A 54,539-nucleotide genomic window follows, 5' to 3' on the forward strand; every position below is an offset into this window, starting at 1 on the left:
CGGCCTGCGCGGCGGCATCGTTCGGCAGCGTCACGGTGAGCTCGGTGCCGTCGTCGTTGGGTGCGCCCGGCACCAGTTCAAAAGGAGCTGGAAATAGCGGGTGCGCCAATCGCACATGAAAATTGCTGCCGCTGAGGCGAATGCCGGAGAGCACCACGGGCTCGCCGAGCCGCGCGCCGGCCTGCTTGTTCTGCGGCGTCGCCGCAAACAGCGTCGGCAGCGGAGGCAACGTGTCGGGATTGACGACGACGCCGCGGTCGCGCTTGGTGGCGGGATCGATGATCCCGCGCGACAGCACCGGCAGCGGCGAGACTGCGGGCTTCGTGGCTTCGATCAGCACCACCGACACCACATAGGCGGCCGTCGGCCGATAATGCGACTGGATGGCCGCCCATAGTCGTGACATCTCCTCCGGCCCCATCACGGCCGGCGTGATCTTGATCAACTCGGCCTGATCGGCGAGGTCGGCGGCAGCGAGCGCCTGGAACGCCGGCGGCAGCATCGCGACGTCGAGCGGATTGGGATTGAGCGCGCGCTGCACGGCGGCGCGATCAAGCACCGGGCGCTCGTGCAACAGATGCATGCCATAGCCGAGCAGGATTTCGGCCTGGCAGTCGACCCGCGCGTAGGCCGTCAGCAGATAGTGCAGGTCGAGGGCAAGCGGCGCATTGGTCAGGCGCTCACCGCTGCTCGAGGACCGCGACGGCAGGGAGCGGTTGCGCCAGCCGGGGTTCGGCGTCACCTGATGCAGGAACAGGTTGAGTCGCGGCTGCTCTTCTGCGCTGCTGAGGTCGATCGTGTCGGGCGCAACCGCACTGACATTGACCGTGCCGCCGACCGCGGGCCCGGCCTCGATCAGCCCGTTGTCGAGCAGGTTGCGCAGGACTGCGCTGACCGCGCCGATTGCGAGCGGCGAGCTCATGCGCGGCCTCCGGGTCCAGGGCGGCGCAGATAGTCGGACAGCGGCACCGACGGCTTTGGTGCGGGCTTGACGGCGCGTGCCGTGCGTGGGGGCTCCGGCGAGCGGATGTCGATGCGGTCGATCGTCACCTTGATCACCGGCGGTGTCTCGCGCCGGCGCTGCGCCTGGCCGGCGAGCACGGTCTGGCCGAGCGGAAGCGCCGGCGGTGTTGCAGCCTCGTTTCGGGGGCGGGGCGTGTCGCGCAAGACCGTGTCACGAGGCTGTGTGCCGCGTAGCGGATCGCGCGGGGCGGCAGGCAGAGGGGCATCGACAGGCGATCTTGACGGCGCGTCGGTCGATTGAAGCGACTGCGTGGTAGCTGCGACCTTGGCTTCGAGACGCAACGGTGCGCCTTCGTTGTCCGGCTCCATCTGTCCGCGCTGCGGCGCCTGCACGCCAACGGCAGGATCGTCTGCGCCGGTCATGTTCGGCAACGCCGCCAGCGAGGATGCCGGTGTCTGCCTTTCATCCTGTGTCGTCTCGTGCATCGGAGCATCGTCGTTCCGGGGCGGGGCGGCAAAACGTGGCGGCAGGGCAACGCGTGCTGCGCCGGGAATCGGTTCGCCGCGGCCGATGCGCGCGAGATTTTGCAGGAGGCCCGTCATGACGCGCCCGCAAGTTGCAGGTAGGCGGCGCGGCGGGTGTGCGGCAATGCCAGCACCTCGGCCTCGCTCCAGCCATATTCGCGCGCGAGCGCGTCGACTTCGAGCAGGGTACGCTCGGCCGCCGCCTGCACCTCGATCCAGAACGCCGGCGCGATGTCGATCAGGGCCTGCCAGGCGTGGCCGCAATCGGGGCAGTCGAGCGCGAAACTGAGCACCGCTCCGGGATCGCAACGTTCGAGCTCGGCCTCGACCCTGTGCAGGATGTCCTGCGCAGCCGGTGGCGCCTCACCGAGGCAGCGCGCGAGCAGCAGGTTTGCCGCGGCGGCGGAATCGCCGGTCGCGGCGAGGCTTGCAAGATCGGACAGCGTCGGCAGCCGCAGCGGCAGCTCGCTGCCCCCGTTCGTGATGCGCGGCACGGCGTCAGCCGGTGGTGCAAGTCCGACCGCGAGCACTGCGCTGTCCGCCGTGAACTCGCAGTCGGTGTGACAGGTGGGGCAGGCGGCGCGCAGCCGCCACGGCGCGCCGAACAATCGCGCGCGCAAGGCCAGCAGCGCGGCATTGCCTGTGCCGATCGAGTCCGTCGGCGCTGCGCCCGCCGCCGCGAACAAGGCATCGTCGCGCTGGCGCTGCGCGCGGCCGGCGGCCCGGTCCCACAGCGCCAGGATGTCCTGCTCGCGTTGTGCGGTGGCGGAGAGCATGAGCGGTCTCAGGCTGGATCGGTGAAAGTGGGCTCGGACGGCTCGGCGACCGCCTGATCGCGCTCCCATCCCTCGTTCTCCAGCTTGATGTGCTGGATCGCCACCGCATTGGCGTTGGCGTCGAGATCTGGCAGCGACTGGTATTCGGAGACCCAGCAGCGGAATAGCTTGTAGGCCAGCGCGAGCTGCCCGGCCTCGTTGTAGACCTCGAGGATGATGTCCTTGCGGAAATCCTTCAGCGAGACCTCGGCGCCAAGTCCTGCGCCGAAATGCCAGACCTTGTTGGCCCATTTCTCGAACTCGGTGTCGTGGGTGACACCGCGATCGAGCGTGATCGCCTCGAACTTGCTGCGGCCGGGCGACTTGCGTCCCGTCGAGGGATCGCCGCCCTCGCGGTGTTCGACCACTTCGGTGGTGCGTTTCAGCGCCGACACCTTGCTGATGCCGGCGACGTAGCGGCCGTCCCATTTCACGCGGAACTTGAAGTTCTTGTAGGGATCGAAGCGCTGCGGATTGACCGAGAACTGTGCCATTTGCTTGCCTCAGGTGTCTTTGCCTCAGGTTGGGATGTCGCCGGCGATCTGCTGGATCTTGATGACGACGAACTCGGCGGGCTTCAGCGGCGCGAAGCCGACGATGATGTTGACGATGCCGAGATTGATGTCGGCCTGCGTCGTGCTCTCGCGGTCGCATTTGACGAAATAGGCCTCGCGCGGCGAGCGGCCCTGGAACGCGCCCTGCCGGAACAGGCCCTGCAAGAAGGCGCCGATGTTGAGCCTGATCTGCGCCCACAGCGGTTCGTCATTGGGCTCGAACACCACCCATTGCGTGCCGCGGTAGAGGCTCTCCTCCAGGAACAGCGCCATGCGCCGTACCGGAACGTATTTCCATTCCGAGCCGCGGTCGTTCTGGCCGTGCAGCGTGCGCGCGCCCCAGACCACGTTGCCGTAGACCGGCAGCGTGCGAAGGCAATTGACGCCGATCGGATTGAGCTGGCCGTTCTCGGCGTCGCTCAAGCTCAACGCGAAGCCGACGCCGCCGTTGACGCTGGCATCGGTGCCGGCCGGCGCCTTCCAGACCCCGCGCGTGGCGTCGGTCCGGGCGTAGACGCCGGCGACGAAGCCGCAAGGTGGAAAGTCGCGCACGACGCCGGATTGCAGCGGATCTGCCTGCATCACCCACGGGTAGTACAGCGCGGAGAAATTGCCGTCCGAGCCGGTCAGGCCGGCCTCGCCGTTGGCGCCGCTCATGTTGGCGACCGTCTCGTTCTGGAGGCTGTCGATGATCAGGAACGCACGGCGGACGTGGCAGCGTTGCTGTAGCTTGGCGAGTGCGCCCTGGGTCGTTGAATTGACATTGGTGAGGCCGGGCACGCAGACCAGGTTGAAGATGTCGATACGATCGACGATCCCGCCGGTCGCGAACAGCGGATCGATCGCGCTGACGAACGGGCCGTCATTGGCGGAGAGGACCGTGCCATCGGCGCCGCCCGCAAATGGCTTCGTGGCCGGGGTCGGGACCGTCGTTGACGCCGTGGTCAGCTTGTCCATGAAGGCGGAGCGGCCGTTGACGACGCTCGGCGCGTAGCGCGGATCCGCCTTGTTCATCGACAGGTCCTGGAACGTCTCCACGATGTCAGTGCTCGGCGACGGGCCGATGACATCGAGCCGGAAGCGGGTGCTGTCGTCCGCACGCAGCGTCAGCCGGACGCTGAAGGAGTTGGCCCACAGGCCCGGCGAACTCGCCTCGATACCGAGATCGTTGATGGCGCAGGTCGCGGTCTTCGCGTCGCTGGCGGGCGTTCCCGAATTGAACAGCGCGATCCGCACGACGTAGGCGTCGCTGCCGCCGTTGTCGAAGAATTGGCGCACGGCGTAGCCGAGATTGGCGCGGCGGTCGAGCCCGCCATAGGCGCGCTCATAGTCGGCAAAGCTGGAGATGCGCACGGCACGGTCAACGGGACCGCGCGGCGCCCAGCCGATGAACAGCGCGATCGACGTCGCCACGCCCGAGATCGAGCGCACGCCGCTGGAGATTTCCTCGATATAGACGCCGGGTTGCAGAAGGGCTGAGGGCATGTCGGCTCCTGTGATTTGGCGGTCCGTCTCGCTTGGTCAGACCGCGGCGATGGTCTTGCCTGGCCGGCGGGCGCGCCGCTGGCGCGGCCGGCGCCTCGGGCCGGGCGGATCCCGAATGGCTTCCGACAGGGATTGCGTCGTGATCTCGGTGATGGCCGTGCGGTGCGGCCGCAGCTCGTAGAGCGCGCCGCTTTCGCCGCTTGCGACGATGGTGACGACCTTCATCCGCGGCCGGCTGTGCAGAAGGCTCGCGAGGCTGTCGCGCTCGTCCGGGGCCTTCTGTGCCACCACGAGGACGTCGGCCCGGGTGCGGCGTGCCTCCGTTGCCAGATTGGCGTCGTCACTCGTCCCGACTACGGACAACGCCGGATCTTTCGCGACGACATGCTCGAGAAGATCGGTCATCAGTCTCGGAAATCCCGCAATGAGGATGCGTCTCTGTCGCAATGGCCACCTTTGCGGTGAGCCTTGCACAAGGCGCGACGGCGCGATTGAGCCAAAAGGTCTAGCGAGGATGGAGTTGATGGTCCGGACCATGCCCGCGGCGGTGAGACCGCGATGATGCAAACGGCGCGTAATTCACCGCGACATGGCGGCTTCGCGCGCGATGCCGGCCTGAAGGATCTAGGCCGAAAGGTCTAGCGGGTCTGGATCCGCGATGATGCAGACGCGGCCGCGCCGTTCGCGTGCAGATGCTTGCTGATCTCGCCGCGCCGGCGAATCTGCAATTTGCTGAGCACGTTGTGCATGTGGTTCTTCACCGTCGAATTGCGGATCCGCAAGGCTCGTGCGATCTCTTTGTTCGACAGCCCTTCGCCGACGAAGCGAATGATCTCGTGCTCGCGTGGTGTCAGCGTGTCGACGCCGGCGGCCGGCGCTCGCGTGACGGTCCGCGCGGAGAGTAGCGCGAGGCGGCCGAACAGGGCGGCGGCGACCTTGGGCGAGCACACGAGCTCGTCGCGCATCGCATTATGGACGGCGGCGACGACGTCGCTGATCGAACCCTCGCGCAGCACGAAGCCGGACACGCCGGCCTCTGCGCAGGCCAGGATGTCCTGCTCGGCTTCGGCGACAGCGATGGCGACGACCTTCAACGCCGGCGCCAGCGCGCGGCAGGCCGCCGATTGTTGCAAGCCTTGCGGCGTCGCTATGTCGACCAGCAGCACCTGCGCGCCGCTGTCGACGACTTGCTCAGGCGGGGTCGCAAGATCGCCGTGCCCGGCGATGCGTAAGCATTCCTGCCGGGCCAGGCAGGAACTGAGGCCTTCGCAGAGCAGGCGCACGTCGCTGAGGATGAAGAGCCTGATGGGTATGAGGCCGCCGGCGTCCGGCTCGGCGGGCGGCGGTGATGCATGCGAAGCGGTGAGGTGGGAGTGCGGCGGGGCGTGGCGCCCTGCCGAAAATGACGCATTGGACGACATGCCTGCCTCCCGATTGCCAACTCACAACCGTGTTTGCCGCCGCGCCCAGTTGAAGGCCACCAAGATCAAAAAGTTGTATATTTAATATCTTTCCCCTTGAAATTGAGTATCGCGCGTTTTGACGTCGCTGACAAGCACCGACACGGCATCCCGACATGTCGGGGGCGTTTCGACGCATGTGAAGCGGACGATTGACAGGCAGCAATTTAATTTATCAGCGCTGCGCGTGCGGATTGAGATCTGGCCTCTCAGGCTACGACCTTGGCACCGGCGTCGCCGAGACGCTGGTGTTCCTTTGCGAGATGATCGCCAATCGCATCGCCCGACATCGGCTTTGCGAAGTAGTAGCCCTGGATGAAGTCGCATCCCAGGCGGCGCAGGCTGTCGAGCTGGGCGCGGGTCTCGACGCCCTCGGCGACGCAAGCGATCTCCATGTCGTCGCACAGGCCGGCGAGAGACTTGATGATCTTGTGACTCACCGGATTTTCGTTGATGTCGGCGACGAAGCTGCGGTCGATCTTGATCTTGTCGAGCGGCAGCCGATGCACGTGGCTCAGCGAGGAATAGCCGGTGCCGAAATCGTCCAGTGAAATGCCACAGCCCATGGCCTTGAGCGTCGCGATCGATTGCTGCGCGCGCACGAAGTCGAAGGTGACGGCGGTCTCGGTGATCTCGAAGTCGATCCGGTTCGGCGGCAACCCGCTTCTCTCGATGATCGAGATCAGCGGCAAAATGCCCTCGGCTGCGCAGACATCGTGAGCGGACAGGTTGAACGACAGGCGGATGTGGTCGGGCCAGGTCCTTGCCGTCGCGAGCGCGCGGACCAGCAGCGCCTGCGTCAGCGGCCGGATCAGGCCGATGCGCTCTGCGGCCGGAATGAAGTCGGCCGGTGAGACCAGGCCCAGGCGGGAGCTGTGCCAGCGCGCCAGGACTTCGAAGCCGGCGGTGTGCTCGCTCATGGCGTCCACGATCGGCTGGAACACCAGGTCCATCTCGGTGCTGAAATCGGCGGTGCGGAGCAAGTTCTCGATGACGCCGCGGCTGCGGATCTCGGCCTCGAGCTCGCTCGAGAAGATCACGGTGCGGCCGCGCAGATGGCGCTTGGCGTGATAGAGCGAGTAGTCGGCGCATTCATAGAGCGCTTCGGCGCTGGTCGCCGAGCTTGGGAAAAGCGCGAAGCCGATCGAGCAGGACAGCCCGGTATGGGCGGTGTCGAGCTGGTAGGGCAACTTGACCTGTTCGCCGATGCGCTGGCCGAGCCGCATCAAATCGTCATCTTCGGGATCGCCGCACACCACGAGGCCGAACTCGTCGCCGCCGAGCCGGGCAAATTCCACCCGCTGCGGGCCGAAGCCCTCGCAAACTTCGCGGATGCGGCGCCCGGCTTCGATCAGGACGCGATCGCCGACCGAGTGGCCGTAATTGTCGTTGATCGGCTTGAAGCCGTCGAGGTCGATGATCCCCACCGCGACGCGAACGCGCCTGCGCTCGGCGTCGCTGAAGGCGCTCGACAGCTCGGCGAAGAAGCGGCGGCGGTTCGGCAGCTCGGTGAGGGAATCGAGATTGGCGAGGCGGAAATTCTCGTCCGAGAGCGCTTGCGTTGCCGCCTGCTGCGCCAGCAGCGATTTGCGGCTGGAGACGAGATCGGCGAAGTCGCGGTAGTAGATGAACAGCACCGTCACCATCGCGCCGGAGACGAGAAGGTTGTTGACCGCGATCGCCTTCAGCGTCGGTTCGCCGGTCGCCCAGAAGAACAGCACATAGGGAACGTCGACGACGAGCGTCACGATCAGCGCCGCGGAACGCAGATGCATCAGCGAAAAGATGCAGCCGATCACGGTTACCGCCATGTAGAAGGCGACCTGGCTCTTGGCGAAGGCGTCGCCGTAAGGGTACAGCGCAAAGGACCATGCGGTGAAGCCGGCGCCGATCGGTAATGTCATCCAGTTGGTGGCGCGCAGATTGCGCAGGATATCGGCATCGCTGCGCACGAGATGACGCTGGCGCAGCCACCAGAAGGTCCGCAGCGCGGCGAGCACGGTGAGCACGCTCGGCACGATCAACGTCAGCCAGTCCGGCGCCACGTTGACATAGGTATAGGCGACGGCGATCGTGTTGCTCATCAGGATGAAATAGAGCAGCGGGATCTGCTTCGAGAAGGCGTCGAACTGCGCGCGCGTCAGGTCCGGGTTGTCGGCCGGCACGCGAAACAGCCGCATCGCGGCGGCGAGCTGAGACTTCAAATTGACGACAGGCATTGCAATACGCGCCCCGGATCCCTTCAAAACGGCGGCGATCTTGCACGACGGGGGTAAAGGTCGCGTTAGGTGGGGCTGCACGAAAAGCCAGCGCAGGTTGCGCGCGGCCGCGGGATTTTCCAGCCGCGTGTATTGGTGAGGCCGTGTTAAGGATATCCGGCGGCCGAGGCGCGTGTCTCAGGCACACCTTGCCCGCAGCCACCCGCAGCTACGATCCGCTAACCATGCGAGACCTTGGCTTTCAAATCGGCGACGGCGCATGGCCGCGCGGTCAGCCGACGCACGTGCTTGCGCAAGCTACGTCGTGCGAGGTGCAGCAGCAACGGCCTCGTGTCCGCGATAGTTCATGAGCATGCACGGAATAACGGTCGCCGTTCGGTTTGAGCATGGCGGCTATCGCTGGAATGCGGCCGCTTGCTGTTTGACCGCGCGCACGCGGCCCGCCATACTTCGCGTCAAGGCGAGCCAGAAAGACTTGTCGGCACCGGGAGCTGAAATGACCAAATCATTCTCCGTCCTCGCAGGGACGCTGATTTCCTTCGTCTCCTTCACTTCAATTGCACTGTCGCAGCCGGCCTGCGTCACCCAGAACATGGCTGTGCCGCCCGGGGCCAACACCACCGACAAGGCGGCACCGTTCTTCATTGACACGGCGGGCCTCGATTTCAAGACGGCGCCGCCGACGCGCGATCCCTCGAACCCCAACTATCCGCGCGCGACCGAGCTACCCGACGGAACGCTGCCGCCGTCCGGCGCCGAGGGCAATTTCATCATCGGGCCCACCCACAATCCCGCGCCGGAGACGATTGCGAAGGAAGGCGTACCACGCGGCACGACAAAATCCTTCACGCTGACGTCGAAGGAGAGCACGATCTACAATCCCGGCCTGATCCGCGACGATGTCGCCGGCTGCACCAATTCCTCGATCATGACGACCGTCACCGCGCCGGACGACAAGTCGCACATGATCGTCACCACCAGCCATCCTGGAAGCTGGTCGCGCACGATCGACGTCTACGTGCCGGCGCAATATGTACGCGGCACCGAGGCGCCGTTCATCGTGGTCGGCGACGGCGGCTCCAACGCCTACAAGGACCTCGCCACGACGCTCGATAATCTGATCGCGCAGCGCCGCGTTCCGCCGATGATCGCGATCCAGATCGGCAATGGCGGGCAGGACGCGCAGGGCAGCCAGCGCGGCCGCGAATACGATGCGGTGTCAGGCGACTATGCGCAGTTCGTCGAGCGCGAGGTGTTGCCGCTGGTCGAGAAGAACGCCGACGTCAAGTTGACCAAAAACCCCGACGGGCGCGCGACCATGGGCCTGAGCTCGAGCGGTGTTGCGGCCTTCACCATGGCGTGGTTCTATCCCGATCTCTATCACCGCGTGCTGGCCTTCTCGCCGACGATGGTCAACCAGCAATGGCCGCACGATCCGTCGCTGCGTGGTGGTGCGTGGGAATATCACAGCGCTTGGACCGGGCCGGCCACGCCCAACCTCATCTCCAAGGCGGGCGTGCTGACGCCGGCCGAGCCGCCCGGCGTGCCGCTGATCGTCGCCGCGCCGGCGAAGCCGATCCGCTTCTGGTTCTTCGGCGGCGACCAGGACCTGTTCTATCCGAACCCCACCATTCCCGACGGCATGCACGACTGGACCCTGTCGAACGCGCTGATGGCGAAGGTGCTGGCGGAGAAGGGCTACCACTACCAGTTCCTGTTCGTGCGCAACGCCAAGCACGTCGACCGGCCGACGATTGCGCAAACGCTGCCGTCGGCGCTGGAGTGGGTCTGGAAGGGCTATCCGATCCCCTGAACGCGAAGTCGCGCGAAATCTAGCGGCCAATCCCTATCGTCACGCCGGCGGTCGAGCGCATGGCGTCCCGGAGGGTCGTCGCGTTCATGTCGTCAAGGATCTGACGTGTCAGCACGGTGGTCTGGCCGGGCGTGTTGAGGATCGTATCGCCGCGCGAGGTCGAGAGCCGGTCGGCCTTGTAGGGCGCGGCCCGATCGGTGGCGGGCGCATGGTGCGGGCGTTTGCCGGACGCCGCAAAGGCCCCTTGCGAGATGCAGAGGGCGGCGATTACGACCAGGCGCAATGATCTTGCGGGCATGCGGCCTCCCATGTCCAAGCCGTCAGCCTAGCATATGGCGGGCATGGTCGCAGAGGACAAGGGTCAGGCGAGAGCGGCCCGGCGCTCCCGTACCGGTTCGCGGGGCCGGTCGGGGTTACGCGGCTCGGCGAGCCGGGTAAAGCTGCGCTGACCCGCCGACGCGGGCGCCTCGACGACGACGCCCTCGCAGACGATCTGCCCGTCCAGCATCCTGAATTCGAGCTTGTCGTAGCGTGGCATGGTCTCGCCGGGCGCGGGCGGCAGCAGCTCGACGCGGCCCTGGATGTTCAGCGTGGCGTCGCCGGCGCCGTGAAGCCGCGGATTCCACATCCTGATCCCGGTCTCCGTCCAGCGCTGCCGGATCAACGTGGCGCGGTCGACGGGTTCCACGACCTTTGCGCGCGTCTTCGGAGCGCTGGGGATCACCGGATCGGGAGACTCGAGGACCGGCTCCGGCGCGACATGCGTGACGGCGCTCGCTGTGTCGGCGGAGGGACCCTCCGTTGCGATCGGGGCGGGATCGTTGGCCGGGACCGGCTCGATCTCCATTGCGACGACAGAGATGGCAACGCTGTCGATGCTGTTCCCGGAGACCTCTCCCGCCGAGACGTCGCTGTCCGCAAGCGCGACGCACGTGTCCTCTACGACAGGCGGCTCCACATCAGCGACGTCAGAGGAGGTATCGTCGTTGACGGCGAGAACGGGGGCATCAACCGGAGCGATCTCGATGTCGATAGACGAGACCAGCGCCTCCTCGACGACGACGAGCTCCACCTCGGCCGAGAGGTCGGGAGATGGATCGCTGCCGATGACGGGCTCGGAAACGTTGGCTTGCTGGCTCTCGGCCTCGACAGGCGACAGCCGCGCCTCTTCAACGATGACGGGTTCAACGATCTCCGGAAGTTCCACAGGTGGGTCGCTGATGACGAGCTCGGGTGCACCGACCGGCTCACTCTCGATCTCGACAACCGGGACCGGTGTCTCTTCTACGACAACGGGTGCGACGCTGGTCTCAAGCTCCGCGGGCGGATCGCTGCTGACGAGCTCAACGGCCTCGCTCTCCACCTCGACTGATGAGACCGAAACCTCTTCGACGACGACCGCCTCGACCTCTGTCGGCGCTTCCAAGGATGAATCATCGGCGACGCCGACATCAGTTGGCGCCGCGGACGAGCTCTCCGGGATGACAGAGATAGCGGCGCCATCTTCGGCGACCGGAGCCGCAACGGCGATCTCGGTGTCACTGGGCAGCGGGTTGGTGCTGATGCTGTCGGGAGCCGCAACAGCTTCTGCGATGTCGGCAACGGTTGCGGGCGAATCGCTTGCTGCGATCGGCGCGACATCGATGCTGCCGCCGTGAGGCAAGGGCCTAAGCCGGGTGAACGCCCATTTCACCGCGGGAATGCGGCGCAGCAACGATATCAGTCTCGAAAGCACAGGGAGTTGTCCAAGAGGTACTCGGCGTGAAGCAATCGCTGATTCGCCAGCAATGCAAAAAACTGCCCCGGCCGTCACATCGATGTCAATGTAGGTGGGACCAATTGCAGAACATCCGAGCGTCCACCGCGCGGGAAAGGGCAACGCGACCGCCGTGTCGGATGCGACAATGCACCACCGCCGGGTTGCGAGCGGTCGCGCCTAGGATGGGCGGGACAGCAACGCAAAGCACGCGCATGTCCGATCCTCCCGACGACAGGATCGTTCCGATCCGCTCGTTGCAAGGCGCCCGGCTCGACGCGCGCTTTGACGCAACGCTTGCCGACCTCGAGGCGCGCCGCGATGAACTCGTGCAAATCATCTCGCGTCTCACCGACGGCTTGAGCGTGATCGATCAGGCCGCCGCTGGCGGATCAGCCCAGTCCGCGCGCGATCTGCTCGATCTGCTGGCCACGGCCAAAGCCCAGCTGAACGAGGTGACGGCCATCATCGAAAAGCTGCGGTCGTCCTGAAGCTCCGGCGCGGCAGGCGGCCAATGTGACCGCGTCCACGGAGTTGCCGCGCCGATCCCCGATACGCTTCCTTCGACAGCGAAGGAGAAAAGACGTGATCCGCAAGACATACCCGGCCGCTGATCCTGCGCCGAACGTCGGACTTCCCTGCGTCATCCTTCCCGCCTAAGTTCAGACGTCTGGGGAGTGAGGACAGCGCAATGAGAAAGCTTGCCGCCATCGCAGCGGTTCTGGTCTGGTCGACATGCGCTTACGCGCAGGATCGCACCATCACCGTGGCCTCGACGACGTCGACGGAACAGTCGGGCCTGTTTGGTTACCTGCTGCCGCTGTTCTCGAAGGCGGAGGGCATCGAGGTGAAGGTCGTTGCCGTCGGCACCGGCCAGGCGCTCGACATCGGGCGGCGCGGCGACGCCGACGTGGTGTTCGTGCATGACAGGCCGGCCGAGGACAAGTTCATGTCCGAGGGGCAGGGCGTGAAGCGCTTCGATGTGATGTACAATGACTTCATCATTGTCGGTCCGAAGAGCGATCCCGCAAAGATCGCCGGCGGCAAGGACGTCACTGATGCGCTCCGCAAGATCGCGGCGGCGAAGGCAACCTTCATCTCGCGCGGCGACAAATCCGGCACGCATGCGGCCGAGCTGAGATTGTGGAAGGAGGCGGGCGTCGATATCGGCGCCGGCAAGGACAGCTGGTATCGCGAGATCGGGCAGGGCATGGGTCCGGCGCTGAACATGGCCTCGTCGTCGAACGCCTATCTTCTGTCGGACCGCGGCACCTGGCTGTCGTTCAAGAACCGGGGCGAGCTTGCCGTCCTGACCGAGGGCGACAAGCGGCTGTTCAACCAGTATGGCGTCATGCTGGTGAATCCGGCGACGCATGCGAATGTGAAGGCGAAGGACGGACAGGCCTTCATCGACTGGCTGGTTTCGCCGAAGGGGCAGGATGCGATCGCCGGCTACAAGGTCGGCGGCGAGCAGCTATTTTTCCCCAACGCGTCCCACTAGCAGGAAGGCGACGGTCGACACCGCCACGCTGAGCGCGAGCAGGATCAGCCCGAGCCCGAGTGCCAGCGGCAGGTCGCCCTTGCTGGTCTCCAGTGCGATCGCCGTCGTCATCGTGCGCGTGAAGCCGCGGATGTTGCCACCGACGATGATGATGGCGCCGACCTCGGCGATCGCGCGTCCGAACGCCGCGAGAAAGGCCGTCAGCAGCGACGTTCGGCCGAGCGCGAACAGCAAGCCGATGCTGCGCAGCGTCGATAGTCCGTCGATCCGCGCGAGGTCGCCATACTCGGCCCAAAGCAGGCTCGCCGGCCGGTGCACCAGCGCGACCACGATAGGGGTCGCGAGCAGGGTCTGCGCGATCACCATGGCGGTCGGCGTGAACAACAGTCCGGCTGCCCCGAGCGGGCCGGACCGCGACAGCAGAAGATAGAGCGCAAGCCCGACCACAACCGGCGGCAGGCCGAGCAGCGCATTGGTCAGCACGATGACGACCTGCCGCCCACGGAATCGGGTGATCGCGAGCAGGGCCCCGAAGGGCGCGCCGATCAGCAGCGCGACGATGCCGGCGGTCAGGCTGACACGAACCGACAGCGCGACGATGCCGAGCAGCTCGGCGTCGGCCTCGCCGATCAGCGTGAGCGCGGCGCCGATGGATCGCGCGAAGTCGTTCATCCGGCCGGACGCTGTTGCGCCGGCAGGAGATCAAGCACCAGATCCGAAGGGCGGCAAAGCCTGACGCCGTTCGGGGTCACCACGATCGGCCAGTTGATCAGGATCGGATGTACCATCATCGCTTCGAGCCGCTGGTCATCCGTCAGTGCGGGGTTGTCGAGCCCGAGCTCCGTATCGGGCGCCGCCTTTTCGCGGACCGCCTCGCGCACCGAAATCCCCATGCGCGCGATGAGCTGCTGCAACAAGGTTCGCGAAGGTGGCGTCTTCAAATATTCGACCGCGTGCGGCTCGATGCCGGCACTCCTGATTGTGGCGAGCGCGCTGCGCGACGTGCCGCAATCGGGATTGTGGTAGATGATCACGTCCATTCGAAAGCCCCCGGGCCTGGACCTTCGCGCGTTCTCGCCGCTGCGAGCCGGCAACAGGCCTTTCGCAGGACTAAATCACGATTCACGGCGAGATTTCCAGAAGGATCGCGGTCGCGTGGCTGGCACTGGGAACGTGGATGCCCGGGGCAAGCCCGGGCATGACGGCCGCTCGTTTCCAGGCTTCAGCGCTTGACGTTAGCCGAGGCCGAGACCGTGGGGTTTGTCTCGATGCTCTGCTGCCAATAGCGTTCGATCTGGTCGACCAGGGCAGGCGGAAGCGGCACGTAATTGAGCGTCTCGGCCTGCGCCTTTCCGTTCTCCAGCGACCAGCGGATGAAGTCGATGGCCGCTGCCGATCGTTCCTCGGATTTCGGCGCCTTCGGCATCAGCACGAACGTCGTGGCCGTGATCGGGTAGGCGTCTTCGCCGGGCGCGTTGGTGAGCACGAGGTGGAAATCCTTCTCCGCCTTCCAGTCCGCACTCGAGGCCGCTGCCTGGAACGATGCGGCGTCCGGGACGACGAAATTGCCGGCGCTGTTCTGCACGACGCCAAATGAGATTCTGTCTAGCCGTTGCAGCGCGTAAGTGTATTCGAGATAGCCGATCGAACCGGGCACGAGGCTGACGAGCGAGGCGACGCCGTCATTGCCCTTGCCGCCGAGACCAAGTGGCCACTCGACCGAGGTGCCTTCGCCCACGCTCGCCTTCCACTGCGTGCTGACCTTCGAGAGGTAGTTCGACCAGTTGAACGTCGTGCCGGATCCGTCGATGCGATGAACCACCGTGATCGCGGTGTTCGGCAGCCTGATGTCGGGGTTGATCGCGCGAATGGCCGGATCGTTCCATGATTTCAGCTTGCCGAGATAGATGTCGGCGAGCATCTGGCCGGTGAAGCGGATCTGGCCGGGTTTGACTCCATCGATATTGACCACCGGCACGACGCCCCCGATCACGATCGGGAATTGCATCATGCCGAGCCTGTCCAGCTCCTTGGGATCAAGCGGCATGTCGCTTGCGCCGAAGTCGACGGCCTCTTTCTTGATCAGGCCGACGCCGATGCTCGAGCCGACCGCCTGATAGCTGACAGTGTTGCCGGTCTTCGTCTTGTATGCGTCGATCCATTTCGCCATCACGGGCGAAACGAAGGTTGAGCCGGCGCCCTTGGTCTCGGCCGCCAGGCTTTGCGTGGCGACGAGCAGAGCGGCGAGGATGACGGGAAGTGCAATATGTTTTTTCATGTGCGCGACGCTAACAGGTAGGGCACGAGGCTGATGTGGGCTATGTCACAATAGCGTCGCGAGGCATTCGCGCTGGCCATTGCGCATCAATTACACCACACCGTTAGCGACCACCGCATCGTCCGATTGATGTAGATCAAGGTGGTCCAAGCGGGCCGGGCTCAGCCGTCCCGCGGAAAAGCGCCGGGGGTAGAGCACGCGCAAATTTCGGGAAAATCGCCTGTCAGACCGCCAAATCATGCCATTTCGCGACCGAATGGCGGCTTTATTCCCGCCTGGGATGCTTTAAGGAAGGGGCAGGATCGGGTCGCACCCGCCTGTTGGCGGTGCTAGACCTGATGCAGGAACAATGGGGCCGGGCCGCTACTGGCACACTCGCAAGGATGAAGGATAAGAGGCAATGATCAACACGGTTGGCATCATCGGGGCAGGGACCATGGGGAACGGCATCGCGCAGATTTGTGCCGCGGCCGGGCTCTCGGTCGTGATGGTCGACATCTCCGATGCGGCGGTGAACCGCGGGCTGTCGACCGTCGGCGGCAGCCTCGAGCGCCTGGTCAAGAAGGAGAAGATGTCGGCGGCCGATCGCGAGGCGGCTCTCAAGCGCATCACCGGCACCACCGACCGCGCGAAGCTCGCCGATTGCGACCTCGTCATCGAGGCCGCGACCGAGAACGAGGAGCTCAAGGTCAAGATCCTGAAGGACCTCTGCGCCACGCTGTCGCCGCGCACGCTGCTCGCGACCAACACCTCCTCGATCTCGATCACGAAGCTTGCCGCCGCAACCGATCGCCCCGATCGCTTCATCGGCATGCACTTCTTCAACCCGGTGCCGGTGATGGCGCTGCTGGAACTCATCCGCGGCCTGCAGACCTCCGACGACACCCACGCCAAGGCGCTGGATTTCGCCAAGCGGGTCGGCAAGGTGGCGATCACGGCCAAGAACAGCCCCGGCTTCGCCGTCAATCGCATCCTGTGCCCGATGATCAACGAGGCGATCTTTGCGCTCCAGGAAGGGATCGCGACCGCCGAGGAGATCGACGCCGGCATGAAGCTCGGCTGCAACCATCCGATCGGGCCGCTGGCGCTCGCCGATCTCGTCGGGCTCGACACCATGCTCTCGGTGATGGAGGTCTTCTATAAGGGCTTCAACGACCCCAAATACCGTCCGGCCCCCTTGCTCAAGGAAATGGTCGATGCCGGCCATCTCGGCCGCAAGACCGGGCAAGGCTTCTACACCTATAGCGCCTGATGGCGCGGGCGGCGGGTGCTCTGCATCCGCCGCCCGATCCCCGCAATTTGCGCTGCGACAAAGACGCCGCGTGCAATTGGCCCGACAATGTCGAACGGGCGGCCTGCGGGAACAAATGAACGGATAACGAAGGACATGTCGGATCGACTGAAGGCCGAGCGCGAGGCGGCGGCCGCGCGGCGGAACCTGCTGACCCAGGATGCGATCGAGCGCACCGGGATCACCGAGGAGATGATCGGGGAGCTCGTCACCCGCTTCTACGGACGCGTGCGCGAGGATGCGCTGCTGGGGCCGGTCTTTGCGATCGTGCAGAATTGGGACGAGCATCTCGCCAAACTCAAGGATTTCTGGTCGTCGGTCGTGCTGATGAGCGGCCGCTATCATGGTTCGCCGATGCGGGCGCATGTGCCACTCAGCCTGGTCGGCAATCATTTCGACCGCTGGCTCGATCTGTTCGAGCAGACCGCGCGCGAGGTCTGTCCGCCGCCGGCGGCCGCGCTCTTCATCGACAAGGCGCGACGTATCGCCGACAGTTTTGAGATGGCGTCGGCGACCATCGCCGGCCGGATCGCTGCGCCGCGTCACGTGCTCCGGTCCTGACGACAGCAAATCTGCCTGCAAAACGTGCAGTTGTGTCGCTCTGAGGTTGTGCTGCGCGGCCAATAACGCGTTGCACCAATTCCCGCATCATCGGTCTGATCTGCAAAATCATCATGCCGATCGCGCGACGCGACGTTGCAATTGCAAATATGCGCTGGAACGCATTCATTTGCGTTCAACCAAAGCGAGCAAAGACATATTGATGCGCTGCGGCGCCAACTCTCCGCCTTTTTTTCGGCAGAGTTCCAGCGCCTGCTAGCGTGCATGTCGCGCGCATCATTCAACACCACTCCCTCATCGTACGAGAGCACCGCGGAGTCTGAAGTCGACGCGGGTACAGAACAGACGCGGCGAACGCTGCTGCTTGGCGCGCTCGCCACGACCGCCTGCCTTGGTTGTTCCACGCAGGCGCGCGCGGGCGAGGATCCGCCAGGCTCCGACGAACGTCCGCAGAAGGGTGATCTGCTCGTCTTCTCCGAAGGCGAACAGGAGGGAAAGCTCATCACCGCGGCCGATCTCCCGGCCGGTGGACCGCCGGTTCACGCTTGGCCGAAGGATCCCAACACATCGGTGGTGCGCAGCGCCTCGCGCCTCAACGAAATCCTGATCATCCGGCTCGATCCCGCCGAGCTTGACGAGAAGACCCGCGCACGTGCCGTCGACGGCATCCTGGCCTATTCGGCGATCTGCTCGCATGCCGGCTGTCCCGTCACCGCCTGGGTCAAGAGCGATGTCGGCGACAAGGACGTGTTCAAGTGCATGTGTCACAACTCCGAATACGATCCCCGCGAGGGCGCGCAGGTCGTGTTCGGACCGGCGCCGCGGCGGCTTGCCGCGCTGCCGCTCGCGCTCGCTGACGGTTCGCTCAGCGTTGCCGGCAACTTCATCGGAAAGGTAGGTGGCGTGCAGCCAGGATGACGGACGGTGCGGGTTGTGCCCGCGTCACGAGAGGCCGCATCCGCCGATGGGCGGACGACGGGACGAACGACAAGAATTCAAAACAAGAATTCAAACGGATGAAAAAGGGGAACGTTCATGACCAGGAAGCAATGGTTACTGTCCGGCTTCGTCGCCTTCACGTGCCTTGTCTCGACCGTCGCCGTCGCCGGTCCGATCGAGAACTACGCGCCGGTCACCCAGCAGCGGCTGGAAAATCCGGAACCCGGCAACTGGATGCTCTATCGGCGCACCTATGACGGACAGGGCTACAGCCCGCTCGACCAGATCAACACCTCGAACGTCAAGAATCTCACACCGGTCTGGACCTTTGCCACCGGCGTGGTCGAAGGCCACGAGGCGCCGCCGATCGTCAACAATGGCGTGATGTTCGTAACGACCCCGATGGGGCAGGTGATCGCGCTGAACGCGAAGACCGGCGACGAATATTGGCGCTACAAGCGGCAGCTTCCCGACGACCTCTTTCAGCTGCATCCGACCAACCGCGGCGTCGGTCTCTGGGAGGACAAGCTTTATCTCGCCACCACCGACGACCATGTTGTCGCGCTCGACGCCAAGACCGGCAAGGTGGTGTGGGACACCAAGGTGCAGGACTACAAGAAGGGCCAGTACATGACCCTGATGCCGCTGGTCGTCGAGGGCAAGGTCATCGTCGGAGGCTCCGGCGGTGAACTCGGCGTGCGCGGTTACGTCGCCGCATACGATGCCAAGGACGGCAAGGAGTTGTGGCGCACCTTCACCATCCCCGGCGAGGGCGAGCCCGGTCACGATACCTGGCAGGGCGACGACTGGAAGACCGGCGGTGGCTCCGCCTGGATGACCGGCAATTACGACAAGGACACCAAGACGATCTACTGGGGCGTCGGTAACGCCGCGCCATGGCCTGGCGAGACGCATCCCGGCGACAATCTCTACACCTCCTCGGTGCTCGCGCTCGATCCCAGCAATGGGAAGATCAAGACCTACCACCAGTACCACCAGAACGATTCCTGGGATTGGGACGAGGTCGAAGCACCGATCCTGGTCGACCTGCAACGCGAGGGTCGCACCATCAAGAGCCTGATCCATCCGGGCCGCGACGCGATCTTCTGGGTGCTCGAGCGCACCCCGACCAAGATCAACTACGTCGCAGGCTGGCCCTTCGTCGCGACCGATGTCTGGAAGGGCATCGATGCCGAGAGCGGCAAGCCGATCGTCGATCCTGCGCACAAGCCGGTCATCGGCAAGCGGGTCGAGTTCTGTCCGTCGCTGTGGGGTGGCAAGGACTGGCCGTCGGCGGCCTACAGCCAGAGGACCGGCCTCGTCTACGTGCCCGCCAACGAGAATTTCTGCGGCGGCTTCACCGGAGAGAAGGTTCCGCTCAAGGCGGGCGAACTCTGGCTCGGCACCAAGCCGGAGGACATCGGCCTGACGACGAAGCCCGGCGCCGATCATTTCGGCGAGCTCCAGGCCTGGGATCCCGTCACTGGCAAGAAGGTGTGGCAGCACAATTTCCCGAAGTCGCAGTTGTTCGGCTCGGTGACGGCGACGGCAGGCGATCTCGTCTTCGTCGGCGGCACCAACGACCGCAACTTCCGCGCCTTCCACGCCAAGACCGGCGAACTCTTGTGGGAGCAGAAGACCAACTCCGGCATCATGGGCATGCCGGTGTCCTATGAGATCGACGGCACGCAATACATCTCGATCCAGTCGGGGTGGGGCGTGGACGCGCAACGCATCCAGGATGCGCTCGCGACCAACAATATCGGCATCGAAGCCAATGTGCCGCAGGGCGGCGTCATCTGGGTGTTCGCGCTGAAGAAATAAGCTCCGCGGGCGGATCGCAAGAAGCGGAGCGGTGAGGGGGCAATGCGGCGGATGCCAACATCCGCCGCATTTTGCCATGAGATGGGATGGTTACCCGCGCCACAAACTCGTCATGGCCGGAGCAAGCCCCGCCATGACGATGGGAAAACGTCTGCGAGCGCCAAGTTACTTCCCCTGCCGATCAACCTTGTCCTTTTCCTTCTGGTTCATCTCCTGAACCTTCGGATCGGAGCTGGTCTGCCCGGTGGTCTGCGTGGTCGAAGGCGGCGGGGCGCCGACGTTGGGAAGCGAGTTCTGCTCCGGCGCGGTGGGGCGCGTGGCGGTGGTCGGCGGGGTGGTGTTGCTTTGAGCGAACGCAGCCGTGGTCGTCATGAAAAAGGCGCCCGACAGCAACGAGACTGCGAGCGCCTTTGAGATGTTGGTCATCGATCTGCTCCTGTCAGATCGATGGAAACGGCGCGAGGCCGCTCAATGTTCCGTCTTAAGCCTCCAATTGCTTGCCGAGCGGAAGGCTGCGGATACGCTTTCCGGTCGCGGCGAAGATCGCGTTCATCAGCGCGGGCGCGAACGGCGGAACACCGGGCTCGCCGACGCCGCTCGGCGGCGTGTCGGGTCCGGGCGGGACGATGTAGACGTTGGTGACAAGAGGAGATTCATCCATCCTGAGGACCTGGAAGTCGTCGAAGTTCTTCTGCTCCACCTTGCCGTCCTTGAAGGTGATCGCGCCGTATTTGGCGACGCTCAGCCCCATGATCGCCGCGCCCTCCATCTGCGAGGCGATGCGCTCGGGGTTGACATAGGTGCCGCAGTCGATCGCGGTGTCGACCCGCGGCACCGTCAGCGTGCCCTTCTCGTCGACGGCCACCTCGACGATGGTCGCGATGTAGCTGACGAAGCTGCGGTGCACGGCAATGCCGAGGCCGTGGCCTTTCGGCACCTGACGGCCCCATTCGCCCTTCTCGGCGACCAGCTCGACCACCTTGCGGAGACGCGCGGTGTCGATCGGGTAGCTGTCATAGGGCTCGCCGTAGTTCCACATGTCCTTCACCGCCGGCTTGACGATGCGGGGACTGCCGATCAGCGCGAGCAACGTCTCCTTCTGGTCGCGCCCGGTCGCCTGCGCGATCTCGCCGACCATCGACTGCACCGCAAAGGCCCGCGGGATGTTCGAGACCGAACGGAACCAGCCGATGCGGGTGAACGCCGCGGCTTCCGGGTTCTCGCAGGAGATGTTGGCGATCTCGAACGGCATGTCGACGAGGCCCATGCCGAGCTCGAAGGGTGCCTGGTGGTTTGCACCCGCGGCGAAGGTCGAGGCGATGCTCGGGGCCACGCTGCGGTGGCGCCAGGCGATCACCTTGCCGTTCTTGTCGAGCCCTGCCTCGATCCGCTCGACCGAGACGGTGTGCAGGAAGTCGTGACGGACGTCGTCCTCGCGCGTCCATTGCACCTTCACCGGCGCGCCGAGCTCCTTCGACAGCAGCGCGGCCTCGAGCGCGAAGTCGCATTTCGACTTGCGGCCGAAACCGCCGCCGAGCAGCGTGACATTCACCGTGACGTTGTCCTCGGGAATGCCGAGAGTCTTGGCGACGTCCTCGCGGGTGCCGCCGGGACTCTGCACCGGCGCCCAGATCTCCGCTTTGTCACCCTTGACGTCGGCGACCGCCACCGGCGGCTCCATGCTGACATGGGCGAGGTGCGGCAGATAGTATTCGCCGACGACGACCTTGTCGGCGCTCTTCAGCGCAGCGTCTGCGTCACCCTCCTGGCGTACGACGAGGCCCGGTTTGCGCGAGGCTTCCTCGAGCTCCTTGCGATAGGCGACCGAGTCGTATTTGCCGTTGGCGCCGTCGTCCCAGGTCAGCTTCAGCGCGTCGCGGCCCTTGATCGCCGCGCCGGTGTTGCGCGCGATCACCGCGACGCCGCCGAGCGGCTGGAATTTCGACGGCCACGGCCAGCCGCGCACCTGCATCACCTTCTCGACGCCGGGGACCTTCAGCGCCGCGTCCGGATCGAACGAGACCAGCTTGCCGCCGGTCACCGGCGGGCGTGCGATGACCGCATATTTCATGCCTGGCAGGCGTACGTCGGCGCCGTAGCGCGCCTTGCCGGTGGTGATGTCGTGGAGATCGACGATGCTGATCTGGCCCTTGCCGAGATAACGGAAGTCCTTGGGGTCCTTCAGCTTGAGGCCTTCGATGCTCGGCACCGATTCTTTGGCTGCGTCCGCGGCGAGTTCGCCGAAGCCGAGCTTGCGGCCGCTGGCGCTGTGGACGACCTCGTGGTTGACGGCCTTGACCTCGGTCGCCGGCACGCCCCAGCGCTTGGCCGCGGCCTGCTCCAGCATGGTGCGGGCGGAGGCACCGATCTGGCGCATCGGGATCAGATAATGCCGCGTGCTGCGGGAGCCATCGGTGTCCTGGTTGCCGAACTTGACCTCGTCGCCATGGGCCTGCTGCACTTTGACCCTGGACCAGTCAGCCTCCATCTCCTCGGCGACGATCAGCGGAAGGCTGGTGCGCACGCCGGTGCCCATTTCGGCACGATGGGCGAGGATGGTGACGGTGCCGTCGGGAGCAACGGCAACGAAGACGCGCGGATCGACCACGACGCCGTGCGGCATCTTGCCGGCGCCGGTCTCATAGGCAAACGCCTGGCGCGACATCACGGGGGCGGCGAGCACGAAGCCGCCGGTGACGCCGAGCCCCTTCAGGATGCTTCGGCGCGAGACCTTCTCGACCCGAATGTTCTTCTCGAAGCCACGAAGCTTCCCGGGTTTGTCGATGAAATTCATGTCACACTCCCGTCGATGCGAGATGGACTGCGTTCTCGATGCGCTGGTAGCAGCCGCAGCGGCAGATGTTGCCGGCCATCGCTTCGCGGATCTGGTCGTGTGACGGCTTGGGATTCTCCATCAGCAGCGCTGCGGCCTGCATGATCTGGCCAGCCTGGCAGAAGCCGCATTGGGGCACGTTGACCTGGCGCCAGGCCTTCTGGACGGGGTGGTCGCCGTTCGGATGCAGCCCTTCGATGGTGGTCACCTCGCGCCCGGCGACGTCGTTGATCGACGTAATGCAGGCGCGCACGGCCTCCTTGTCGACGATGACGGTGCAGGCGCCGCACAGGGCCTGGCCGCAGCCGAACTTGGTGCCGGTCAGGCCGGCCTCGTCACGCAGGAACCAGAGTAGCGGGAGATCCGGGTCGCCGTCCCAGCTCTGTTCCTGGCCGTTGATCTTCACCTTGATCATGATGGTCCCTCGCTCTTCATAAGCTTGTCGATTGAACATTGCCGACACAGGTCGGCGCACTGCCCGTTTCGTCGTGTCGTCGCATCCCGGCCTGTTCTCCTGCGCGGGCAGATCCCGGCAGCAAGCAGGAATGCGAATCGTGATGTCCGGATGTGCTCGATACCTCCCGTCTTATTCTTGATTGATTGAATTCGCGCGGCATCGTGACGACGCGATCGTAGCAGAGACCGCGCCGGCCCGGCGTTCACAGCCGGGTGTTGTTGAAGGGAAAAGTTGCAACGAAGGTTTGTCAAAAGCAGGGCGCGGCATCACACCCCTGCGCCTGCGAAATGTGCACGACGAAAAAAGCTTCGTCCGGCAGAGACTGCGCGGACGAAGCAGGATGCCTCAGTCGAGGGAGGGAGAACGCAGCGGCGCGGACTTCGAGGGGGAAGTGGGCGGCACTGCGCAGTCATTCAGAGACCAGGACTGAGGAGCTCATCTGAGGAGCTCATGGCGCTCGCGTCTGCCTCGTGCGATGCGGCGGCATCGCAGCGATTTGGTCGAGGGCCGGACCGTCCGGCTCGCTGGCGATGGTCGGGGCCAGCGAGCGGACGGGCACGGCGAAGGTCTGACGGCCTTGTTCAGGCGGCCTTGTCAGGCAGCCTTGTTTAGGCGGCCTTGGCTTTCGCCACGTGGGTCGCGATCGCGTCCATCAGCGCCGGCGATAGGCAGTCATAGGGCTCGAGCCCGATTTCCTTCAGCCGCGAGCGGATGCCTGCCATCTGTTCCGGCTTCACGCCGGATTCGATCACGGAGGAGACGAAGGCGGCGAATTGCGGCGCCTGCGAGCCCTGCTCCTGGAACAGCTCGGGATGGATGAAGTCGAGGCCGTAGAACGGATGGCCCTTGTTCTCGATGCGGCCGTACATGTGCGTGCCGCAGGCCTTGCAGGCGTGGCGCTGGATCACCGCCGAGGGATCGACGATCTGGAGCTTGTCGCCGTTCTCGGTCACGCTGACGTTCTGGCGTGGCACCACGGCGACCACCGAGAAGTTCGCGCCTTGCGGCTTCCAGCACTTGGTGCAGCCGCAGGCGTGGTTGTGGGCGACGTCGCCCTTCACGGCGACCTTGACCGGGTGGTCCGTGCATTTGCAGACCAGTGTGCCGCCGGCAAAGCTGCCGCTGCCCTGTTTGACGCCGTTATCGATCGAGGGATGGAGTGCAACAGTCATGGGTCGATCCTCCTTGGGTGTGACGCTTTCGAGCTAGAACACGACGACTGAACGGATGGATTTGCCCTCGTGCATGAGGTCAAAACCCTTGTTGATCTCCTCGAGCTTGAGCACGTGGGTGATCATCGGATCGATCTGGATCTTTCCGTTCATGTACCAGTCGACGATCTTGGGCACGTCGGTGCGGCCGCGCGCGCCGCCGAAGGCCGTGCCGCGCCAGTTGCGCCCGGTGACGAGCTGGAACGGGCGGGTGGCGATCTCCTTGCCGGACTCGGCAACGCCGATGATGATCGAGGTGCCCCAGCCGCGATGGCAGGCTTCCAGCGCCTGGCGCATCACGGTGGTGTTGCCGGTGCAATCGAAGGTGTAGTCGGCGCCACCGTCGGTCAGGTTGACCAGATGCGCGACGATGTCGCCGGTGATCTTCTTGGGGTTGACGAACTCGGTCATGCCGAACCGGCGGCCCCAATCCTCCTTGGAGTCGTTGATGTCGACGCCGATGATCTTGTCGGCGCCGGCCATCTTGGCGCCCTGGATCACGTTGAGGCCGATGCCGCCGAGGCCGAACACGACCACGTTGGAGCCCGGCGTGACCTTCGCGGTGTTGACGACGGCGCCGACGCCGGTGGTGACGCCGCAGCCGATGTAGCAGCTCTTGTCGAACGGCGCGTCCTCACGGATCTTGGCGACGGCGATCTCCGGCAGCACGGTGAAGTTCGAGAAGGTCGAGCAGCCCATGTAGTGGTAGACCGGCTTGCCCTTGTAGGAGAAGCGGCTGGTGCCGTCGGGCATCACGCCCTTGCCCTGCGTCGCGCGGATCGCGGTGCAGAGATTGGTCTTCTGGCTCAGGCAGCTTTTGCACTGCCGGCATTCCGGCGTGTAGAGCGGAATGACGTGGTCGCCCGGTTTCACCGAGGTCACGCCCGGTCCGATCTCGCGGATGATACCGGCGCCCTCATGACCCAGGATCGACGGGAAGATTCCTTCGCTGTCGAAGCCGTCGAGCGTGTAGGCGTCGGTATGGCAGATGCCCGTCGCCTTGATCTCGACCAGGACTTCGCCGGCCTTCGGTCCTTCCAGATCGACTTCGACGATCTCGAGTGGTTTCTTGGCTTCGAAAGCAACGGCGGCACGTGTCTTCATCGTAAACTCCTCAAATTCTCGCAGGACGCCACGAGGTGGTATCGGTCCTGGTAACCTTCATTTCTTGCCCATGCAGGCGTCTTCCGCCTTGGTGTAGGTCTCGTTCTTTTCATCCTTCTTGGAGGGACGTTGACGGCCCCACGCCTCGTCGGAGCGGGCGCGCAGATAGACGTAGAGATCGTCCATGTAGCAGGCGACGTTCGGGTTGTCGCCGAAGGCAGGCATGACGTTCTCCTGCGCGGTCGAGATGTTCTTGCGACCGGAGGCGACGACGCCGAGGAAGTCGCCATAGCTCATGGTCTTGACCGAATCCTTCAACGCCGGTGCGTAGGTGGATCCCATGCCGTCGGGGCCATGGCAGACGTGGCAGTCGGAGTGATAGCGGCGATATCCGGAATAGGTGAACCAGTCCACGGTGCCGTCGGCCGAAATCTTGTAGGTCGGGTTTCCTTCCTTATCGAGCCACTTTCCGTCGTCTTCCTTCTTGACGGCGGTCGGGGCGCCCGGACCGTCCGCAACGGCAATTCCTCCCGAGGTCACGAAGATGGTCGCAGCGATGACAAAGCAGATTTTACGCAAGAGATGATCCTCGAAGGCGTTCGGTGGAGACGAGCCGGCGCGTGGAGTTGATCCACGCGCCGGAGCGACACGAAGGTGAGGCTAGTTCGCTGCTGGCAGCGAGAACACGGTCAGCGTACCGCCGAGTGCCGTGTAGTTGCTGAGAGCCGCGTAGCCACCGACTGCGCCGAGACCGGCGGTCGGATCGGTCAGACCAGCTGCCAGACCGATGCCGGCCCAGCCGCCCACGCCGGAGAGCACTGCGACATACTGCTTGCCGCCGTTCTCATAGGTGGTGACGTTGCCGATGATGCCGGAGGGAGTCTTGAACTTGTAGAGCTCCTTACCGGTCTTGGCGTCGACCGCCTTCAGGTAGCCTTCGAGCGTGCCGTAGAACACCACGCCGCCGGCGGTTGCGAGCGCACCCGACCAGACCGAGAACTGCTCCTTGTTCGACCAGACGATCTTGCCGGTCTTGCCGTCCCAGGCGATGAAATTACCCATATGGGTTTCACCCTGCGGCGGATACATCGAGAGCGTCGCACCCACATAGGGCTGGCCCGCGGTGTAGCTCACCTTGAACGGCTCGTAGTCCATGCAGACGTGGTTGGTCGGAACGTAGAACAGCTGCGTGTCCGGCGAGTAGGCTGCCGGCTGCTCGTCCTTGGTACCGAGCGCGGCCGGGCAGATGCCCTTGGTGTTGTGATCCTCGCCGCCCTTTTCAGTCGAGGCCGCGTCGAGAACCTTCGGGCGGCCATAGGTCGGTGAGTTCTTGTCCATGTCGACGCCGGAGGTCCAGTTCACCTTCGGGTCGTATTTCTCGGCGACCAGCAGTTCGCCGGTGACACGATCCATCGTGTAGGCGAGGCCGTTGCGGTCGAAATGGGTCAGCAGCTTGCGCGGTTGGCCGTTGATCGACTGATCCGAGAGGATCATTTCGTTGACGCCGTCATAATCCCACTCATCGTGCGGCGTCATCTGGTAGACCCACTTGGCCACGCCGGTGTCGGCATTGCGGGCCCAGATCGTCATCGACCATTTGTTGTCGCCTGGACGTTGCTTCGGGTTCCAGGTCGAGGGATTGCCTGATCCGTAATAGATCAGGTTCAGCTCAGGATCAAAGGAGATCCAGCCCCAGGTGGCGCCGCCGCCAATCTTCCACTGATCGCCCTGCCAGGTCTTGAGGCTGGAGTCCTTGCCGACCGGCTTGCCGAGAGCGGTGGTCTTCTCGGCATCGACCAAGATTTGATCATCAGGCCCTCCCGAGTAACCGCGCCAAGCCAACTTGCCCGTTTTGAGATCGTAAGCCGTCATGTGAGCCTGGACGCCAAACTCGCCACCGGAAATGCCAACCAGGACCTTGTCCTTGACGACGAGCGCCGCAGAGGTTCCGGTCTCGCCCTTAGTGGGATCGCCGTTCTTCACAGACCAGGCGACCTGGCCGGTCTTGGCGTCGAGCGCAACCAGCGTGGTGTCAGCCTGATGCAGGATGATCTTGCCGTCGCCGTAAGACAGGCCGCGGTTGACCGTGTCGCAGCACATCACCGGGATGACGTTCGGATCCTGCTTCGGCTCGTACTTCCAGATGATCTTGTTCTCGTTGGAAAGGTCAAGAGCATAGACCTTGTTCGGGAACGGTGTATGGACGTACATCACGTTGCCGATGATCAGCGGGCCGCCTTCGTGGCCGCGCAGCACGCCGGTGGAGAAGGTCCAGGCGACCTGGAGCTTGCCTACGTTTTGTGCGTTGATCTGGTTCAGCTTGGAATAGCGGGTATTGGCGTAGTCGCCCGCCGGCATGACCCAGTCTTTTGGATTCTGCGACATCTTGATCAGCTCGTCATTGGCTGACGCGCTGCCGACGGCGAGCATCGCCGCGGAGCCAAGATAGGTCGCCATTAGCACCTTGCGCATAGTCATTCCTCCGTTGGTCTCGTTTATTGTTTCCGAAGCATTGCTTAATCACCGGGCTTCTCGTCCGGCGTCTGCTCGTGCAGGGCGGTCACGTTTGGGACCAGAAACGATGCTGTGCTGTTTCCTCCTCCGGATGAGAGCTACGGGTCCACGTGCAGGAGAGGCCCGTTTTTTTTGTTCCTGCCGCAATCCCTAACGACTTCGTCATCGGGAAACTTGCCCAAGAGGGAAGCCGGTTTGCTTGACAGCGCACGGACGCGAAGTTTTTGATTTTGCAGTAGCGAATTCAGCGGCTTCCGCGCGGCTTCGCGGCGCCTTCGGCGCTCAGGTTCCCCTTGACGGCGCTGCAACTAAGGCGGAGGATTAACCGTCAAGGGTGGCAATGGAACGATCGCGCTCGTTGCAAAAGACCGCTCAAATTCGAGGTAAACGTCACGCAATCATAGCTGAGGGCTCCAGCAGCGCTGGTTGCGATTCGCGTCGAATCTGCAGATGAAACCAGCGGCTGGATTAATGTCCGACACCATTCACACGCTCTCGACGACCGGCCTGACGCCGAAGCGGCAGATCCAGAGCTGGATCGACGGGCTGACAAGCCTGTGTGGGCATTTCGACGTCGATCCGCTCGAGGCGTCCTCGCTCGAGGGCCGCATCGACTACACGAGCGTCTCGCGCCTGAAGCTCTGCCAGATCGAGGTCAGCCAGCATCGCATCGCGCACACGCTGGCGCGCGCCAAAGCCAATGAACACCCGTACATCAAGATCCACTTCCAGACCTACGGCGTGTCCTATTTCGAGCAGGAAGGCCGCCACATCGAGCTGAACCCGGGCGACATCATCGCCTATGACGTCTCGTGTCCGCATTCCATCATCAGCCCTGCCTTCACCCGCCACGACGTGGTGATCGTGCCGAAGGCCTTGCTGCGCGACCGTGGATTCCCGTCGCAGCGGATGCCGGCCTGCAAATTGTCGGCGAAGACCGGGACGGGGAGAATCGCCCATGATTTCGTCCATGCCACCTTCGACGAGGCGGCCAAGCTGTCGGCGAACAGCGCGGTCGGTGTCGCCGATTCGCTGATCGACCTCTTGCTGCTGCCGTTGCGCGAAGCGGACACGATGTTCGATCGCGTCGGGCCCGAGGCGATGTATGTGCGCGCGCAATTCTTCATCCGCGAGCACCTGCGCGATCCGGATCTGTGCATCGACCAGATCTCCGCCGAGCTCGGCTGCTCCAAGCGCTATCTGCACATGCTGTTCTCCGAGCGCGGCACCACGGTGAGCGACTACATCTGGCAGGCGCGCCTGCAGAATTGCCGCCAGGAGCTCGAGGCGCACGGCGGCAAGACCATCACCGACGTCGCCTTCTCCTGGGGCTTCTCCAGCTCATCGCATTTCAGCCGCGTGTTCCGGAAATATTTTGGCGTGGTGCCGTCCTCGATCCACAAGGCCCAGCAGGGCGCCGCGGCCTCGGGCGAGCATTAGGCGAGCGCCGCAGCCGACGCAGGCCGCGCGGCGATATCTCTCAGGCCGATATGGCGACGTAGGGAATGCTGGTCACGAGAGCGACCAGCAGCACCGCGTTGCCCAGCATGCCGCTCCAATGCAGCCGGCGCAGCCGGTGCGGGGCCTCAGCATCACCTGCGTCCCTCGCGCGGAGCTGGTCGTCGATCCGTTGCATGAACCAGCGGCGTCCCCAGATCGCCAGGGCCGCGAGCAGGCCGACGCCCATCGCGGCGACCAGGCGACCGTCGAGCAGGAAAGCCAGCGCCCCGATCACGCCGGCGACGCGCATCACCAGAAAATGGGCGTTGAACATCCCACGCAATAGCTGGGCGACGGGCTGGATATCGAGCTTCACCAGCAGGAAGGCGGGCGAGGCCAGCGTGAAGTAGCCCATCGGAAAGAGCAGAGTGATCATGACGGCAACGGCGACGCCATCCGGTGTCATGCGATCGGCCTTTCTTGTCCGCCGGTGAGGGGGCCGGCACCGGCGCACAATCATAGCGGGAAAATGCGCTTCCGACACTAGGCTTTGGTCGGATGCCGGGCTCCGATGGGACAGCCCCGTGCGCCGCGGAAGGTTCAGGCCGGCTCGAGGCCGAGCGACCGCGCGCTCTCGATCCAGATCGGCAACTCGTGCTGATACAGGGCATTGGTCTCCTTGAAGCCGATGGCCGGCTCGAGCACGAAGGTCGCGAGAACCTCCTTCACCTTCGGATCGCTGTTGGCGGCGACGCAGAGCGCCGCTAGGCGGTCGACCACCGGCTGCGGCGTCGCCTTCGGCACGGCCCAGCCGGAGAAGCCGCTCACGGTGAAGAATTTCGACGTTGCGCCCTGCTCCGGGAGGGTCTTGATGGCTGGGATCGCGTCGACCTTCTTCGAATGCACGGCGAACACGGTGCCACGGTCGCTTTGCAGGACGGACTGCGCCGCCGTGTAGCTGCCCATTGCGGCATCGAGCGTGCCTTCCAGCATCCCCGTCCACATCGGCGCTTCGCCGCGGTAGTGAACCGGCTCGATGGAAAGACCGTACTGCTTGTTGAGCTCGTTGATCGTCATGTGCGGGGCCGAGCCCGCGCTATAGGTGCCGAAGTTGACCTTGCCGCTCTTGCGCGCGAAGGCGACGAAATCCTCCAGCGTCTTGACCCCGGTCTTGGGGTTTGCGACCAGCAACAGGCCGGCGCCCGGAATGACGCTGACCAGCGTCAGATCCTTGTCCATGTCGTAGCCGGGATTCTTCATCACGACCCGGTTCATGATGTAGGTGGTCGAGATCGAGCACAGGATGGTGTGGCCGTCGGGCTCGGCGCGGGCGACCTCTGCGGTGCCGATCGCGCCGGAGGCGCCGGGCTTGTTCTCGACCACGACGGTCTTACCGACCTGCTTGGAGATGAATTCGCCATAGGCGCGCGCGAGCAAATCGGTCTGTCCGCCGGCGGGATAGCTGCAAATCATGCGGATCTGCCGCGAGGGCCAACTGCCTTGCGATGCGCCTTGCGCCGAGGCGCCGCGCGCGATGAAGGGCATCGCGAGTGCGCTGGTACCGGCGGTGATGAAGTGGCGGCGATCGAATTTTGCGGGCATGATTCCCTCCTGATTTTTGCCGACCCTACTGCATCAGGCTGGGGTGGCAGGCGAGACAGATTGGCGCATTCGACAAGGCCGCGCGGTGCCCATTTGCGCGTCATCCGGGCGATCGGGTCTTCCGCATCACCCGCAGCCAGACGATCTCGGTCAGGGCCACCGCAATCAGGCCGAACGTGCCGCCGATCAGCACGTTGACGATGCGCTCCTCGGCGATGCCGCTGGCGCCGCCGGCAAAGGATGCGGCGAGCGCAATGAAGAAGCAGCGCAGGCCGAAGCCGACGACGTAGCGGGAGAACGAGATCAGGGTGAGGGTGGCCGCCAGAATCGCGATGGCGTAGCCGACGCGGCTTTGCGACAGGGCAAGGCCCGGGAGAAAGCCGAGCGGCACGCCGACGAAGGCGCCGATCGCCCGCTGCTTCAGCTTGCCGGTGGACGCTGTGAGGTCGCCGACCACGACGCTTGCGGCCGACCACATCACCCATTGCCCCTGCGCGAGGTTGAAGATCTCGACCAGGGCGGCTGCGGCAAAGACCGCCATGGCGGTTGCCGCTGCGGGCAGAAACCAGTCGGTCGCGGGCGGTCCGAACGAGGTCGCGGCATTGCCACGCTGCCGCTGGTCGTAAACCTGGATAGCGCAGACGAGCGCCAGCGCGATCGGAGAGGAGGCGATGATCACGCCGGCATGACGTATCGCTTCCGAGGCGCTCACGCCCTCCCGCACCTCGCAGGCGAGATAGACGGCGGGGATGAACACCCAATTGCCGAGCGTACGGAAATGTTCGCCGTAGCGCGTCCCCGCCACCGCAAGGAAGCCGGCGAGCGCCGTCAGCACCACGAATAGCGGCTTGACCGGAGCTGCAAGGAAAAGCGCGGCAAAGGTGACGAGAATGGCGAGATAGTGCCACGCGACGACTTTTGGCGGAAAGTGCTGCCTGAGCGCCGGAATGAGTAGCGAGACCGCGACGAGCCCCAGGTTCAGCAGCGCCGTCTCGCGCGAGATGAAATAGGCGGCGACCATCGGGCCGACGACGATCAGCGCGCGCAGGAGCTCGCCGGTCTTGACTTCGCGGGAGAGGAGATCGCGCAGGTTGGTGGCGGAGGGTGTCGTGGGGGGATTCACGGGGCACCAAAGGGGCGAACGAAACACTATGCATACCACGGAAATGTGGTCGGCACTTTGGCGTGTGGAGCGACGGTCGCGCCACACCCTCGCTGTCATCGCCCGGCTTGACCGGGCGATCCAGTATTCCAGAGGCGCTTGCGATTGAATCGAGAGGCCGCAGCGTACTGGATGCCCCGCCTGCCGCCTACGCTAAAGCTTCGGCGCCCCTAGACCTCAGCCCCGGCGTAGCCGGGTCGCGGGGCATGACACCGGTGATGTGGTGGCACGTGAGGCCACCTCACCTTTGAATGATCTTCGCCCAGACATCGCCGAGCACCGCAGGCTCGCGCGGCGGCAGATAGGTGAGGCCGGCCTGCTTGCCGAATTCGGCGATCTTGCCTTCGGCAGCAAGGCTGGTCAGCGCCTTGTTGACCGCGTCGATCAGTGCGCCGTCGCTGGCCAGCCCGACATAGCCGCGATTGGCGCCGATCGGATAATAATAGCCCGACGCGGTGATCGTCGTGTCGGGATGCGCGGCGCGGTGGGCATCGAAGCGGCCGAGGTCGATCAGCGTCGCGTCATAGTCGCCGCGCTGGAGCGCGCCGAGGAGATCGTCGCGGCCGGGGACGAGATGGGTGATGCTGTCGATCAGGCGGCCCTTGTCGAAGGTCATCAGAATGGCATCGCCCAGCGAGCCGCTCTCGATCGCAAGGCGAAGGCCGCCGAGATCGCCGATGTCGCCGATCTTGCGGCCCTGCGCTTTCGGCCCGAGTACCACCGTCATCGGCGAATAGACGTAAGGCTGGCTGGGCACAAGCACGCCGAGCGCGACGCGGCGGCGCCGGTCGTCGCGCGTGGCCCCGGCGAAGTCCGGCAAGCGTGCCGTCTTCATGCCGGGCTTGACGAGGGAATCCGTCGTCAGCGCATAGCCGCCGACCAGCGAGCAGCGCCCGTCGGAGAGCAAGGCGTTGGCCTCGAGCTGCGGGCTCGAATCCTCGTCCAGCTTGCTCTCGAACCACTGGATTGTCAGCGGCCGGCCGATCCGGTCCGCGATCGCCTGCGCCAGCAGTACGTCGAAGCCTGAATCCGGTTTGCCCTTGTGATGCACCGAGAGCGGAGGCCGGTCCTCATCGAGGCAAACCTTCAGCGGCTCGTCGGCCGCACGCGCGGCGGTGGTCGCCGCCGCGAGGATCGCGGCAACGCTCCATGCGGCGAGCCAGGGTCTCATGGCTTTCTCCTGCTCGAGACGAAGGCCCAGAGATTGCCGATCTCGTCGTCGCTCAAAATGTCGGCCCAGGGCGGCATCTTGTTGTTCTTGCCGTTCTTCACCGTGGTGACGAAGCGCGTCTTGTCGTCGGGAAAGGCGCGCAGGTCCGGCGTGATGGTGCCGGAATTCATCATGTTGGGGCCGTGGCAGTGCGAGCATTTCGAAGTATAGGTCGACTTGCCATAGTCGATCTGTGCCTGCACGGGATTGCCGGTTGCATCGTCCGCGGCACGAACGGTCGCCGCAAGCGCGACCGTCAGCACCGCGACGGTGGCGACCGTCGCCACCGTCTTGTGAGAGATGTCCTTCAGCATCGGGCCGTGGTTATTGCTTGACCGCAAAAACCCACAGCGAGCCGCCGGGCGGCACCTTGGCAAGCCGCTCGTCGCCGGAGAACAGCGAGTAGACGCCGCCATAGCCGGAGGTGACGGCAACGTACTGCACGCCATCCTGCTGCCAGGTCACCGGTTGCCCCTCGATGCCGGAGCCGGTCTGGAACTGCCAGAGCTTCTTGCCGGTGTCGGCATCGAAGGCCTCGAACTCGCCTGTCAGTGCGCCCGAGAACACGACGCCGCCTGCGGTCGACAGCACGCCCGAGAAGCGCGGGATGTCGCTTGGCGCTTCCCACTTGGCCTTGCCGGTCATGGGATCGATCGCCTTCAGATGACCGCGCGGGCCGTCACCCCACTCCCAGAGGTCGGTGAGGTCCATGCCGAGATACCATTCGCCCTGCTTGAAGGTGACGGGCTCGGTCTTGTACCTGCCGCCGAAGGCGAGCGTGTTGGCATAGGCCAATCCGGTCTGCGGATTGAACGACATCGGCTCCCAGTTCTTGCCGCCGAGGATCGACGGATAGACGGTGACCTTCTTACCGTCGCGCGCGTCCTTCGAGACGTCGGTCTCGATCGGCTTGCCGGTCTTCATGTCGATGCCGGTTGCCCAGTTCACCTTCACGTAAGGATTGGCCGCGAGCAGCTTTCCGTTGGTGCGGTCGAGCACATAGAAGAAGCCGTTGCGGTTGGCGTCCATCAGCACCTTGGTCGGCTTGCCCTCGATATTCATGTCGGCGAGGACCATCTCGGCCACCGAGTCATAGTCGAACGGATTGTTCGGCGAGAACTGGTAGTGCCACTTGATCTTGCCGGTCTTGGGATCCATCGCCAGCACGGAGCAGGTGTAGAGGTTGTCGCCGGGACGCACCGCCGAGTTGAACGGTCCGGGATTGCCGATGCCCCAATAGACCGTGTTGAGCTCGGGATCGTAGGAGCCGGTGATCCAGGTCGAGCCGCCGCCGAGCTTCCAGGTGTCGCCCTTCCAGGTGTCGCCACCGGGCTCGTCGGGCGAGGGGATCGAATGGGTACGCCAGAGATGCTTGCCCGTCGCCGGGTCCCAGCCGTCGATGAAGCCGCGGGTGCCGAACTCGGCGCCGGAGATGCCGGTGATGACGACACCGTCGGCGACCAGCGGCGCCACCGTCATCGAATAGCCTTCCTTGATGTCGGCGGCCTTCTGCCGCCACAGCTCCTTGCCGTCCTTGGCATCGAGCGCGATCACGTTGGCGTCGAGCGTGGTGCGGAAGACCTTGCCGTCATAGAGCGCGGCGCCGCGATTGATGATGCCGCAGCAGACGATGCGCGGCGTCTCGGCGGGATACTCGACCTTGGATTTCCAGATCTGCTTGCCGGTCTTGGCGTCGACCGCCATGGTGGCGTTGTGCGAGGTCACGTAGATCACGCCCTGGTACACCAGCGGCTGCGATTCCTCGCTGCGATCGTCGTTGAAACTGTAGTTCCAGACCGGGACGAGATTCTTGACGGTGTCCTTGTTGACCTGGTTCAGCGTCGAGAAGCGCTGCAGATTGTAGCCCATCCCGTAATTGAGAACGTTCGATGTATCGGTCGCGCCCTTGACCAGTTGCTCGGTGGTCTGTGCGCTCGCACAAGTCGATGCAAGCATGACGAGGCTCGCGGCCATCGCAAAGCGTTTCATCCGTTCCTCCCAATATGCGCGCCTTTTGACGCTGCGGCACCAACACTCCGCCCGAACGCAAAACACGTCAATACGAAAGTCGTAAGTGCGTCGCCGATATGTTGGATGCCAGATGCCGGTCACCTGACAGAAACCTGACAACCGACTTTCACTTGTGCGCAGACGCTGAAGAAATTCCGTGGCATGAAGCGGTGCCGGCTTCGGCCGCTCTGCCCGGGCCGTCGGGTTCCGCGAGTTGTGCGGTGCGCGGGTTGCAATTCCGGACTTGAACCGGGGCTCGCTTGTAGACTTATGTCGTTTCGACCCCCTACGAATCGGGGGGCTGGTCAGGAGGGTTTGATGATTTCACGTCGCTCAGTTGCGCTTGCGCTCACGATTGCAGTGCTGTCCGGTCCAGCGTGGGCTGCTTCCGGCAACGCCGTAAAGATGTTCGACACCGACAATGACGGCACGCTCGATCTCGCCGAGGTAAAGAAGGCGGCCGCCGCGCTGTTCGCAAAGCTCGATCCCGATCACGACGGCACGCTGGACGCGCGCGAATTGCGCGGACGGTTAACGGCGAAAGAACTCGCCGCCGCCGATCCCGATCGCGACGGGACTCTCACGCTCGACGAATATCTCGCGGTGGTGGAGCAGCGCTTCAACGCAGCGAATCCCGACAAGGACGGAACGCTGGATGCGAAGGAGCTGAACTCGCGCGCCGGCCGCGCGCTGCTGCGCTTGTTGCGGTGAGAGACGCGGCGCTTGACTGGGAGCGAAGGCGATTTGCCCGAGAGGGAAATTCGCGAGCATAATGCGACAGTTCGCTGTGTTTGCGCTTCGATTCCAGGCTTGCGCTGCACCTGACGCAGCCCTAGGTTTTGCCCCGCGCGATGTCGCGCTCAATACCCTTGGGAGACCCGAATGGCTTGGAAAGCTCCGAAGATCGTGGAAGTGCCGGTCGGCATGGAAATCAACATGTACGCCTGCGCTGCGCGCAAGTAAGACTGACGACCTGCCGCGGCTTCGATGGCGAACGCCGTCGAAGCCGTGGTAGTGTTCGCAATGCGCCTTGGAGCCCACACGATCTGGACGGCAATTGCGTTCGGTGTTGCGCTTGCACCGGCGTGTGTCAGTGCCGAAGAGAGCTTTGATACCGAGCACATTTTCGGCTTCATGATCGGCACCGATGTCGGCAATCCCGGCGAGCGCGAATTCCAGACTCAGACCACGGGACGCTTCGGCAAGGGCGGCACCTATCGCGCCCTCCAGCAGGAGGTCGAGATCGAAGTCGTGCCGCTGCCGAACTTCCGTATCGAGGTCGGCGGCACCGCCACGCTGCATGACATCACCGGCGTCCCTGATATCGACGACCGCCGTCAGTTCAATTTCCAGGGCGCCTCGCTCGACCTGCGTTACCGCCTGCTCGACCGCGGGCGCGCGCCATTCGGATTGACTGTCGCCGCCGAACTCCATGGCGATCGCATCGACGAGACCAGCGGCGCGAAGGGACGGATGTACGGCACCGATTTCACGCTCGCTTTCGACCGTGAGCTGATTCCGAACTACGCCATCGCGGCGCTCAATCTGATCTATCAGCCGGAATGGGCGCGCTTCGAGGTGGCGGGGGTGTCCGAGAAGAGTTCGACGATCGGCGCGGCCTTTGGCGGCATGGTGCGCGTGCGCCCCAATTTTCTGCTCGGTGGTGAGATGCGCTACTTCCGCCAATATGAGGGCATCGGCCTCGGTGAGTTCTCGGGGCAGGCGCTGTTTGTCGGTCCGACCGCCTATTTCCAGCTATCGGAGAAGTCGCGGCTCACCCTGAGCTGGAGCATGCAGGCCTGGGGCCGCTCGGCCGGATCGGGCGGCAATCTCGACCTCGTCAATTTCGAGCGCCATCAGGCGCGATTGGTGTTCGGGGTAAACTTCTAGTGCGTTTGTTCCGCCTCGAGGGACCATCCCGTCCGTTTGAAACTTCCCGCTCCTCGGAACGTAACCTTTTGTGCTAATCTCCATTGTCCCCTTGCGACAGGATCCCGGCATGAACCCGATTGACCTGGTGGTGACTGTATGTGCGGTGCTCTCGCCTGCGACCTGCGAGGAGCAGCATCTGGTGTTCAACTTTGCGGGGTCGCCGAGGCAATGCGTGATGGCCGCGCCGCCCTATATCGCGCAATGGGTCGGCGATCATCCGAAGTGGCAGGCGGTGCGGTGGCGCTGCGAATATCCGCACCCGAACGACAAGGCGTAAGCCGCCTTCGTTATTTCGTGCAGTCCTTCAGGTCTTTGTCGGCGATCGAGAACACCGCGTCGGCCTTGATCTCGATGTCGCGGACGATGCACTGCCGCGCATTGGGATAGCTGACCCAGGCGTCGTAGCGGCCGGGTTCGACGCCGGTGATGCGCAGCCGCTCGTCGTGGTCGACCTCCTTGTCCTTGTCGTTCAGGCACTGGTTCGGGCCCCACTCGGTCTTGCCGGCGGGCGAGAGCTGGAAGCCGGAGATCGTCTCCGTCGTCAAATTCCAGAGCCGGATGCCCTTGCCCTTGCTTTGGGCGGCGGCTTCGCCGGCCAACGTCAACAACGCGATCAAAGCCAGAAACCAACGCATCAGCCGATCCTCCCAAAGGCGCCCTGTTATTCCCTGATCAGGCGCTCGCGGTTCTTTGCCTTGTCGAAATTCCTGGCGCGGTCAAGGCCGATCGGCGCGATCAGCTTCGCCGAGGCAAGATCGGCGCCCTCGAAATCGGCGTCAGTGACGGTGGCTCCGGTCAGGTCGGCGCCGCCGAGCTGAGCATTTTTGAGCGATGCGCCGGTCAGGTCGGCTCCCTTGAGGGAGGCAAATTCGAGATCGACGCGCGACAGGTCGGCATTGCGCGCGTTCAACCCTTCCAGATTGGCGGATCGCAGCACGGCGCGCATCAGCCCCATCGACTGGTTGCGCATATCGGCGCCAAGATGCGCGTTCGCAATCGAGGCGCCGATCAGGCTTGCGCCGGTGAGGTCGGCCGCGATGCGAGCACCGGCCAGGTCCGCGCCGTCCAGACGCGCGCGCGCCATCTGCGAGGCGAACAGATTGGCGCCCTTCAGGCTCGCGCCCGCGAGATCAGCGTCCAGCAGCCACGCCTGATCGAGGATCGCCTGATCAAGACGGGCACCGGCGAGTTTCGTCTTGTTGAGTCGTGCCGCACGGAGAATCGCCGTGGAAAGGTCGAGACCCGAGAGATCGAGCCCCGACAACCGCTTGCCGGTGAAATCGGCCGGCGCCCCGGGGCTGGCTTTGGCCAGGATGGCCTCGACCTCCTGCCGGCTCATTTCCGCGGAGACCATCGCGGGTGACGTGAGGTCGACGTCACGCATCATGTCCTGCGCGCTCGCCATGGTCGCGACGAGAGCGGGGCCAAGCGTCATGAGGGCGACCATTCGCTTCATCATCAGGCTCCGCTACGGGCCCTGTTTAGCACGCGCTTTGCGTCGCTGCCTATGAGGCATCACGCCCGGCGTGTTCGCCGCCATGTTCGCCTTGGATTCTCGCCACGAGGCCCGCCCTGACCGCGGCGATCTCTGCGTCGCCGCGTGCGCCACGCGGGATGCTGATGGGCACCTCTGCCAGAATTCGCGCCGGCTGCGGCGACAGGAAGAACAAGCGGTCGCCAAGGCGGATCGCATCGTCGAGGCTGTGGGTGACGAGCAGCGTCATCATGGGGCGGCTTGCGACCAGCGTCGCGATCTCGTCGCGCAGGCGGCCGGCGAGCGCGTCGTCGAGCGAGGCGAGGGGCTCGTCGAGCACGAGCAGATCGGGCTCGACCGCGAAGGCGCGGGCCAGCGCGACGCGCCGGGCAAGACCCAGCGACAATTCGCCGGGAAAGTGGCTGCGATGCGCCTCCAGCTCCAGGATCCTGAACAGCTCCGACAGCTTCGCCTCGGAGATGCCAGGAGCTGCAAGCCGCACATTCTGCTCGACCGAGCGCCACGGCAGCAGCCGCGGCTCCTGGAACACCATCCCGATCCGCGCTTCCGGTGGACGCGCGATGGTCCCGTGGAAATCGCGGTCGAGCCCGAGGATGATGCGCAGCATCGTGCTCTTGCCGCAGCCGGAGGGGCCGATCAAAACGCCGACCTCACCGGATTGAAGCGCGAAGCTGACCGGGGCCAGCACCTCGTGCGTTTCGCCCGCGGCACTCCTGAACGTCTTTCCGGAGATATCGACTTCAAGCCGCACGGGGCCGCCACCGGGTTGCGCGGGCTTCGAACGGCTGCACCAGCAAGGTTTCGATGACGAGCACGACGGCCGCGAAGGTGAGCGAATAGGCCAGCAGTCGCGGCGTGTCGAACAGCTGGAAGGCGACGCCGATCTCGAAGCCGACGCCGTTCGGCCGTCCCAGCAGCTCGGCCACCAGCACGATCTTCCATACCAGCGATAATCCGGAGCGGGCCGAGGCTGCGATATAGGGCGCAAGCTGCGGCAGCACGACGTGGCGGAACGCACGCCAGCGCGGCATCGCGAACACGGTGGCCATCTCGTCCAGCGAACGGTCGAGCGCACGCGTGCCCTCGCGCAAGGTGACGATGGCGGTCGGCAGCTTGTTGATGGCGATCGCCGCGATCGCGGCCGCTTCGGTCAGGCCGGCCCAGATATAGGCGAGCACGATCACGACCAGCGCCGGCAGGTTCAGCAGCAGGATCAACCAGGGATCGCCGAGCCGGTCGGCGAGCTTCACCCGCCCCATCAAATAGCCGATGGCACTGCCGAGCGACATCGCCAGCACGAAGGCGAGCGCGACGCGCGCCAGCGTGGCGCCGAGATGCAGGAACAGGGCGCCGCTCGATGCTTCCGCGATGATGACGTTGAGCACGGCAGGCGGGGAGGGCAGCTTTGCGCCGCCAACGAACAGCGCCGCAATCCACCAGGTCGCGAGGAACAGGGAAAACGAGAGAAGACGCAGCACCTCAGTCTCCGGGGACTGCGTGATAGAAGGTGCCGGGATCGAGCTCGGCCGCCGGCCCGACCAGGTCACGTCCGCCGATCTCGGCGAGCACGCGATAGAGCACGCGCGCATCCGCCTCCTCGTCCACGATGCTCCGGCGCGGAATGCCGTCGCGATAGCGGTCGCGGTAGGTCTTGAGGATGGCCGGATCGCTCGCGCCGGTGAGCGGCGCGATCTTCTCCCACGCGGCGTCCGAGGTGACCAGCAGCTGCTTGGCCTTGCGGGTCATCGCAATGAAACGCGCCACCGCATCGCGGTGGCTTGCGGCCCAGCTCTCGTCGAAGACATAACCGACCGCGGATACCGCGCCCTTGGCCCCCAGCTTCGGCAAAATGTCCTCGATGCCGGCGAGGCGGCGAAAGCCCTTGGCCTCGAGCTGCGCACAGAAATTCCAGAAGTTGAGGCTCGCATCCATCTCGCCATCGAGCGCCTTGGCGGCAATCAAGGGCGGCGCGCCATAGACGATGCTCGCGTCCGACTTCAGGTCGATGCCGTCCTGCTTCATCCGCGCCTGCAGCAGCAGCCAGCTCTTGTCGATCGCGCCGCCGCCGACGCCGAGCTTGCGGCCCTTGAGGTCGGCCAGCGTCTTGAGCGGCGACGAGGCCGGCACCATCACCGCGCCGAGCGCGCTGGAATAGGGATAGAAGGTGAGCTTGGCGCCGAGCACGCGCTCGCGCGACACCCACAGCCAGTCGGACAGGATGATGTCGGCACTCCCGGCGCGCAGGGCGATCTTGCCGGCCTCGGGGCTCGCGAGCTCGGTGACGTCGAGCGACAGATTGGCTTCCTTGTCGAGCCCGCCGGCGCGGATTGCGGCCAGCTCCCAGGAGAATGTTCCGGTCTTCTGCACTGCAAGGCGGATCGTATCCGCGGCGCGGCCGGGGACGGCGAGCGCCAGCGCCAGCGTCATCGCGAGCGCCAATGTTCGTCCAGGCGCTCTCAAACCAAGTGCTCTCATCACCTTGTGAGCCGTTTCCTCGAAGGGAGTGCTTTTCATGACAATACGCATAGCATAGCTTTCGTCGCAACCAGCGGGAGGACGCTCATGAATCTGGCGGGACAGCTACGACCGATTGTCGCCGCATTGGCGGTGTGGGCTGCGACCGTCTACGCCGCGCGTGCCGAGGAGGCCAACGATTATCCGACCTCGGCGCGTGCCGAATACGTCTATGGCTGCATGAAGGCTAATGGCGAGAGCCGGCAGTCGATCGAGCAATGCTCCTGCTCGATCGACGTGGTGGCCTCGATCGTGTCCTATGACCGTTACGTCACCGCCGAGACGGCGCTGAGCATGTCCCAAGTGCGCGGCAATCTCGGCGTCCAGTTTCGTACGTCCGAGCAGGCGAATTCGGCGGTGAATGATCTCAGGCGCGCGCAGGCGGAAGCCGAGGTGAGGTGTTTCTGACGGCTAGCTTCACGCCAACCGTAGTTGTCATGCCCGGGCTTGTCCCGGGCATCCACGTTCTTAGGATAGGCGCGAAGTCCGTGGATGGCCGGGACATAGGCGAGCAAAGCGACGCCGTCCTTCGGACGGCTATGCCCGGCCATGACGATCGAGAGACCTCACGTCCCCGGCTTCTCCACATCCCATTCATTGCGGAACACGTGCCCGTCCGTGTCCTTCGCCTCCGCACGGAATCGCTTGGCGCCATTTGACACATACGTGAAGCGAAGGTTCGGATCTTCCGAGATCGAGATGCCGCCCTCCATCGACAGCACGGGGCTGTCGTCCTGCGTCAGCTTCAGCTGGTTGACGAAGAAGGCGGGGACGTAGAGCTGCGTGACCTGATCCATTTGCAGCCCGGAATTGTTGGGATGGCCGATCATGATCTGCGCCTCGCGGACGCGGCTGGCCGGTGCCTCCTCGCGCGCGAATTGCCGGTAGCGCATCTGGCCGAGCCGGTTCCTGGCTTCCTCGATGTTCTTTCCTGCCGGCGCCGAGCAGCCGCCTGAGGCCTTCACATAGGTCTTGGCGACGTAGAGCTGGCCGTCGCTGAGCTCGGCAACCGCGTGGACGTCGGTATAGTTGTTGACGCGCACGCGCGTGGAGATCTCGGTGACGTTGGCATCTGCGCCGAGCTCGAACTTCGCTGCCATCGGCGCGGGGTTGCGGTCGATCACCAGCGTGATCGAACGGATGCGGCGGCTATCCGCGGGCGACAGTTTGCTGCGCAGGGTCACCGGCACGATCGCCGCGTCCTCGGCGCGATAGGGCATCTCGATGCCGATGACGTCGTTGCCGTCGTTGATCGGACGGTTGCTGAAGATGTCCTGCACCAGGCCCGGCCAGGGATCGTAAGCCTCCTCGGCGCTCGCCGGCACAGCGAAGGCGATGCCAAGCAATGCGGCGATCAGGGGCAGGCGGCGTGTGCATCCCGTCATGGTCGTGGTTCCGTGCGGACGAAGCAGTTTTCTCTGGGGCGGCGCAGCCGATCCCCCGTCCAGCGTAGCGCGTCCACTACTCCCATTCAATTTCCGAAAATGCTGCGGTTGCGTTGCGAGCATTGTAGTCGTCGAACAATTGCCAATGCGGCCGTTCCGATGCGGCCGCCTTGTCGGCGGCAGTCCGGATCGGCTCGCCCTTCTTGTTCGACGCCCGGACGTCCGCCAGCAGGGTCGTGAGATAACGCCGCTCGTCGCCGAGCGCGGCAGGCCAGTCGCTCACAGGCCCGTGACCCGGCACGACGCGCTGCGCCGGAATTTTATCGAGTTCCCCGAGCGTGCCGAGCCAGCCGCGGATGCTGCCGTCCATCACCGGAATATGGCGGAGGAAGACGAGATCGCCCGCGAACAGCGTCTTGCTGGTCTCGTCGAACACGGTCAGATCGTTGTCGCTGTGCCCGGTCGGCCAGGCCCGCAAGGTGAGGCGGCGCGACCCGAGATCGAGCGTCAGGGTATCAACGACGAGCAGGGTGGGCGGCACGATCTTCACGGGATCGATCAGTTCGCTACCCATGATGCGTCTAAAATTGTCGAGATAATACGGCCCGCGCGTCGCCAGCGCCTGCGGCAGCTTGCTGTGGCCGACGAAGCTGGTTCCCTCTGCGGCAAAGGCCGCATTGCCGAAGACATGGTCGGGATGGCCATGGGTGTTGATGACGTAGCGGATCGGCTTGGATGTGCGAGCCCGCACCGCCGCCAGCAGCGCGTCGCCCTCACGGAGGCTGCCGCCGGTGTCGATCACGGCCACCGCATCCTCGCCGACGATAAAGCCGACATTGGCGATGTCGCCTTCGTTCTCGCGGGTCATGAGGGCGGTGGTCCCGGAGTGCACGAAGATTCCCGGTGCGACTTCGCTCACAGGCAATTCGGCTGCCCCGGCGCGTGCTAGCGTTGCTGTCCCCAGCAGGGACAGGGCTGCGATCAAGGAAGCGATGCGAGACACTTTTCCGCCTCAGTTCAGATGGCTTGCCGCACTGCACTGCAACAAACCAAAGCCAACACAAAGTTTGGCAAAGCATGGCGCGTCATGCGTTGCATGGCTAGCATTCAAACAAACCGAGGAGGAAGCGCGATGACGGAGGCCGGGCGACATCGTCGCTGGTTGTTTTCACTGTGGGTCCTGGTGGCATCCTGCGCATTCGGCGACGTCGCCATTGCGCAGACCAGCGAGACCGGCGACCTCTCGTTCGAGCTGGTCGATCAAAAAGTGCTGCGCGTCTGTGCAGACCCGCGCAATCTGCCGTTCTCGAACGAGAAGGGCGAGGGGTTCGAGAACAAGCTCGCCGAGCTGCTCGCAGACAAGCTCCAGAAGAAGCTCGACTACGTCTTCTTCCCGCAGGCCACCGGCTTCGTGCGGATGACGCTGGGCGCGCATCGCTGCGACGTCATCATGGGATTTCCGCAAGGCGACGATCTCGTGCAGGGCACCAATCCCTATTATCGCACGTCATACGCGCTGGTCGCGAAAACAGGCAGCGGGCTCGATGAAGTCGATACGCTCGAAGACCCGAAGTTGAAAGGCAAGCATGTCGGCATCGTCGCCGGCACGCCGCCGGCCACCAACATGGCGATCGCCGGCCTGATGGGCGATGCAAAACCCTATCCCCTGATGATCGACACGCGCTTCGACAACTCCGCGCAGGCGATGGTCGACGACCTCGTCGCCGGCAAGATCGACGCAGGCGTGCTGTGGGGTCCGATGGCCGGGTATTATGCGAAGAAGGCCGGCTCGTTGCATGTCACGCCGCTGGTGAAGGAAACCACAGGGCCAAAGCTGGTCTATCGCATCGGCATGGGCGTGCGCCCCGCCGACCAGAACTGGAAGCGGCAGCTCAACAAGCTGATCCAGGAGAACCAGGGCGAGATCAACAAGATCCTGATCGACTTCGGCGTGCCGCTGCTCGACGAGAGCGACAAGCCGCTCGGCGCGGAGACGGCCAAGAAGACGCCATGAGGCGGCGCGTTGCCGCTGTGCTGGTTGCCGCCATTCTGGTGGCGCCGGCGTTGGCGCAGCAGCAGGAGCCGTTCGAGCCCGAGGGGTATCGCTCCGACAATTACCGCGCGCCGGTGCCGGCGACGCTCACTGGCGCGCGCGTGCTGACGACTGCGGAGGCCGAAGCAATCTGGCGTGCGAAGAGCGGCGCCTTCATCGACGTGCTGCCGCGCGCGCCGAAGCCGAAGAACCTTCCCGAAGGCACCGTCTGGCGCGATATGCCGCGAAAAAACATACCGGGCAGCACCTGGCTGCCGGACACCGGCTACGGCGTGCTGCCGCCCGCCATGGACGATTATTTCCAGCGCGGCCTCGCCCACGCCGCGCGCGGCGACAAGGCTGCGCTGCTCGTGATCTATTGCCTGGCCGACTGCTGGATGTCCTGGAACGCCGCCAAGCGCGCCTTGGCTTACGGTTATGCCAACGTCGCCTGGTACCCCGACGGCACAGATGGTTGGGAGCGCGCAAACCTTCCGACCGAGGAGATGCACCCGCAGCCGCGGCCAGAGCAGTAGGTACAGGTCGTCATGCCCGGACTTGTCCCGGGCATCCACGTTCTTCAATCCGCGTGGTTGGGCGTGGATGGCCGGGACAAGCCCGGCCATGACGCCGTGCGGCGCGCGGGGACAGGTGAAGATGCAGGGTTACTGCTTCTGCAGCTTGGTCAGCGTGCCCGTACCGTTATTGTCGGTCGCCGAGTACGTCACCCTGTCGCCGGCATGGACGGCATCCAGCATTGCGGCGTCCTTGGCCTTGTACTCCTGAAGCGTGCCGGCGCCGCCTGCGCTGCCGCCGACCGTGCCCTTCTGTGTCTGCTGGATCGAGATCGTGCTGTTGAGCCGGTCGATTCTGGTGACCATCCCGGTCATGTCGTCAGCAAAAGCAGGGGACGCAAGCGTGCTGATGGCTGCAGCGCATGCGAAGATGAATTTTGTTGTTCCCATCGAGGCCTCCCGACGTCTTGGAGTTCACGTCGACAAGCCATCCTAGAGCGATTTGGTTCCGGCTGATAGCGCGGCAAAGGGTAACGATGGCGCTGATATCGCGGGAACCTTCCGAAAGTCGTCGTCAGCGAGGCTGACGCTATTCCATTTCCTGCTGGATCACGCGTCCGAGAGCGAACAGGCGCTGGTCAATCGCGGTCGGAACCTCGCAGACGAACCGCACCACCTTGTGGCGATCTTCGAAAATGCGGGTTTCCCAGATCAACTGGTTGCTGAGCGCATCGACCTTTGCGTCGTCGCGTGGTGTCGCGCTCTGGAGCGCCTGGAGCTGGATCGACTCCTCGCGGATCTTGTCGGCCGCCTCGCGCTGTTTGCGGCTGACGCGTTCGAGCCCGTTCATGACCTGCGAGCGCTGGGCGTTGAGCGTGTCGAACAAGCCGGCGAACAACAGCTTGGCGTTCGCCGTCTTGTCAGCGGCGGAGCCGGCCAAAAACTCCTTCACCGACTTCTCGGCCTCGTCCATCGGCGTCTTCCGCGCTGACAGTTTTGAGACCAGCGCGGTGACCTTTGCGTCGTCCTTCCATTTGGTCTCGGCGTCGTCGAGTGCGGGACCGGCCCAGACGGCGGCGAGCGAGATGTCCGGCACCTTGGCCTGCGTGCAAGGCCAGTTGGGATAGCGTGGATCGGCGGCGCACGCAGCCGTGCTCGCAACGGCGAGCGCAAAAGCGGCCATGGCCAGAACCTTCATCCTTCGCCTCCCGCAGGGCCCCGTCGCGCCAGCCCGCGCGAGGGATCATAGGCCAGAATCGCGCCGATCATGAAGACGATTGTGCAGGCCGCCACCACCGCCAGCGAGATCCAGTTGATTTGCCCGTAGAATGCAAAACGGATCAGTTCGACCGCATGGGTGAACGGGTTGGCCTGGCAGAGATAGTAGAGATAGGGGCTGCCCTCCTGCACCCGCCAGAGCGGGTAGAGCGCGGAGGAGGCGAAGAACATCGGAAAGATCACGAAGTTCATTACGCCGGCAAAACTCTCGAGTTGCTTGATGCCCGAGGAGATCAGCATGCCGAGCGAGCCCAGCATCAGTCCGGACAGGATCAGCGCCGGCAGCACGGTGAGATAGCCGATGGGGGGAGGGGTGATGTCCCAGAACCAGGCGATCAGCAGGAACGCATAGACCTGGAGCAGCGACACCGCGGTGCCCGCCAGCAGCTTGCAGAACAAGAGGAACCCGCGCGGCAGCGGGCTCACCAGCAGCGTCCGCATATTGCCCATCTCGCGGTCGTAGACCATCGAGAGCGAGGACTGCATGCCGTTGAAGAGCTGGATCATCGCCATCAGCCCGGGCGCGATATAGACCTCGTAGAGGATGTAGGTCTCGTAAGGCGGGATGATCGAGATGCCGAGCACCTGGCGGAAGCCGGCGGCGAAGATGAACAGCCATACCAGCGGCCGCACCAGCGCCGAGACGAAGCGCTCGCGCTGATGCAGGAAGCGCAGGCCCTCGCGCCAGACGATGCCGGTGAGGCAGGTCATGTATTCCGCGGTCGAGAAACCGCGCGGTGTATCCCGCGTCGTGATGCTGCTCATGCGCCGCCTCCCGGCATCGTCTGCGCACCGGTCAGGCGCATGAAGGCGGTGTTGACGTCCTGCGCGCCGGCATCGGTGATGACGCGGCTCATCGGCCCCTGCGCCAGCACCTTGCCCTGGTGCAGCACCACGAGGTCGTCACCGGCGATGATCTCGTCGAACAGATGCGTGGCCCAGAGCACGCCGATGCCATGCTCGGTCACGAGCTGGCGGACATGGCTGATGATGTCGGCGCGCGCCTTGACGTCGAGGCCGACGGTCGGCTCGTCCAGCAACAGCAGCCGCGGCCGGTGCAGCAGGGCGCGGGCAATCTCCAGCCGCCGCATCTGGCCGCCCGAGAGATCGCGCACCTTGCTGCCGGCACGCTCCGAGAGGCCGATGCGGCCGAGCAGCTCGCCGCTGCGCGCGGCCGCCTCGCGCCGGCTGATGCCGTGGAGTGCGGCGTGATAGAGCAGGTTCTGCGTCAGCGACAGGTCGAGATCGAGCGTGCGCGGCTGGAATACGACGCCGAGCAGCCGCAGCGCCTCGCCGGGGCTCTTGCTGATGTCGTGGCCGAAAATGCCGACGCGGCCGCTCTGGATGCCGAACAGGCGCGTGATCAGCGAGAACAGTGTGCTCTTGCCCGCGCCGTTGAGCCCGAGCAGCGCCGTGAAGCTCGCGGGCTGCACATGGAAGGAGACGTCCATCAACGCCCGGCGCGGCCCATAGGAATGGCTGACGCCGTCGATCGACAGCGCCGGCACCGCGGCCGCTTCCAGCCTCGGCATCTCCTGCGGTTCGGCGATGGGAGCAGGGCTGGTCATGGCGAGATCGTAATGCCCCAGGGCAGTTCGCCCACCTGAATGGTCTTGATCACCTTTTGCGCGGCGACGTCGATCACCGAGACGTCGTTCGACACGCCGTTGGTAGTGAGCAGATATTTCTCGTCCGGCGTGAACGCCATGTGCCAGACCCGCTGTCCCACCAGCAAATATTTCGTCACCTTGCGCGAGGCGACGTCGACCACGGCGATGCGGTTGGCGGGGCCGAGCGCGACGAAGGCGGTCTTGTCGTCTTTGGTCATTCCGATGCCGACCGGCTGGATCGCCTCTTTCCGCAACCCCGGAATCTCGAAATTGACCTTGCCGGTCACCTCATGCTTTTTGGGATCGATGATCGAGACCGTGCCGCCGATCTCCGAGGACACCCACAACTCTGAACTGTCGTGCTTGAATTCGGCAAAGCGCGGCCGCGCGTCGACCAGCACGTTGGCGACGATCTGGCGCGACGAGGTGTCGATGAAATGCGCCATGTTGGTCGTCTCGGACGTGTTGATCAGCGTCTTGCCGTCCGGGCTGATGGTCATGCCCTCGGGCTCGACGCCGACCTGGATGTCGCCGAGCCGCGCGCGCTTCTCCAGATCGATCACGGTCACCGTGTTGTCGTTCTCGTTGGCGACATAGAGGATTTTTCCGGCCGCATCCTGCGCGAACAATTCCGGGTCGGGCCCGGAGGGCAGGCTGTCCACGATCGCTTGCGTCTTGGCATCGATCACCTGGATGGTGTCGTCGTCGCCGACCGCGACCATCACGAACTTTCCGTCGCGCGTGAAATCGATGCCGCGCGGGCGCTGGCCGACCTTGATGGTCTTGGTCACGGTCCAGCTGTCGGTGTCGATCACCGAGACCGTGTTGCTCTTCTCGTTCGAGACATAGGCGATGAAGGCGTGCGCGGGCGCGGCCGCAAGCGCCAGTCCGGACAGCAACCCCACACGCCACATGCGCAACATTCGCGTCCTCATTTCAGCTTGCATTTGCTCTCCGGGCGGTCGTAGCCGAGCGTGTCGAGCTCGGAGACCTGGTGCAGAAATCCCTCCTGCGGCGACACCGACACCACCATGCGGCCGTCGACCAGCAGGATCGGCTGGCGCAGCTGCAGGTTCCAGTCGCGCAGGGTCAGTCTTGTGCCCTTGAAGGCAGCGACCGAGAAGTCCGGCCCCTTGATGAAGTCGGTGACTTTCTTGACGTCGCCGGAATTGGTACGCGAGGTGGCCTCGCCGATCATGCGCACCGCCGTCCAGGCCTGCATGTCGAGCGCGGTCATGCGCCGCGAATTCAGCTTGATGAAGCGGTTCTGCATCTGGATCGCGCCCCACTGGTCCTGCGATGCGTCCCAGCTGCGCGGCACGAGGCCGGCCGAGCCTGCGACGGGGCGCGGATCCCAGGTGCGATAGGGCAGATAGGCGCCGAACACTTCGCTCTCGTCGGCGGCGACCAGCACGTCATAGGCCGGCAACTGTTGCGTGAACACCGGCATCTGGCGCTGGATCAGCGTGACACCGCTATCGGTGCGGCGCGCGCCGCCCTTGTCCTCGAAGGTCTTCTCTTGCACGATCTTGGCGCCGAAGCGTGTGGCGGTACGCCGGAGTGCGTCTGCAAACAGCTTGTCCTCGTCATGCGAGCCGACCACGAGCACCCAGCGCTTCCACTGCTTCCACACCAGATATTGACCGAGCGCATCGGCCAGCATCGCGCGCGTCGGTGCGGTGTGGATGACATTGGCGCGGCAATCGGCCTCGCGCAGGCGCTCGTCGATCGCGCCGGCGTTGAACAGCAGCGTGCCGCGCTCGCGCAGGGCGTCCGAGACCTTCAACAGCGCGTCGGCCGGCAGGTCGGCGATGATGAAGCCGTTTTTCTCGGCGAGCGCAGCCGCAGCCTCAACCGGATCTTCGCCTTCCCTGATGCGGCGCTCCTCCAGCGTGAAACGCTGGTTGAGGAATTTTCCCGTGGTGTTGTTGTCCTCGATGGCGAGGCGCGCGCCGGCGACGCCGTCATTCTCCGCGGGCTGCTCGACCAGCGACAGCGTCGATCTGGTGCCGGCGACGCCGAGATAGCCGACGCCGATCTGCACCGGGTCGGCCGCGAGCGCGCTCGTCGCGGCAAGACCCAGGCCGATCAGGCCGACCAACCATCGGATCATGTTTCCTCCAGATGTTCTCCCTGGCTTGACCGCCGGTGGAGAATTGTCTCTGCTAAAGCATGACCGATTTGGCCCGGCTTGCAACCCCGCATTTCGTCCCCGCGCGCGCGAGGCCGGGAATCACGATCATGCGAGCGCTGATCTGTTTCGCAGCTTTGCTGTTGACGGGTTCGGTCGCGCTCGCCGATCCGCCCAAGCTCGCGGTGTTCGATTTCGAGCTGATCGACACCAGCCTTCCCGGCGAGTTCTACGGCTCCAGGCCGGAGGAGGCGCGGCTCGAGCGCATCGGCGAGCAGCTGCGCAAGGAACTGGCGCTGTCGGGAAGGTTCCAGCTGCTCGATATCGCGCCGGTCAGGGATGCGGCCCGTCACGCCAATTTGCAGGCCTGCGGCGGCTGCGACCTCAAGCTTGCCGGCCAGCTCGGCGCCGACCTCGAGATCACCGGCATGGTGCAGAAGGTCTCGAACCTGATCATCAATCTCAACATCTATTTGCGCGACGTGAAGACCGGCAACGTGATCACCGTCGCCAGCGCCGACATGCGCGGCAACACGGACGAATCGTGGTCGCGCACGATGAGCTACCTGATCCGCAATCGATTGCTGGCGCCGAACTACGGGAAGCCGGAGTAGGGCGCTCTTCTTCGCCTCTCCCCGCGTGCGGGGAGAGGCCGGAATTTGCGGAAGCAAATTCCGGGTGAGGGGGAGTCTCCGCGAGTCCAATTCTCACCGTCGCTGCCGAAGCAGCCCCTCACCCCGACCCTCTCCCCGTAAGAACGGGGAGAGGGGAAGGAGAGAGCAAACCTCACCCCTTCAATCTTTCCGCATGCCAGTGCAGATGATCGCCCATGAAGGTCGAGATGAAATAATAGCTGTGGTCATATCCCGCCTGCCGCCGCAGCGTCAGCGGGATGCCCGCCTTGGTGCAGGCGGCCTCGAGCAGCTCGGGCTTGAGCTGTTCTTTCAGGAAATTGTCGGCCTCGCCGACGTCGACGAGGAAGCCGGAATATTTCGCACCGTCCTCGATCAGCGCCACGGTGTCGTGGTTGCGCCAGGTCTCCTTGTTCGGTCCGAGATAGCCGGTCAGCGCCTTGATGCCCCAGGGCACGAGCGAGGGCGCCACGATCGGCGCGAACGCGCTGGCCGCGCGATAGCGGTGCGGATTGCGCAGCGCGACCGTCAGCGCGCCGTGGCCGCCCATCGAATGGCCCATCACCGATTGCCGCTTGGCGTCGACCGGAAAATTCTCCGCCACGAGCTTGGGCAGCTCGTCGGTGACATAGCTCCACATGCGATAGTTGCGCGCAAACGGCTCTTGCGTCGCGTCGACATAGAAGCCGGCGCCGAGGCCGAAATCATAGGCATTGTTGGCATCGCCCGGCACGTCGGGCCCGCGCGGGCTGGTGTCCGGCGCGACGAAGATCAGGCCGAGCTCGGCGCAGGCTTTGCGGAATTCGCCCTTCTCGGTGACGTTGGCATGCGTGCAGGTGAGGCCGGAGAGATACCAGACCACGGGCAGCTTTGCGCCGGCCGCATGCGGGGGAACATAGACCGAGAACACCATGTCGGTTCCGGTCGCCTGGCTGGCATGGCGGTACACGCCCTGCACGCCGCCATAGGAAGTGTTGGTCGAGACAGTCTGGATCGTCATGCCGTTATGCTCCGTGGCATCTTACCACATCAAGATTGCAACGCTTGTGTGACCGAATTCGTGGCGGTGTATGCGTCAGGCGACGCCGCTGTCGATCGCCAGCCGCACCAGCTCGACCGAGGTCTTCACGCCGAGCTTCTGTCGCATGATCGAGGAGGTGTTGGCGACAGTCTTGTAGGACGACTGCACCAGCCAGGCGATCTCGGACAGGCTCTTTCCGGCGCTGAGGAGCCGCAGGATTTCCATCTCGCGCGCGTTCAGCTTCGACAGCGGGCTTTGCGCCAGCGTCGGTCCTGCAAACGCGATGCTGCGCGCGATCGCGGTCGGCAGATAGGTGCCGCCGCCCCCGACGGCGCGGATCGCCTCGACGAGGTCGTCGGGGTCGCCGGTCTTGGAGACGTAGCCCTTGGCCCCGCACTCGATCGCGCGCGCGGCGAACGCAGGGTCGTCGTTCATGCTGAACATGATGATGCGGGCCTCGGGCGCACGTTCGAGGATGCGGCGCGCGAGCTCGAAGCCGGAGACGGTCGGCAGGTTGATGTCGATGATGCAGAGGTCGGGGCGCTCGACAATGAAGACGCATTCGCCGTCCTCGGCGTCGGCGGCCTCCAAAATCTCGATCTCGCCCTCGTCGGCCAGCACGGCACGGCAGCCGGAGGCGACAATGGGATGATCGTCGACGATCAGAATGCGCATAGGCGTTCCCCGCGACAGCCTCGGCCTGCTTTTCCGCCGCATGATCCGAACAAGAACGCTGCACGCGTCTCATGTCGCCTCATGCAACCCGGCCGGGATTGCTGTACGCTTTCGATTAGATATCGGGCGCTTCGCCTCTGTCAACGTCATCGGACAGGCGCGGGCCAACCTTCGCGAGGCACGGGCGGCACCAATGTGGCAAAATCTATCGTTGCGCGCGCGCATCAACCTTCTGCTGGCGCTGCTGCTGGCGCTGGGGCTCGCCGTCAATATCGGCCGCCAGGTCGCGGAAGCCGGGCCGCGCGTGCAGGCCGAGGACCAGAGCGTGATCCGGCTTGCGCGCGAATTCATCGAGATGATCGTTGCGGATCTGAACGAGGCGCCCGATCCGGATGCCAGGTTGAACCAGATCGCGCGCGATCTGAGCCGCCTGCGCCATGTCAGCATCGCGCTTCAGGACGCCGGCGGTAACCCGCTGACGCCGCCCCGGCCTGCCGACGACGACGCGCGCGGACCGCCGGCCTGGTTCGTCGGCCTGGTTCATCCCGAGCAGACCACGGTGAGCGTGCCGGTCTCGGTCCATGGCAAGCCGGGCTCGTTGGTGATCACCGCGCATCCCGATGACGAGATCGCCGAGATCTGGGACGCCATCGTGACCCAGCTCGAGGTCGGCTCGGTGATCGCGCTCGCGTTGTTCCTGGTGATGATGACGGTGGTCGGCCGCGCGCTCGCGCCGCTGCAGTCGCTGGCGCAGACGATGACCGCGATCGAGGGCGGGCATTATGACGCGCGCGCCACGCCGGGCGGTGCGCCCGAGCTGGCCGCGATCTGCGGCAAGCTCAATCATCTCGCGGCGGCGCTCGGCGAGGCGGTGGAGGAAAAGCGGCTTTTGGCCGAGCGCGCGGTGTCGCTCCAGGACGTCGAGCGCAAGGAGATCGCGCGCGAGCTGCACGACGAATTCGGGCCGTATCTGTTCTCGCTGCGCGCGCATGCGAGCGCGCTGGCGAAGCTCGCGGACGGGCGCGCGCCGAATGCCGACTCGGTCCGGAAGCACGGCAGCGCCTTGCTGGAACAGATCAACCAGCTCCAGCAGTTCACGCGCCGGGTGCTGGAGCGGCTCCGGCCCGTCGGCCTTGCCGAGCTCGGCCTGCGCCAGGCGCTGGAATCGCTCTCGCGGCTGTGGCGGGAGTCGCATCCCGACGTCGCGATCGAAACCGTGATCTCCGCTACGCTCGGGGTCACCGGCGAGACGGCCGACCTCACCATCTACCGCATCGTGCAGGAGGCGCTCACCAACGTGTTCCGCCACGCCGGCGCGACGTCGGTCAATGTCGTGATCGAGCCCGTCGAGCAGGCCGGCGGCCGCGGCTATGCGCGCGTGCGGGTCAGCGACAACGGCCGCGGCATGGAGCCGGGCCAGCAGCTCGGCTTCGGCCTCGTCGGCATGCGCGAGCGCATTCTGGCGCTGGGCGGCACGCTCAACGTCGTCTCCGGCGACGGCGGCTTGACCGTGGAGGCGCTGGTTCCGACGGCGGCGTCCTGATTGCATCGGGAAAAATTCCCGATTTGGTCGGGAAAACGGGTGCGGATAGTGCCAGACCTTTTGTGGCTGGCGGACTCACTGCCGCCGAATACACTCATCTCAACCAAACGGCGAAAATCAAAACAGCCGGTGGTCACGGATGGGAAGGCAGGGATGGGCAAGCCTCTTTGGTTCAAGCGTCGTTTGTTGATAGCCTCGGTGTCGACGGGGCTGGTGTCGGGCTTGGTCCTTGCAGGCCCCGCCGCAGCC

59 protein-coding genes (2 of these 59 cut by a window edge) are annotated in these 54,539 nt (G+C 64.7%); 18 read left to right on the plus strand and 41 right to left on the minus strand.

Annotated features, from left to right (window positions below; all coding sequences use genetic code 11):
* From AB7Z56_RS12290 to AB7Z56_RS12325, 8 genes are all read right to left on the minus strand, one after another.
* Positions 1-922: the 5' portion of a DUF4255 domain-containing protein gene (locus AB7Z56_RS12290; RefSeq protein WP_354098255.1), read on the minus strand. The gene continues 428 nt to the left of window position 1, outside the view; only the first 922 of its 1,350 coding nucleotides appear in the window; its start codon is at positions 920-922; its stop codon lies beyond the left edge, outside the window.
* Positions 919-1,566, minus strand: a complete 648-nt coding sequence (locus AB7Z56_RS12295; RefSeq protein WP_441256259.1) for a hypothetical protein — start codon at positions 1,564-1,566, stop codon at positions 919-921. The genes AB7Z56_RS12290 and AB7Z56_RS12295 overlap by 4 nt, the downstream gene beginning before the upstream one ends.
* Positions 1,563-2,264: a hypothetical protein gene (locus tag AB7Z56_RS12300; protein ID WP_201266279.1), complete on the minus strand. Its 702-nt coding sequence runs from the start codon at positions 2,262-2,264 to the stop codon at positions 1,563-1,565. Before AB7Z56_RS12300 ends, AB7Z56_RS12295 begins: the two co-directional genes overlap by 4 nt.
* An 8-nt stretch (positions 2,265-2,272) precedes the next feature.
* On the minus strand, positions 2,273-2,797 hold the full coding sequence (locus AB7Z56_RS12305) for a phage tail protein (protein WP_071911630.1): 525 nt from the start codon (positions 2,795-2,797) through the stop codon (positions 2,273-2,275).
* 24 nt (positions 2,798-2,821) lie between these two features.
* Positions 2,822-4,342 (minus strand): phage tail sheath family protein, encoded by a 1,521-nt coding sequence (locus AB7Z56_RS12310; RefSeq protein ID WP_085405636.1) that lies wholly within the window; start codon positions 4,340-4,342, stop codon positions 2,822-2,824.
* Between the two features lie 36 nt (positions 4,343-4,378).
* The gene (locus tag AB7Z56_RS12315) at positions 4,379-4,747 is read right to left on the minus strand and encodes a hypothetical protein (protein WP_085405637.1); all 369 of its coding nucleotides are present in this window, start codon (positions 4,745-4,747) and stop codon (positions 4,379-4,381) included.
* 233 nt (positions 4,748-4,980) lie between these two features.
* The gene (locus tag AB7Z56_RS12320) at positions 4,981-5,763 is read right to left on the minus strand and encodes a LuxR C-terminal-related transcriptional regulator (RefSeq protein WP_085405638.1); all 783 of its coding nucleotides are present in this window, start codon (positions 5,761-5,763) and stop codon (positions 4,981-4,983) included.
* A 248-nt stretch (positions 5,764-6,011) separates the two neighbouring features.
* Complete coding sequence (locus AB7Z56_RS12325) at positions 6,012-8,021, minus strand: putative bifunctional diguanylate cyclase/phosphodiesterase (protein WP_085405639.1); 2,010 nt, start codon at positions 8,019-8,021, stop codon at positions 6,012-6,014.
* Between the two features lie 496 nt (positions 8,022-8,517).
* Between AB7Z56_RS12325 and AB7Z56_RS12330 the strand changes: the two genes are divergently transcribed.
* Complete coding sequence (locus AB7Z56_RS12330) at positions 8,518-9,834, plus strand: alpha/beta hydrolase (RefSeq protein ID WP_085405641.1); 1,317 nt, start codon at positions 8,518-8,520, stop codon at positions 9,832-9,834.
* 19 nt (positions 9,835-9,853) lie between these two features.
* On the opposite strand, the gene AB7Z56_RS12335 is transcribed toward AB7Z56_RS12330, so the two are convergent.
* Complete coding sequence (locus tag AB7Z56_RS12335) at positions 9,854-10,132, minus strand: Plug domain-containing protein (RefSeq protein WP_201266280.1); 279 nt, start codon at positions 10,130-10,132, stop codon at positions 9,854-9,856.
* Between the two features lie 63 nt (positions 10,133-10,195).
* Positions 10,196-11,548 (minus strand): hypothetical protein, encoded by a 1,353-nt coding sequence (locus AB7Z56_RS12340; RefSeq protein ID WP_441256260.1) that lies wholly within the window; start codon positions 11,546-11,548, stop codon positions 10,196-10,198.
* A 257-nt stretch (positions 11,549-11,805) separates the two neighbouring features.
* On the opposite strand from AB7Z56_RS12340, the gene AB7Z56_RS12345 reads away from it, so the two are divergent.
* Both AB7Z56_RS12345 and AB7Z56_RS12350 read left to right on the plus strand, forming a co-directional pair.
* On the plus strand, positions 11,806-12,081 hold the full coding sequence (locus AB7Z56_RS12345; RefSeq protein WP_354100007.1) for a hypothetical protein: 276 nt from the start codon (positions 11,806-11,808) through the stop codon (positions 12,079-12,081).
* 200 nt (positions 12,082-12,281) lie between these two features.
* Positions 12,282-13,091, plus strand: a complete 810-nt coding sequence (locus tag AB7Z56_RS12350) for an extracellular solute-binding protein (protein ID WP_085405648.1) — start codon at positions 12,282-12,284, stop codon at positions 13,089-13,091.
* Here the strand turns inward: AB7Z56_RS12350 and AB7Z56_RS12355 are convergent.
* From AB7Z56_RS12355 to pstS, 3 genes are all read right to left on the minus strand, one after another.
* Complete coding sequence (locus AB7Z56_RS12355; RefSeq protein WP_085405650.1) at positions 13,065-13,763, minus strand: ABC transporter permease; 699 nt, start codon at positions 13,761-13,763, stop codon at positions 13,065-13,067. The two genes, AB7Z56_RS12350 and AB7Z56_RS12355, sit on opposite strands and share 27 nt — an antisense overlap.
* Positions 13,760-14,131 carry an arsenate reductase (glutaredoxin) gene (arsC, locus tag AB7Z56_RS12360; RefSeq protein WP_085405652.1) on the minus strand — a complete coding sequence of 124 codons (372 nt, stop codon included), beginning with the start codon at positions 14,129-14,131 and terminating at the stop codon, positions 13,760-13,762. The genes AB7Z56_RS12355 and arsC overlap by 4 nt, the downstream gene beginning before the upstream one ends.
* A gap of 182 nt (positions 14,132-14,313) precedes the next feature.
* On the minus strand, positions 14,314-15,369 hold the full coding sequence (gene pstS / locus AB7Z56_RS12365) for a phosphate ABC transporter substrate-binding protein PstS (RefSeq protein WP_085405654.1): 1,056 nt from the start codon (positions 15,367-15,369) through the stop codon (positions 14,314-14,316).
* A gap of 400 nt (positions 15,370-15,769) precedes the next feature.
* Between pstS and AB7Z56_RS12370 the strand changes: the two genes are divergently transcribed.
* The 4 genes from AB7Z56_RS12370 (at position 15,770) to AB7Z56_RS12385 (ending at position 19,984) form a co-directional block, all read left to right on the plus strand.
* Complete coding sequence (locus AB7Z56_RS12370) at positions 15,770-16,621, plus strand: 3-hydroxybutyryl-CoA dehydrogenase (protein WP_085405655.1); 852 nt, start codon at positions 15,770-15,772, stop codon at positions 16,619-16,621.
* Between the two features lie 135 nt (positions 16,622-16,756).
* Positions 16,757-17,221: a group III truncated hemoglobin gene (locus AB7Z56_RS12375; protein ID WP_085405656.1), complete on the plus strand. Its 465-nt coding sequence runs from the start codon at positions 16,757-16,759 to the stop codon at positions 17,219-17,221.
* 264 nt (positions 17,222-17,485) lie between these two features.
* Positions 17,486-18,139, plus strand: coding sequence for a ubiquinol-cytochrome c reductase iron-sulfur subunit (locus tag AB7Z56_RS12380; RefSeq protein WP_354098257.1), 654 nt, complete (start codon positions 17,486-17,488; stop codon positions 18,137-18,139).
* A 117-nt stretch (positions 18,140-18,256) separates the two neighbouring features.
* Complete coding sequence (locus AB7Z56_RS12385; RefSeq protein WP_441256261.1) at positions 18,257-19,984, plus strand: methanol/ethanol family PQQ-dependent dehydrogenase; 1,728 nt, start codon at positions 18,257-18,259, stop codon at positions 19,982-19,984.
* 165 nt (positions 19,985-20,149) lie between these two features.
* On the opposite strand, the gene AB7Z56_RS12390 is transcribed toward AB7Z56_RS12385, so the two are convergent.
* The 7 genes from AB7Z56_RS12390 to xoxF5 all read right to left on the minus strand — a co-directional run bounded on the left by AB7Z56_RS12390 (position 20,150) and on the right by xoxF5 (position 28,061).
* Positions 20,150-20,410 carry a hypothetical protein gene (locus tag AB7Z56_RS12390; RefSeq protein WP_085405658.1) on the minus strand — a complete coding sequence of 87 codons (261 nt, stop codon included), beginning with the start codon at positions 20,408-20,410 and terminating at the stop codon, positions 20,150-20,152.
* A gap of 55 nt (positions 20,411-20,465) precedes the next feature.
* Positions 20,466-22,778, minus strand: coding sequence for a xanthine dehydrogenase family protein molybdopterin-binding subunit (locus AB7Z56_RS12395; protein WP_085405660.1), 2,313 nt, complete (start codon positions 22,776-22,778; stop codon positions 20,466-20,468).
* A gap of 1 nt (position 22,779) precedes the next feature.
* Entirely contained in the window at positions 22,780-23,232 is a 453-nt protein-coding gene (locus AB7Z56_RS12400) for a (2Fe-2S)-binding protein (protein ID WP_085405661.1), read from the minus strand.
* A 650-nt stretch (positions 23,233-23,882) separates the two neighbouring features.
* Positions 23,883-24,446, minus strand: a complete 564-nt coding sequence (gene gfa, locus AB7Z56_RS12405) for an S-(hydroxymethyl)glutathione synthase (protein ID WP_063981977.1) — start codon at positions 24,444-24,446, stop codon at positions 23,883-23,885.
* Positions 24,447-24,479: 33 nt separating this feature from the next.
* Positions 24,480-25,589 carry an S-(hydroxymethyl)glutathione dehydrogenase/class III alcohol dehydrogenase gene (locus AB7Z56_RS12410; protein ID WP_014493614.1) on the minus strand — a complete coding sequence of 370 codons (1,110 nt, stop codon included), beginning with the start codon at positions 25,587-25,589 and terminating at the stop codon, positions 24,480-24,482.
* Positions 25,590-25,646: 57 nt separating this feature from the next.
* Positions 25,647-26,168: a c-type cytochrome, methanol metabolism-related gene (locus tag AB7Z56_RS12415; protein ID WP_085405662.1), complete on the minus strand. Its 522-nt coding sequence runs from the start codon at positions 26,166-26,168 to the stop codon at positions 25,647-25,649.
* Positions 26,169-26,249: 81 nt separating this feature from the next.
* Entirely contained in the window at positions 26,250-28,061 is a 1,812-nt protein-coding gene (gene xoxF5 / locus AB7Z56_RS12420; RefSeq protein WP_063981978.1) for a lanthanide-dependent methanol dehydrogenase XoxF5, read from the minus strand.
* Between the two features lie 513 nt (positions 28,062-28,574).
* Between xoxF5 and AB7Z56_RS12425 the strand changes: the two genes are divergently transcribed.
* Positions 28,575-29,543: a helix-turn-helix domain-containing protein gene (locus AB7Z56_RS12425; protein WP_014493617.1), complete on the plus strand. Its 969-nt coding sequence runs from the start codon at positions 28,575-28,577 to the stop codon at positions 29,541-29,543.
* A gap of 40 nt (positions 29,544-29,583) precedes the next feature.
* On the opposite strand, the gene AB7Z56_RS12430 is transcribed toward AB7Z56_RS12425, so the two are convergent.
* The 6 genes from AB7Z56_RS12430 to AB7Z56_RS12455 all read right to left on the minus strand — a co-directional run bounded on the left by AB7Z56_RS12430 (position 29,584) and on the right by AB7Z56_RS12455 (position 35,506).
* Positions 29,584-30,009: a hypothetical protein gene (locus AB7Z56_RS12430; RefSeq protein ID WP_063981979.1), complete on the minus strand. Its 426-nt coding sequence runs from the start codon at positions 30,007-30,009 to the stop codon at positions 29,584-29,586.
* 134 nt (positions 30,010-30,143) lie between these two features.
* Positions 30,144-31,145 carry a Bug family tripartite tricarboxylate transporter substrate binding protein gene (locus AB7Z56_RS12435; protein WP_085405664.1) on the minus strand — a complete coding sequence of 334 codons (1,002 nt, stop codon included), beginning with the start codon at positions 31,143-31,145 and terminating at the stop codon, positions 30,144-30,146.
* Between the two features lie 100 nt (positions 31,146-31,245).
* Positions 31,246-32,268, minus strand: a complete 1,023-nt coding sequence (locus AB7Z56_RS12440; RefSeq protein WP_085405665.1) for an FUSC family protein — start codon at positions 32,266-32,268, stop codon at positions 31,246-31,248.
* A gap of 280 nt (positions 32,269-32,548) precedes the next feature.
* The gene (locus AB7Z56_RS12445; RefSeq protein WP_085405667.1) at positions 32,549-33,478 is read right to left on the minus strand and encodes a substrate-binding periplasmic protein; all 930 of its coding nucleotides are present in this window, start codon (positions 33,476-33,478) and stop codon (positions 32,549-32,551) included.
* Positions 33,475-33,831, minus strand: coding sequence for a c-type cytochrome (locus tag AB7Z56_RS12450; RefSeq protein ID WP_085405669.1), 357 nt, complete (start codon positions 33,829-33,831; stop codon positions 33,475-33,477). The genes AB7Z56_RS12445 and AB7Z56_RS12450 overlap by 4 nt, the downstream gene beginning before the upstream one ends.
* Before the next feature lie 10 nt (positions 33,832-33,841).
* Positions 33,842-35,506 (minus strand): methanol/ethanol family PQQ-dependent dehydrogenase, encoded by a 1,665-nt coding sequence (locus tag AB7Z56_RS12455; RefSeq protein WP_071911673.1) that lies wholly within the window; start codon positions 35,504-35,506, stop codon positions 33,842-33,844.
* A gap of 339 nt (positions 35,507-35,845) precedes the next feature.
* On the opposite strand from AB7Z56_RS12455, the gene AB7Z56_RS12460 reads away from it, so the two are divergent.
* From AB7Z56_RS12460 to AB7Z56_RS12475, 4 genes are all read left to right on the plus strand, one after another.
* Positions 35,846-36,238 carry an EF-hand domain-containing protein gene (locus tag AB7Z56_RS12460; RefSeq protein WP_063981985.1) on the plus strand — a complete coding sequence of 131 codons (393 nt, stop codon included), beginning with the start codon at positions 35,846-35,848 and terminating at the stop codon, positions 36,236-36,238.
* Positions 36,239-36,409: 171 nt separating this feature from the next.
* Complete coding sequence (gene pqqA, locus AB7Z56_RS12465; protein WP_012029362.1) at positions 36,410-36,490, plus strand: pyrroloquinoline quinone precursor peptide PqqA; 81 nt, start codon at positions 36,410-36,412, stop codon at positions 36,488-36,490.
* Between the two features lie 24 nt (positions 36,491-36,514).
* Entirely contained in the window at positions 36,515-37,417 is a 903-nt protein-coding gene (locus AB7Z56_RS12470; protein ID WP_085405671.1) for a hypothetical protein, read from the plus strand.
* Positions 37,418-37,526: 109 nt separating this feature from the next.
* Entirely contained in the window at positions 37,527-37,736 is a 210-nt protein-coding gene (locus AB7Z56_RS12475) for a hypothetical protein (RefSeq protein ID WP_014493627.1), read from the plus strand.
* Positions 37,737-37,746: 10 nt separating this feature from the next.
* Here the strand turns inward: AB7Z56_RS12475 and AB7Z56_RS12480 are convergent, their stop codons facing one another.
* Genes AB7Z56_RS12480 through AB7Z56_RS12500 form a run of 5 tightly spaced genes read right to left on the minus strand, consistent with a single transcriptional unit; the run spans position 37,747 to position 41,381 of the window.
* Positions 37,747-38,094: a hypothetical protein gene (locus tag AB7Z56_RS12480; RefSeq protein WP_094184583.1), complete on the minus strand. Its 348-nt coding sequence runs from the start codon at positions 38,092-38,094 to the stop codon at positions 37,747-37,749.
* A 26-nt stretch (positions 38,095-38,120) separates the two neighbouring features.
* Positions 38,121-38,918, minus strand: coding sequence for a pentapeptide repeat-containing protein (locus AB7Z56_RS12485; protein WP_441256262.1), 798 nt, complete (start codon positions 38,916-38,918; stop codon positions 38,121-38,123).
* Between the two features lie 46 nt (positions 38,919-38,964).
* On the minus strand, positions 38,965-39,705 hold the full coding sequence (locus AB7Z56_RS12490; protein ID WP_085405674.1) for an ABC transporter ATP-binding protein: 741 nt from the start codon (positions 39,703-39,705) through the stop codon (positions 38,965-38,967).
* Positions 39,695-40,432: an ABC transporter permease gene (locus AB7Z56_RS12495; RefSeq protein ID WP_038957639.1), complete on the minus strand. Its 738-nt coding sequence runs from the start codon at positions 40,430-40,432 to the stop codon at positions 39,695-39,697. The genes AB7Z56_RS12490 and AB7Z56_RS12495 overlap by 11 nt, the downstream gene beginning before the upstream one ends.
* A 1-nt stretch (position 40,433) precedes the next feature.
* Positions 40,434-41,381: an ABC transporter substrate-binding protein gene (locus AB7Z56_RS12500; protein WP_085405914.1), complete on the minus strand. Its 948-nt coding sequence runs from the start codon at positions 41,379-41,381 to the stop codon at positions 40,434-40,436.
* A 135-nt stretch (positions 41,382-41,516) separates the two neighbouring features.
* On the opposite strand from AB7Z56_RS12500, the gene AB7Z56_RS12505 reads away from it, so the two are divergent.
* Positions 41,517-41,876 carry a hypothetical protein gene (locus tag AB7Z56_RS12505; protein ID WP_014493633.1) on the plus strand — a complete coding sequence of 120 codons (360 nt, stop codon included), beginning with the start codon at positions 41,517-41,519 and terminating at the stop codon, positions 41,874-41,876.
* Positions 41,877-42,034: 158 nt separating this feature from the next.
* On the opposite strand, the gene AB7Z56_RS12510 is transcribed toward AB7Z56_RS12505, so the two are convergent.
* Together AB7Z56_RS12510 and AB7Z56_RS12515 are read right to left on the minus strand one after the other, a co-directional pair.
* Complete coding sequence (locus tag AB7Z56_RS12510; protein ID WP_071911687.1) at positions 42,035-42,853, minus strand: quinoprotein dehydrogenase-associated SoxYZ-like carrier; 819 nt, start codon at positions 42,851-42,853, stop codon at positions 42,035-42,037.
* A 76-nt stretch (positions 42,854-42,929) separates the two neighbouring features.
* A complete protein-coding gene (locus AB7Z56_RS12515) occupies positions 42,930-43,856 on the minus strand; it encodes a quinoprotein relay system zinc metallohydrolase 2 (RefSeq protein WP_085405675.1) in 927 nt (308 codons plus the stop codon).
* 129 nt (positions 43,857-43,985) lie between these two features.
* Here AB7Z56_RS12515 and AB7Z56_RS12520 point away from each other — a divergent pair, with 129 nt between their 5' ends.
* Both AB7Z56_RS12520 and AB7Z56_RS12525 read left to right on the plus strand, forming a co-directional pair.
* Positions 43,986-44,867, plus strand: a complete 882-nt coding sequence (locus AB7Z56_RS12520; protein ID WP_354233436.1) for a substrate-binding domain-containing protein — start codon at positions 43,986-43,988, stop codon at positions 44,865-44,867.
* Positions 44,864-45,421, plus strand: a complete 558-nt coding sequence (locus AB7Z56_RS12525) for a PQQ-dependent catabolism-associated CXXCW motif protein (protein ID WP_085405678.1) — start codon at positions 44,864-44,866, stop codon at positions 45,419-45,421. Before AB7Z56_RS12520 ends, AB7Z56_RS12525 begins: the two co-directional genes overlap by 4 nt.
* A gap of 129 nt (positions 45,422-45,550) precedes the next feature.
* Here the strand turns inward: AB7Z56_RS12525 and AB7Z56_RS12530 are convergent, their stop codons facing one another.
* The 6 genes from AB7Z56_RS12530 to AB7Z56_RS12555 form a co-directional block, all read right to left on the minus strand.
* Positions 45,551-45,850 (minus strand): copper-binding protein, encoded by a 300-nt coding sequence (locus AB7Z56_RS12530; protein ID WP_063981995.1) that lies wholly within the window; start codon positions 45,848-45,850, stop codon positions 45,551-45,553.
* 139 nt (positions 45,851-45,989) lie between these two features.
* A complete protein-coding gene (locus AB7Z56_RS12535) occupies positions 45,990-46,598 on the minus strand; it encodes a hypothetical protein (RefSeq protein ID WP_063981996.1) in 609 nt (202 codons plus the stop codon).
* On the minus strand, positions 46,595-47,443 hold the full coding sequence (locus tag AB7Z56_RS12540; protein ID WP_085405679.1) for an ABC transporter permease: 849 nt from the start codon (positions 47,441-47,443) through the stop codon (positions 46,595-46,597). The genes AB7Z56_RS12535 and AB7Z56_RS12540 overlap by 4 nt, the downstream gene beginning before the upstream one ends.
* On the minus strand, positions 47,440-48,246 hold the full coding sequence (locus AB7Z56_RS12545; RefSeq protein ID WP_085405680.1) for an ABC transporter ATP-binding protein: 807 nt from the start codon (positions 48,244-48,246) through the stop codon (positions 47,440-47,442). Before AB7Z56_RS12545 ends, AB7Z56_RS12540 begins: the two co-directional genes overlap by 4 nt.
* Entirely contained in the window at positions 48,243-49,211 is a 969-nt protein-coding gene (locus AB7Z56_RS12550) for a YVTN family beta-propeller repeat protein (protein WP_085405682.1), read from the minus strand. Before AB7Z56_RS12550 ends, AB7Z56_RS12545 begins: the two co-directional genes overlap by 4 nt.
* Before the next feature lie 8 nt (positions 49,212-49,219).
* The gene (locus AB7Z56_RS12555) at positions 49,220-50,401 is read right to left on the minus strand and encodes an ABC transporter substrate-binding protein (RefSeq protein ID WP_085405683.1); all 1,182 of its coding nucleotides are present in this window, start codon (positions 50,399-50,401) and stop codon (positions 49,220-49,222) included.
* A 59-nt stretch (positions 50,402-50,460) separates the two neighbouring features.
* Between AB7Z56_RS12555 and AB7Z56_RS12560 the strand changes: the two genes are divergently transcribed.
* Positions 50,461-51,033: a DUF3280 domain-containing protein gene (locus tag AB7Z56_RS12560; protein WP_094184587.1), complete on the plus strand. Its 573-nt coding sequence runs from the start codon at positions 50,461-50,463 to the stop codon at positions 51,031-51,033.
* A gap of 172 nt (positions 51,034-51,205) precedes the next feature.
* On the opposite strand, the gene fghA is transcribed toward AB7Z56_RS12560, so the two are convergent.
* Both fghA and AB7Z56_RS12570 read right to left on the minus strand, forming a co-directional pair.
* The gene (gene fghA / locus AB7Z56_RS12565) at positions 51,206-52,051 is read right to left on the minus strand and encodes an S-formylglutathione hydrolase (protein WP_085405684.1); all 846 of its coding nucleotides are present in this window, start codon (positions 52,049-52,051) and stop codon (positions 51,206-51,208) included.
* 75 nt (positions 52,052-52,126) lie between these two features.
* A complete protein-coding gene (locus AB7Z56_RS12570; protein ID WP_014493646.1) occupies positions 52,127-52,747 on the minus strand; it encodes a response regulator in 621 nt (206 codons plus the stop codon).
* A 193-nt stretch (positions 52,748-52,940) separates the two neighbouring features.
* On the opposite strand from AB7Z56_RS12570, the gene AB7Z56_RS12575 reads away from it, so the two are divergent.
* Positions 52,941-54,290 (plus strand): histidine kinase, encoded by a 1,350-nt coding sequence (locus AB7Z56_RS12575; RefSeq protein WP_085405686.1) that lies wholly within the window; start codon positions 52,941-52,943, stop codon positions 54,288-54,290.
* 153 nt (positions 54,291-54,443) lie between these two features.
* A protein-coding gene (locus AB7Z56_RS12580; RefSeq protein WP_354098258.1) for a TonB-dependent receptor crosses the window boundary here: on the plus strand, positions 54,444-54,539 show its 5' end (the start). The gene runs 2,367 nt beyond the window's last position; 96 of the gene's 2,463 nt are visible here — the first part of the coding sequence; its start codon is at positions 54,444-54,446; its stop codon lies beyond the right edge, outside the window.

Source organism: Bradyrhizobium sp. 482_C4_N1_8 (assembly GCF_052075965.1).
Taxonomy (GTDB): domain Bacteria; phylum Pseudomonadota; class Alphaproteobacteria; order Rhizobiales; family Xanthobacteraceae; genus Bradyrhizobium; species Bradyrhizobium barranii.

Bases quoted from the DNA above. Each gene is read 5' to 3' on its own strand.
- AB7Z56_RS12550 (WP_085405682.1), bottom strand. From the start codon at position 49,211: ATGTTGCGCATGTGGCGTGTGGGGTTGCTGTCCGGACTGGCGCTTGCG.
- AB7Z56_RS12300 (WP_201266279.1), bottom strand. From the start codon at position 2,264: ATGCTCTCCGCCACCGCACAACGCGAGCAGGACATCCTGGCGCTGTGG.
- arsC (WP_085405652.1), bottom strand. From the start codon at position 14,131: ATGGACGTGATCATCTACCACAATCCCGATTGCGGCACGTCGCGCAGC.
- AB7Z56_RS12505 (WP_014493633.1), top strand. From the start codon at position 41,517: ATGAATCTGGCGGGACAGCTACGACCGATTGTCGCCGCATTGGCGGTG.
- AB7Z56_RS12545 (WP_085405680.1), bottom strand. From the start codon at position 48,246: ATGACCAGCCCTGCTCCCATCGCCGAACCGCAGGAGATGCCGAGGCTG.
- AB7Z56_RS12350 (WP_085405648.1), top strand. From the start codon at position 12,282: ATGAGAAAGCTTGCCGCCATCGCAGCGGTTCTGGTCTGGTCGACATGC.
- AB7Z56_RS12320 (WP_085405638.1), bottom strand. From the start codon at position 5,763: ATGTCGTCCAATGCGTCATTTTCGGCAGGGCGCCACGCCCCGCCGCAC.
- AB7Z56_RS12535 (WP_063981996.1), bottom strand. From the start codon at position 46,598: ATGAAGGTTCTGGCCATGGCCGCTTTTGCGCTCGCCGTTGCGAGCACG.
- AB7Z56_RS12345 (WP_354100007.1), top strand. From the start codon at position 11,806: ATGTCCGATCCTCCCGACGACAGGATCGTTCCGATCCGCTCGTTGCAA.
- AB7Z56_RS12475 (WP_014493627.1), top strand. From the start codon at position 37,527: ATGAACCCGATTGACCTGGTGGTGACTGTATGTGCGGTGCTCTCGCCT.
- AB7Z56_RS12470 (WP_085405671.1), top strand. From the start codon at position 36,515: ATGGCGAACGCCGTCGAAGCCGTGGTAGTGTTCGCAATGCGCCTTGGA.
- AB7Z56_RS12325 (WP_085405639.1), bottom strand. From the start codon at position 8,021: ATGCCTGTCGTCAATTTGAAGTCTCAGCTCGCCGCCGCGATGCGGCTG.
- AB7Z56_RS12560 (WP_094184587.1), top strand. From the start codon at position 50,461: ATGACCGATTTGGCCCGGCTTGCAACCCCGCATTTCGTCCCCGCGCGC.
- AB7Z56_RS12395 (WP_085405660.1), bottom strand. From the start codon at position 22,778: ATGAATTTCATCGACAAACCCGGGAAGCTTCGTGGCTTCGAGAAGAAC.
- AB7Z56_RS12435 (WP_085405664.1), bottom strand. From the start codon at position 31,145: ATGCCCGCAAAATTCGATCGCCGCCACTTCATCACCGCCGGTACCAGC.
- AB7Z56_RS12380 (WP_354098257.1), top strand. From the start codon at position 17,486: ATGTCGCGCGCATCATTCAACACCACTCCCTCATCGTACGAGAGCACC.
- AB7Z56_RS12370 (WP_085405655.1), top strand. From the start codon at position 15,770: ATGATCAACACGGTTGGCATCATCGGGGCAGGGACCATGGGGAACGGC.
- AB7Z56_RS12485 (WP_441256262.1), bottom strand. From the start codon at position 38,918: ATGATGAAGCGAATGGTCGCCCTCATGACGCTTGGCCCCGCTCTCGTC.
- AB7Z56_RS12555 (WP_085405683.1), bottom strand. From the start codon at position 50,401: ATGATCCGATGGTTGGTCGGCCTGATCGGCCTGGGTCTTGCCGCGACG.
- AB7Z56_RS12500 (WP_085405914.1), bottom strand. From the start codon at position 41,381: ATGACGCTGGCGCTGGCGCTCGCCGTCCCCGGCCGCGCCGCGGATACG.
- AB7Z56_RS12305 (WP_071911630.1), bottom strand. From the start codon at position 2,797: ATGGCACAGTTCTCGGTCAATCCGCAGCGCTTCGATCCCTACAAGAAC.
- gfa (WP_063981977.1), bottom strand. From the start codon at position 24,446: ATGACTGTTGCACTCCATCCCTCGATCGATAACGGCGTCAAACAGGGC.
- pstS (WP_085405654.1), bottom strand. From the start codon at position 15,369: ATGAAAAAACATATTGCACTTCCCGTCATCCTCGCCGCTCTGCTCGTC.
- AB7Z56_RS12455 (WP_071911673.1), bottom strand. From the start codon at position 35,506: ATGAAACGCTTTGCGATGGCCGCGAGCCTCGTCATGCTTGCATCGACT.
- AB7Z56_RS12425 (WP_014493617.1), top strand. From the start codon at position 28,575: ATGTCCGACACCATTCACACGCTCTCGACGACCGGCCTGACGCCGAAG.
- xoxF5 (WP_063981978.1), bottom strand. From the start codon at position 28,061: ATGCGCAAGGTGCTAATGGCGACCTATCTTGGCTCCGCGGCGATGCTC.
- AB7Z56_RS12295 (WP_441256259.1), bottom strand. From the start codon at position 1,566: ATGACGGGCCTCCTGCAAAATCTCGCGCGCATCGGCCGCGGCGAACCG.
- AB7Z56_RS12390 (WP_085405658.1), bottom strand. From the start codon at position 20,410: ATGACCAACATCTCAAAGGCGCTCGCAGTCTCGTTGCTGTCGGGCGCC.
- AB7Z56_RS12330 (WP_085405641.1), top strand. From the start codon at position 8,518: ATGACCAAATCATTCTCCGTCCTCGCAGGGACGCTGATTTCCTTCGTC.
- AB7Z56_RS12385 (WP_441256261.1), top strand. From the start codon at position 18,257: ATGACCAGGAAGCAATGGTTACTGTCCGGCTTCGTCGCCTTCACGTGC.
- fghA (WP_085405684.1), bottom strand. From the start codon at position 52,051: ATGACGATCCAGACTGTCTCGACCAACACTTCCTATGGCGGCGTGCAG.
- AB7Z56_RS12410 (WP_014493614.1), bottom strand. From the start codon at position 25,589: ATGAAGACACGTGCCGCCGTTGCTTTCGAAGCCAAGAAACCACTCGAG.
- AB7Z56_RS12530 (WP_063981995.1), bottom strand. From the start codon at position 45,850: ATGGGAACAACAAAATTCATCTTCGCATGCGCTGCAGCCATCAGCACG.
- AB7Z56_RS12460 (WP_063981985.1), top strand. From the start codon at position 35,846: ATGATTTCACGTCGCTCAGTTGCGCTTGCGCTCACGATTGCAGTGCTG.
- AB7Z56_RS12450 (WP_085405669.1), bottom strand. From the start codon at position 33,831: ATGCTGAAGGACATCTCTCACAAGACGGTGGCGACGGTCGCCACCGTC.
- AB7Z56_RS12315 (WP_085405637.1), bottom strand. From the start codon at position 4,747: ATGACCGATCTTCTCGAGCATGTCGTCGCGAAAGATCCGGCGTTGTCC.
- AB7Z56_RS12520 (WP_354233436.1), top strand. From the start codon at position 43,986: ATGACGGAGGCCGGGCGACATCGTCGCTGGTTGTTTTCACTGTGGGTC.
- AB7Z56_RS12575 (WP_085405686.1), top strand. From the start codon at position 52,941: ATGTGGCAAAATCTATCGTTGCGCGCGCGCATCAACCTTCTGCTGGCG.
- AB7Z56_RS12480 (WP_094184583.1), bottom strand. From the start codon at position 38,094: ATGCGTTGGTTTCTGGCTTTGATCGCGTTGTTGACGTTGGCCGGCGAA.
- AB7Z56_RS12375 (WP_085405656.1), top strand. From the start codon at position 16,757: ATGTCGGATCGACTGAAGGCCGAGCGCGAGGCGGCGGCCGCGCGGCGG.
- AB7Z56_RS12510 (WP_071911687.1), bottom strand. From the start codon at position 42,853: ATGACGGGATGCACACGCCGCCTGCCCCTGATCGCCGCATTGCTTGGC.
- AB7Z56_RS12525 (WP_085405678.1), top strand. From the start codon at position 44,864: ATGAGGCGGCGCGTTGCCGCTGTGCTGGTTGCCGCCATTCTGGTGGCG.
- AB7Z56_RS12335 (WP_201266280.1), bottom strand. From the start codon at position 10,132: ATGCCCGCAAGATCATTGCGCCTGGTCGTAATCGCCGCCCTCTGCATC.
- pqqA (WP_012029362.1), top strand. From the start codon at position 36,410: ATGGCTTGGAAAGCTCCGAAGATCGTGGAAGTGCCGGTCGGCATGGAA.
- AB7Z56_RS12445 (WP_085405667.1), bottom strand. From the start codon at position 33,478: ATGAGACCCTGGCTCGCCGCATGGAGCGTTGCCGCGATCCTCGCGGCG.
- AB7Z56_RS12355 (WP_085405650.1), bottom strand. From the start codon at position 13,763: ATGAACGACTTCGCGCGATCCATCGGCGCCGCGCTCACGCTGATCGGC.
- AB7Z56_RS12540 (WP_085405679.1), bottom strand. From the start codon at position 47,443: ATGAGCAGCATCACGACGCGGGATACACCGCGCGGTTTCTCGACCGCG.
- AB7Z56_RS12400 (WP_085405661.1), bottom strand. From the start codon at position 23,232: ATGATCAAGGTGAAGATCAACGGCCAGGAACAGAGCTGGGACGGCGAC.
- AB7Z56_RS12430 (WP_063981979.1), bottom strand. From the start codon at position 30,009: ATGACACCGGATGGCGTCGCCGTTGCCGTCATGATCACTCTGCTCTTT.
- AB7Z56_RS12570 (WP_014493646.1), bottom strand. From the start codon at position 52,747: ATGCGCATTCTGATCGTCGACGATCATCCCATTGTCGCCTCCGGCTGC.
- AB7Z56_RS12310 (WP_085405636.1), bottom strand. From the start codon at position 4,342: ATGCCCTCAGCCCTTCTGCAACCCGGCGTCTATATCGAGGAAATCTCC.